This window comes from Pseudomonas sp. SJZ074 (assembly GCF_007828215.1).
Lineage (GTDB): Bacteria > Pseudomonadota > Gammaproteobacteria > Pseudomonadales > Pseudomonadaceae > Aquipseudomonas.
In genome coordinates this window covers 228,858-286,528 of record NZ_VIUE01000003.1, presented here as the reverse complement: position 1 = coordinate 286,528, position 57,671 = coordinate 228,858, and the positions used below count along the sequence as shown (strand labels likewise).

The 57,671-nt window shown below is 61.1% G+C and carries 39 protein-coding genes and 2 pseudogenes (2 of these 41 cut by a window edge); 18 read left to right on the top strand and 23 right to left on the bottom strand.

What is annotated here, in order from left to right; all coding sequences use genetic code 11:
* The 9 genes in view from hutH to FBX99_RS05740 are tightly spaced (at most 9 nt apart) and all read right to left on the bottom strand, a layout consistent with a single transcriptional unit that may run on beyond the window.
* Positions 1–353, bottom strand: the 5' portion of a protein-coding gene (gene hutH / locus FBX99_RS05780) for a histidine ammonia-lyase (RefSeq protein WP_144927960.1). It extends 1,192 nt beyond the left edge of the window; the window shows 353 of its 1,545 coding nt (coding positions 1–353); its start codon is at positions 351–353; its stop codon lies beyond the left edge, outside the window.
* Positions 334–1,278: a glycosyl transferase gene (locus tag FBX99_RS05775; protein WP_144927963.1), complete on the bottom strand. Its 945-nt coding sequence runs from the start codon at positions 1,276–1,278 to the stop codon at positions 334–336. Before FBX99_RS05775 ends, hutH begins: the two co-directional genes overlap by 20 nt.
* Entirely contained in the window at positions 1,275–2,009 is a 735-nt protein-coding gene (locus FBX99_RS05770; protein WP_145130899.1) for a glycosyltransferase family 2 protein, read from the bottom strand. The genes FBX99_RS05775 and FBX99_RS05770 overlap by 4 nt, the downstream gene beginning before the upstream one ends.
* Entirely contained in the window at positions 2,002–3,681 is a 1,680-nt protein-coding gene (locus tag FBX99_RS05765; protein ID WP_145130898.1) for an AMP-binding protein, read from the bottom strand. The genes FBX99_RS05770 and FBX99_RS05765 overlap by 8 nt, the downstream gene beginning before the upstream one ends.
* Positions 3,678–4,223 (bottom strand): hypothetical protein, encoded by a 546-nt coding sequence (locus FBX99_RS05760; RefSeq protein WP_144927972.1) that lies wholly within the window; start codon positions 4,221–4,223, stop codon positions 3,678–3,680. Before FBX99_RS05760 ends, FBX99_RS05765 begins: the two co-directional genes overlap by 4 nt.
* Positions 4,220–4,474, bottom strand: a complete 255-nt coding sequence (locus FBX99_RS05755) for an acyl carrier protein (RefSeq protein WP_030140951.1) — start codon at positions 4,472–4,474, stop codon at positions 4,220–4,222. The genes FBX99_RS05760 and FBX99_RS05755 overlap by 4 nt, the downstream gene beginning before the upstream one ends.
* A 9-nt stretch (positions 4,475–4,483) precedes the next feature.
* Positions 4,484–4,741, bottom strand: coding sequence for a phosphopantetheine-binding protein (locus FBX99_RS05750; RefSeq protein ID WP_024779865.1), 258 nt, complete (start codon positions 4,739–4,741; stop codon positions 4,484–4,486).
* Positions 4,722–5,534: a 1-acyl-sn-glycerol-3-phosphate acyltransferase gene (locus FBX99_RS05745; RefSeq protein ID WP_145130896.1), complete on the bottom strand. Its 813-nt coding sequence runs from the start codon at positions 5,532–5,534 to the stop codon at positions 4,722–4,724. Before FBX99_RS05745 ends, FBX99_RS05750 begins: the two co-directional genes overlap by 20 nt.
* Positions 5,510–6,238: a beta-ketoacyl synthase chain length factor gene (locus tag FBX99_RS05740; protein WP_145130894.1), complete on the bottom strand. Its 729-nt coding sequence runs from the start codon at positions 6,236–6,238 to the stop codon at positions 5,510–5,512. Before FBX99_RS05740 ends, FBX99_RS05745 begins: the two co-directional genes overlap by 25 nt.
* Positions 6,239–6,586: 348 nt before the next feature.
* Between FBX99_RS05740 and FBX99_RS05735 the strand changes: the two genes are divergently transcribed.
* Positions 6,587–7,357, top strand: coding sequence for a ParA family protein (locus FBX99_RS05735; RefSeq protein ID WP_145130892.1), 771 nt, complete (start codon positions 6,587–6,589; stop codon positions 7,355–7,357).
* Between the two features lie 119 nt (positions 7,358–7,476).
* Here the strand turns inward: FBX99_RS05735 and trxC are convergent, their stop codons facing one another.
* Positions 7,477–7,911, bottom strand: coding sequence for a thioredoxin TrxC (gene trxC / locus FBX99_RS05730; protein WP_144927984.1), 435 nt, complete (start codon positions 7,909–7,911; stop codon positions 7,477–7,479).
* Between the two features lie 147 nt (positions 7,912–8,058).
* On the opposite strand from trxC, the gene FBX99_RS05725 reads away from it, so the two are divergent.
* Positions 8,059–8,337 (top strand): hypothetical protein, encoded by a 279-nt coding sequence (locus FBX99_RS05725; RefSeq protein WP_145130890.1) that lies wholly within the window; start codon positions 8,059–8,061, stop codon positions 8,335–8,337.
* An 82-nt stretch (positions 8,338–8,419) separates the two neighbouring features.
* Here the strand turns inward: FBX99_RS05725 and selO are convergent, their stop codons facing one another.
* The 3 genes from selO to FBX99_RS05710 are packed head-to-tail and all read right to left on the bottom strand — an operon-like array spanning position 8,420 to position 15,062.
* Entirely contained in the window at positions 8,420–9,883 is a 1,464-nt protein-coding gene (gene selO / locus FBX99_RS05720; RefSeq protein WP_145130888.1) for a protein adenylyltransferase SelO, read from the bottom strand.
* A 37-nt stretch (positions 9,884–9,920) separates the two neighbouring features.
* Entirely contained in the window at positions 9,921–13,283 is a 3,363-nt protein-coding gene (gene mscK, locus FBX99_RS05715) for a mechanosensitive channel MscK (RefSeq protein WP_145130886.1), read from the bottom strand.
* 36 nt (positions 13,284–13,319) lie between these two features.
* A complete protein-coding gene (locus FBX99_RS05710) occupies positions 13,320–15,062 on the bottom strand; it encodes a potassium/proton antiporter (protein ID WP_144927999.1) in 1,743 nt (580 codons plus the stop codon).
* A gap of 301 nt (positions 15,063–15,363) precedes the next feature.
* Between FBX99_RS05710 and FBX99_RS05705 the strand changes: the two genes are divergently transcribed.
* The 6 genes from FBX99_RS05705 to FBX99_RS05680 all read left to right on the top strand — a co-directional run bounded on the left by FBX99_RS05705 (position 15,364) and on the right by FBX99_RS05680 (position 26,693).
* The gene (locus FBX99_RS05705; protein WP_145130884.1) at positions 15,364–17,070 is read left to right on the top strand and encodes a ShlB/FhaC/HecB family hemolysin secretion/activation protein; all 1,707 of its coding nucleotides are present in this window, start codon (positions 15,364–15,366) and stop codon (positions 17,068–17,070) included.
* 23 nt (positions 17,071–17,093) lie between these two features.
* Positions 17,094–24,458, top strand: coding sequence for a DUF637 domain-containing protein (locus FBX99_RS05700; RefSeq protein ID WP_145130882.1), 7,365 nt, complete (start codon positions 17,094–17,096; stop codon positions 24,456–24,458).
* Positions 24,448–25,083 (top strand): hypothetical protein, encoded by a 636-nt coding sequence (locus tag FBX99_RS05695; protein WP_178111842.1) that lies wholly within the window; start codon positions 24,448–24,450, stop codon positions 25,081–25,083. The genes FBX99_RS05700 and FBX99_RS05695 overlap by 11 nt, the downstream gene beginning before the upstream one ends.
* Before the next feature lie 136 nt (positions 25,084–25,219).
* Positions 25,220–25,663 carry a hypothetical protein gene (locus FBX99_RS05690; RefSeq protein ID WP_145130878.1) on the top strand — a complete coding sequence of 148 codons (444 nt, stop codon included), beginning with the start codon at positions 25,220–25,222 and terminating at the stop codon, positions 25,661–25,663.
* A gap of 414 nt (positions 25,664–26,077) precedes the next feature.
* Positions 26,078–26,419 carry a DUF6124 family protein gene (locus FBX99_RS05685; protein WP_041022630.1) on the top strand — a complete coding sequence of 114 codons (342 nt, stop codon included), beginning with the start codon at positions 26,078–26,080 and terminating at the stop codon, positions 26,417–26,419.
* Positions 26,420–26,486: 67 nt separating this feature from the next.
* Complete coding sequence (locus tag FBX99_RS05680; protein WP_306103466.1) at positions 26,487–26,693, top strand: hypothetical protein; 207 nt, start codon at positions 26,487–26,489, stop codon at positions 26,691–26,693.
* A 145-nt stretch (positions 26,694–26,838) separates the two neighbouring features.
* On the opposite strand, the pseudogene FBX99_RS29510 reads toward FBX99_RS05680, so the two are convergent.
* Both FBX99_RS29510 and FBX99_RS29505 read right to left on the bottom strand, forming a co-directional pair.
* Positions 26,839–27,438, bottom strand: a pseudogene (locus tag FBX99_RS29510) (methyl-accepting chemotaxis protein); the annotation flags it as partial.
* Between the two features lie 303 nt (positions 27,439–27,741).
* Positions 27,742–28,398 (bottom strand): annotated as a pseudogene (locus FBX99_RS29505) (MCP four helix bundle domain-containing protein); the annotation flags it as partial.
* 323 nt (positions 28,399–28,721) lie between these two features.
* On the opposite strand from FBX99_RS29505, the gene FBX99_RS05670 reads away from it, so the two are divergent.
* Both FBX99_RS05670 and FBX99_RS05665 read left to right on the top strand, forming a co-directional pair.
* Positions 28,722–28,952, top strand: coding sequence for a hypothetical protein (locus FBX99_RS05670; protein WP_144928019.1), 231 nt, complete (start codon positions 28,722–28,724; stop codon positions 28,950–28,952).
* A complete protein-coding gene (locus FBX99_RS05665; RefSeq protein WP_144928022.1) occupies positions 28,949–29,251 on the top strand; it encodes a cell division protein ZapA in 303 nt (100 codons plus the stop codon). Before FBX99_RS05670 ends, FBX99_RS05665 begins: the two co-directional genes overlap by 4 nt.
* A 165-nt stretch (positions 29,252–29,416) precedes the next feature.
* On the opposite strand, the gene FBX99_RS05655 is transcribed toward FBX99_RS05665, so the two are convergent.
* Complete coding sequence (locus FBX99_RS05655) at positions 29,417–31,219, bottom strand: acyl-CoA dehydrogenase (protein WP_145130876.1); 1,803 nt, start codon at positions 31,217–31,219, stop codon at positions 29,417–29,419.
* A gap of 173 nt (positions 31,220–31,392) precedes the next feature.
* Positions 31,393–35,346, bottom strand: a complete 3,954-nt coding sequence (gene putA / locus FBX99_RS05650) for a trifunctional transcriptional regulator/proline dehydrogenase/L-glutamate gamma-semialdehyde dehydrogenase (RefSeq protein ID WP_145130874.1) — start codon at positions 35,344–35,346, stop codon at positions 31,393–31,395.
* 457 nt (positions 35,347–35,803) lie between these two features.
* Between putA and putP the strand changes: the two genes are divergently transcribed.
* Positions 35,804–37,288, top strand: coding sequence for a sodium/proline symporter PutP (putP, locus tag FBX99_RS05645; protein ID WP_144928031.1), 1,485 nt, complete (start codon positions 35,804–35,806; stop codon positions 37,286–37,288).
* Positions 37,289–37,435: 147 nt separating this feature from the next.
* On the opposite strand, the gene FBX99_RS05640 is transcribed toward putP, so the two are convergent.
* Entirely contained in the window at positions 37,436–37,930 is a 495-nt protein-coding gene (locus FBX99_RS05640) for a DUF2165 family protein (RefSeq protein ID WP_144928034.1), read from the bottom strand.
* A gap of 262 nt (positions 37,931–38,192) precedes the next feature.
* On the opposite strand from FBX99_RS05640, the gene FBX99_RS05635 reads away from it, so the two are divergent.
* The 3 genes from FBX99_RS05635 (at position 38,193) to FBX99_RS05625 (ending at position 41,902) form a co-directional block, all read left to right on the top strand.
* Positions 38,193–40,250 (top strand): type VI secretion system tip protein VgrG, encoded by a 2,058-nt coding sequence (locus tag FBX99_RS05635; RefSeq protein ID WP_145130872.1) that lies wholly within the window; start codon positions 38,193–38,195, stop codon positions 40,248–40,250.
* Positions 40,247–40,978 (top strand): DUF4123 domain-containing protein, encoded by a 732-nt coding sequence (locus tag FBX99_RS05630; protein WP_178111841.1) that lies wholly within the window; start codon positions 40,247–40,249, stop codon positions 40,976–40,978. Before FBX99_RS05635 ends, FBX99_RS05630 begins: the two co-directional genes overlap by 4 nt.
* A gap of 84 nt (positions 40,979–41,062) precedes the next feature.
* On the top strand, positions 41,063–41,902 hold the full coding sequence (locus FBX99_RS05625) for a 23S rRNA (adenine(2030)-N(6))-methyltransferase RlmJ (protein ID WP_055127175.1): 840 nt from the start codon (positions 41,063–41,065) through the stop codon (positions 41,900–41,902).
* A gap of 150 nt (positions 41,903–42,052) precedes the next feature.
* Here FBX99_RS05625 and msrA read toward each other — a convergent pair whose 3' ends face one another.
* From msrA to aceE, 5 genes are all read right to left on the bottom strand, one after another.
* The gene (msrA, locus tag FBX99_RS05620; RefSeq protein WP_144928167.1) at positions 42,053–42,700 is read right to left on the bottom strand and encodes a peptide-methionine (S)-S-oxide reductase MsrA; all 648 of its coding nucleotides are present in this window, start codon (positions 42,698–42,700) and stop codon (positions 42,053–42,055) included.
* Positions 42,701–42,808: 108 nt separating this feature from the next.
* On the bottom strand, positions 42,809–45,502 hold the full coding sequence (locus FBX99_RS05615) for a bifunctional diguanylate cyclase/phosphodiesterase (protein ID WP_144928039.1): 2,694 nt from the start codon (positions 45,500–45,502) through the stop codon (positions 42,809–42,811).
* 193 nt (positions 45,503–45,695) lie between these two features.
* On the bottom strand, positions 45,696–47,075 hold the full coding sequence (locus FBX99_RS05610) for an alkaline phosphatase D family protein (RefSeq protein WP_145130870.1): 1,380 nt from the start codon (positions 47,073–47,075) through the stop codon (positions 45,696–45,698).
* 260 nt (positions 47,076–47,335) lie between these two features.
* Positions 47,336–48,970, bottom strand: a complete 1,635-nt coding sequence (gene aceF, locus FBX99_RS05605; RefSeq protein ID WP_145130869.1) for a dihydrolipoyllysine-residue acetyltransferase — start codon at positions 48,968–48,970, stop codon at positions 47,336–47,338.
* 11 nt (positions 48,971–48,981) lie between these two features.
* On the bottom strand, positions 48,982–51,627 hold the full coding sequence (gene aceE / locus FBX99_RS05600) for a pyruvate dehydrogenase (acetyl-transferring), homodimeric type (protein WP_144928048.1): 2,646 nt from the start codon (positions 51,625–51,627) through the stop codon (positions 48,982–48,984).
* A 383-nt stretch (positions 51,628–52,010) separates the two neighbouring features.
* Here aceE and glnE point away from each other — a divergent pair, with 383 nt between their 5' ends.
* From glnE to FBX99_RS05575, 4 genes are all read left to right on the top strand, one after another.
* The gene (glnE, locus tag FBX99_RS05595) at positions 52,011–54,950 is read left to right on the top strand and encodes a bifunctional [glutamate--ammonia ligase]-adenylyl-L-tyrosine phosphorylase/[glutamate--ammonia-ligase] adenylyltransferase (protein WP_144928050.1); all 2,940 of its coding nucleotides are present in this window, start codon (positions 52,011–52,013) and stop codon (positions 54,948–54,950) included.
* A 295-nt stretch (positions 54,951–55,245) separates the two neighbouring features.
* Entirely contained in the window at positions 55,246–56,280 is a 1,035-nt protein-coding gene (waaF, locus tag FBX99_RS05585; RefSeq protein ID WP_144928056.1) for a lipopolysaccharide heptosyltransferase II, read from the top strand.
* A gap of 1 nt (position 56,281) precedes the next feature.
* The gene (gene waaC, locus FBX99_RS05580; protein ID WP_145130977.1) at positions 56,282–57,340 is read left to right on the top strand and encodes a lipopolysaccharide heptosyltransferase I; all 1,059 of its coding nucleotides are present in this window, start codon (positions 56,282–56,284) and stop codon (positions 57,338–57,340) included.
* Positions 57,340–57,671, top strand: the start of a protein-coding gene (locus tag FBX99_RS05575) for a glycosyltransferase family 4 protein (RefSeq protein WP_145130867.1). Its footprint extends 790 nt past the window's final position; only the first 332 of its 1,122 coding nucleotides appear in the window; its start codon is at positions 57,340–57,342; its stop codon lies beyond the right edge, outside the window. Before waaC ends, FBX99_RS05575 begins: the two co-directional genes overlap by 1 nt.

The window sequence follows — 57,671 nt, the reverse complement described above, 5'->3', positions numbered from 1 at the left end:
CCGTGGCACAGCGACTGCAAGCGCGCGGCCAGCACCGAGCGGGTGGCCTGGGCGTCCAGCAGCTTGCCCAGGCCACAGCCGTGGAACGTATACAGGTGGCGCGGCAGGGCCTCGACGTGGTGCAACGGCACGGCCACCACGCAGGAGTCGCCGTAACCGGTGGTCACGCCGTAGATCACCCCTTCTTTGTCCAGCAGGGAGTCGAGAAATTGCGCACCCTTGGCGATGCGCTGGCGGAACGCCGGATCATCCTGCAATTGTGTCGGCGCCTGTCGGTTGGCCAGGGCCAGCACGTCTTCGATGCGCAGGGCGCGTTCGCCGAAGGTTACCGGCTCAAGAGTGGGCATCGTCATCGGTCTTCCAGAAAGGGTAAAAGTTGAACCACTGTTGGGGGGCCTGGAGGCAATACTGCGCCAGGCGCTCGGCGTAGCGACCGGCCCAGTGGGCGATCACTTGCTCGCGTTCGGTGCGTTTCCACACCACGGCATCGGCGAAGGGCTCGAGGGTGACGCGATAGCGCCCCTCGTGCTTGAGGCACATCAGCAGGTTGACCGGGCATTTCAGCAGGCCGGCCATCAGCCACGGTCCCTGGGGGAACGCGGCCGGGTGCCCCATGAAGTCCACGGTCACGCTGCGTCCGCCATGCAGCGGTACGCGGTCGCCGGCAATCGCCAGCCACTCGCCACGCTCCAGGCGCTCGCTCAGTTGCAGCATCACCGCCGGATCCAGTTCGCTGACCTGGATCAGCCGCAGGTGCGTGGCGCCGGCTTCACCCAGCAGGCGATTGAACTGTTCGGCATGCTTGGTGTGCACCAGCACGTTCATGGTGACTTTTTCGCCCAGCTCGGCCAGGGCCCGGCACATTTCCAGGTTGCCCAGGTGCGCGCCCACCAGCATCTGGCCGCGGGCACCACGCAGGTGATTGCGCAGCAGTGCCGTATCGACGATTTCGATCTGGTCGATGCTCAGCTTGCCGTTCCATACGTCGAGCTTGTCCAGCAGCGAGTCGGCGAACGCCATGAACTGTTCGAAAACTTTCCGGTGGGTGGGGCGCAGCTCGATACGGCCGCTCCAGTCGGCCAGGCGCTGTTGATACTGCCAGGCTGCCTGGCGAGCGCTGCGACCGAAAATGAAGAAGTACAGGACGATGCCGTACAGCAGCGGGCTCAGCAGACGACGGCCGAGCACTCTGGCGGCGAACGCGGTGAATTTCATCAACCAGAAACTGCCGCGCTCCTGGCGATCGGCCCAATGCTGCTTGTCTGCCTGAAGACTCATGCCCGCCACCGTCGCCAGAGAATCAGGGGAGAACGTACCAGCATGCCGAAGAACAGGCGGGTGTGCATGCTGGAAATCAGCACGTTGTCGTGGAACAGGCGGAAGTGCGAAACCCCGTCCTGGGGGTAGTGGACCCGGGTGCGTAGCCAGTACATCGGCTGGTTACGCCAGGCCAGTCGCACGAGGATGTCCGAATCGAAATCCATGCGCTTGCCAATGTTCGCCGAGTTGATCAGCGCCAGGGTCGCCGGCAGGGGGTAGACCCGGAAACCGCACATGGAATCGCGGATCTGCAGGGACAGGCTGTTGATCCAGACCATGACGTGGGTCAGGTAGCGAGCGTACAGGCGACCCTTCGGCACGCTGGCGTCGTATTGCGGGTAGCCGCAGATCACCGCGTCCGGGTGGGCGCGGGACTGGTCAATGAAGGTTTTCACGTCGCTGAGGTCGTGCTGTCCATCGGCATCCACTTGCAAGGCATGGCTGAAACCCAGGCGTGCTGCCTCTCGCAGGCCGGTCATGACAGCGCCACCCTTGCCCTGGTTGAGCGCCAGCCTGACCAGGTGAACCCGCCCATCCACAGCCAGCCGCTCCAGCACAGCGGCGCAGGCCGGGCTGCTGGCGTCGTCGACCAATACGCAGGGCAGGTCGTTGGCGAGCAATGCCTGGACCACCGCCGAGATGGCGGTTTCGTGGTTGTAGACGGGGATGACGGCGCAGGGGTTATGCATGGGCCGCCCCCAACACAATCCGCCCACTGGAGCACGCTGCCGTATCGTTGCGGTAAGCGAAGTACAACTTGCCGCGCTCGCGGTCGAAGCGCAGGTGCAACTGGACTTCATCGCCTGGGCGTACCAGTTGCTGGAACTTCAGCACTTCCATCCCGACGAAGCGCGGCGGCAGGTCCAGCAGTTGCCGGCCCAGGTTCAGGGCCCAGTCGACCTGCACCACGCCGGGCAGTACCGGGGCGGTGGGAAAGTGGCCACTGAAGTACGCCAGGTCCGGCGGCACGACCAATTGCAGGCTCCATTCGCCCTCGGTCTCGACCTGCTCCAGCACGTCGGGAGCTTTGGGGCGCGGGGCCACCAGCAGTGCTTCGACCTCGGCCTGGGGCAGCTTGCCTTGAGCGTTGAGCGGCAACTGGCGCAGCCAGCGCCAGCGTCGTGGCAGGGCCAGTGTTTCGCAATGCCCGCTCAGGTGGCGACGCAAGGCTTCGGTTACGGCGCGACGACCCTGGTTACGCAAGGCGCGGAGGCCGGTTTCATTCAGTACCAACAGCGCGCCGAGGGAGGCACGATTCTCCCGCACCACCCCCAGCCGCGCTTCGCTCACCCAGTCGTGGGCCACCAGCGCCTGTTCCAGCATCGGCAGGGAGATGCGCTTTTCTTCGAGCTTGACGATGCGGTCCAGGCGTCCGAGCAGCTCGAAGCGCCCATCGGCGTCAATCCGTGCGGCGTCGGCGGTATGTTCCACATGGGCGGGAGGCAGATAAGGCGAAACGACCAGCAAGGCACCGTCGCTGTCCTGGCTCAGTTCGACACCAGCAAAGGGCTGCCACCTTTCATTGCCCTGGCGCCAGGCGATACCGCCGGTTTCCGAACTGCCGAATATTTCCGTCGGCCATTGACCCAGGCGCTGCCGCAGGCTTTGAGCGGCCTCGGCCGGCAAGGCGCCGCCGGAGGAAAACACCCGGCGCACGCTGCTCAAGGCTGTCCAGTCGAGGTTGTCGCCCATGCGCTTGAGCAGTGCCGGGCTGGCGACCCAGGCGAAGACCGGGTGCTCGCGGCTGGCGCGTTGCAGGTCTTCGGGAAACGCCAATTGCCGGCGTACGAACGGCCGCCCGGCGCACAGCGGCCACAGGACCCGGAACAGCAGGCCGTAGATGTGCTGGGCGGCGACGCTGCCGATCATGCAGGCCGGGCCCAGCGCGGCGCCCCACAACTGCTCCAGGGCCTGTACTTCATTGCTCAACTGGCGCAGGTTTTTCTCGATGCGCTTGGGCTCGCCGCTGGAACCGGAGGTGCACAGGCTCAGCCAGCATTGGTCGAGGTCCAGCTCGACAGGCTCCAAGGGGGGCCGTCGCAAGTCGCCAGGATGGGTGTCGCCAGGTTGCTCGGTCAGCCATAGGTCGACCTCGGCCGACCAGCGCTGGCGGGTCTGGGCCTGCAGGTCGGCGGGGAGCAGGACGCGCACCCCGGCACGCCAGGCACCGAGCAGGGCGACCGCCAGGTCGGCGGCATCTTCCAGATGCACGGCCATACGCTGTACACCGCGAGCGCGCAGGCCTGCGGCCAGGCACAGCGCCTCGTCCCGCAGTTGTGAATGACTGAGTCCCGGATCGACTGCCACTGCGCGCTCCGGCTGAGCCTTGAGCAATATCTGCTCAAGTTTTATCCAATTCATGGGCGGCCTCTTACCCTTTGTCGTATGAGCCATTCAATGGCAAACAGCAGCCCCATCAATCCGTAGGAAATCAGGCCGGTGTACAACATCCACCAACTCAGCGGCGCCCAGAGGGTCAGGGCAGCGGCGAGCAAACCGTTACACAGGAAAAACACACTCCAGGCCACTGTGACCTGGCGGGTATACACCACCGCTTTTACCGGCAACTGCGGTTCACGCAGGCGGGCTATACGCTCGATCATCGGCGGGCCGTATTTCAGGCTCAGGGCGAACATCCCGAGCATGAAGGCACTGATCAGTACCGGATACCAACGCAGCAGGAGCGGGTTATCGAACAGCGCGAGCAACCCGCAGAACACGATCGCCGCGACCGCCATCCAGAGATTGCCGGGCCCGCGGTCAACCAACAATGCCCGGGCCAGCCACAGGCTACCCAGCAGCAGGCCGAACTGCCAGGGGGCGAAGTGCTCCATGCCGAAATACACCGCAAAGGGGTACAGCAGGCCCGCCAATAGCAGGCCAAGGCCAATCAGCCGGCTCATGCGGCCGGTTGGACCAGTCGATAGACCGCCTCGACCACGTCGTTGACGGTGCGTACTGATTTGAATTCTTCAGCCGCGATTTTCTTGCCGGTCTGGCGCTTGATGTGGTCGATCAGATCGACCGCGTCGATGCTGTCGATTTCCAGGTCCTGATACAGGTTCGATTCCAGCGTCACGCGCTCAGGGTCCAGTTCGAAAAGCTCCACCAGGGCATCGCGCAGGGTGTTGAAAATGTCGTCACGAGTTTGCATGGTCCGGTCTCAAGCGCGTTTTGCAGTGACGAAGGCCGCAAGGCTTGCCACATTGCTGAAATGGTTGCGGGTGTCCTTGGCGTCGGCATCTATCTTGATGCCGTACTGTTTCTGAATGGCCAGGCCAAGCTCCAGGGCGTCGACAGAATCCAGGCCCAGGCCTTCGCCGAACAGAGTCTGGTGGTCACCGATGTCGTCGACCTCGATATCCTCCAGGCCGAGGGCGTCGATGATCAGCTGTTTGATGTCACGGTGCAGATCGCTCATCTTCGGCGAGCTCCTTGATGAAATAGTGATGCAAAAAGTCGTTGAGCCTGCGCGAAGCAAGGGGCGGTGGGCCGAGCGTGGCGAACGATCCTGGATCTATATCGGCTCCCACATGGAAACTGAAGTGCACGCGTCGCTGGGGAATGCGGTACCAGGGTTCGGCCTTGGTCAGGGTGGTCGGGCTGACCTTGATGGTCACGGGCGTGAGGATTTTCGCACCCCGCAGGGCAATGGCCGCGGCGCCCCGATGAAAGGCCGGCGCCTGGCCTGGCTGGGTGCGCGTCCCCTCGGGGAACACGATCAGGGCCTGGCCATCTTTCAGGGCGTCGCTGGCGGCGTCGAGCATGTCCATGCTGCCGTCGTTGCTGATGTATTGGGTCGAGCGCAACGGGCCGCGGGTGAAGGGGTTGTCCCAGAGGCTTTGCTTGACCACGCAGTTGGCATCGCGCACCAATCCGATCAGAAAGACCACGTCGATCAGCGACGGATGATTGGCGATGATCATTTGTCCGGGCCGGCCAAGTCTTTCTGCGCCGTGGATCTGATAGGTGAGCACGCCGGTGCGGGCCATGAACCGGATGAAGAACCAGAACAGCCGCCCAACCGTGCGCCGGGCCCGTTGCCGATGGGCCTCGGGATCGCCGGGCCACCAGGCCAGCAGTGGAAACACCAGCAACCGCAGGCACAGCCCGCCCAGCCCGAACAGGGCGAAGCTTGCAGCGGTCGCGAGCAGGCGCCAGTAATAGGCGTCGCGATGCTTCTTGCCCGTCACCGGTTGCGTTGCCAGGTCCATACACGATTCTTCCAGGCATGTTGGCAGGTGGTTTCGTCGTTCAGTAGCGTACGTAGCAGATTCAGGGCATGGGGCCAGTCGCTGCCGGACGGTTGAACCTGTGGGGTGGACAAGGCCAGTTGCCAGTCTTCGCCCGGGGTAAGCAGCAGCCCCATTGCATAGGGAAACGGCACGTCGTCAACCCAAGGTGCATAGACCTGGGGCGGTTGTTCTTCGGTGATGACCAGCAGCACCGCCGGCGCACCTTCATTCAACAGCGCGGCGGCTTCCAGTACGCCATGCTCCAGACCGTCGCCCGTGGCGGCCAGGGCCGTCATCTCGCTGGTTTCGTTGCGCATGATCGACCACAGGCCGATCACTGCGTTGTGCACCGACAGGCTGAACTGGGTGGGCGACAACGGTTGGTCGGCTGCCAGGTCCTTGAGAATCTCAAATGTGCGCGGGGTTTCACCGTGGCGGGAAATAAAGACCAACGGCAGGTTCGGCCGGCCTTCGGCCAGGGGCCAGCCGACACTGAAGGCCATCCGCGCCAGGCGACTGAGGCGGCGGCGCTGCATGGCCGGCAGGAACGAGACATCAGGGGCGGCGTCGTTGGCGGGCAATATCACCGGCTGTTGGCTCCAGGCCTGCCAGTCGTCCACGCTTTCGAGCCCAGGGGCCCATGCGCGCCATTGGGCGATATTGAAATTGATCAAAAAATTCATCCCACCCCTGCGGGCTTTTTATTGTCACGGTTCAGTGGTTTGACCCGCGTCCAACCCAGCATGGCCTTGCGACCCAAATGGCGCGCATTATCCCGGTGCCGTTGGCTTGTAGCAAACAATGGTTACATTAAAACGGGAAAACCTGACGGTGGGTTCGTCCCGGCTCGGCCAGCTCATTATCGCGATTGTGATGAACCTGTCTGTCGGCTGCTTCCGTCATCCTTCGCGCGAATTGACGCTTCTTTACCGGAAAAAGCCACTAACGCTGTAGTCCATCCATGCTGAAGGTAGCGAAGCGGTGTCATCGCCTACTACACTCGGGAATCTTTGATACACGGAGGTTTTGACATGCGGCGCGTGGTATTCAATCAGAAAGGTGGGGTGGGCAAGTCCAGCATCGCCTGCAACCTGGCGGCGGTCAGCGCCAGCGAAGGGTATCGCACGTTGTTGGTGGACCTGGACGCACAGGCCAATTCCACTCAATACCTGACCGGTCTCACCGGCGACGACATCCCCATGGGCATTGCCGACTTCTTCAAGCAAACCCTGTCCTCCGGACCCTTCTCGAAGAAGAACAAGGTCGATATCTACGAAACGCCGTTCGATAACCTGCATGTCATCACCGCCACTGCCGAGCTGACGGATCTGCAGCCCAAGCTTGAGGCGAAGCACAAGATCAACAAGCTGCGCAAATTGCTCGAAGAGTTGGACGATGATTACGACCGGATTTACCTGGATACGCCCCCGGCGCTGAATTTTTACGCGGTTTCGGCGTTGATTGCTGCAGATCGCGTCTTGATTCCTTTCGATTGCGACAGCTTTTCCCGCCAGGCCTTGTATGGCCTGTTGGCGGAAATCGAAGAACTCAAGGAGGACCATAATGATGGCCTGGAGATCGAAGGCATCGTCGTCAATCAGTTCCAGGCCCGGGCCAGCCTTCCGCAACAAATGCTCGACGAACTGATCGCCGAGGGCTTGCCGGTACTGCCGGTGTACCTGAGCAGTTCGGTGCGCATGCGTGAATCCCACCAGGCAAGCTTGCCGCTGATTCACCTGGACGCACGGCACAAGCTGACCCAGCAGTTCGTGGAGTTGCACGGGTTGCTGGAAAACGCCTGATCAACAGCCGCTGCCGTCCCTGTGGGAGCGAGCCTGCTCGCGATAGCGGGCTGACAGGCGCCTCGATGTTGAATGTGCCTGCGCATCGCGAGCAGGCTCGCTCCCACAGTGAAGTGGTTTCAAATGCCCTGGCTGCGCAACCAGTTCATCAACTGCGGCAAGGGCAACGCCCCGCTTTGCCGTGCGACCTCCTTGCCATTCCTGAACAGGATCAGGCTGGGAATCGAGCGAATGCCCAATTGCGCCGACAACTGCTGATTGGCTTCGCTGTCGAGTTTGGCCAGGCGGCATTTGCCGGTCAGTTGCGTGGCGGCCTGTTCGAACACCGGCGCAAAGGATTTGCAGGGTCCGCACCAGTCCGCCCAGACATCCACCAGCAACGGCAGGTCGCCCTTGACTTGGCTGGCATAGTCGCCCTGCTTGAGTTCGAACGGTTTGTCCAGTAGCACCGGGGCCTTGCAGCGCCCGCACTTGGGCTGGTCGTCCAAACGGTCTGCAGGTAGGCGATTGAGCCCGTTGCATTGGGGGCAGGGAATCAGCATCAGCTCAGGCATGGTGGGCTCCAGAAGACAGTCATGACGCTGATCTGGTGTCTGCGAGGCGGTTTATCAAGGCTGCCATTCATCAGATGCGCCGCACTGACGCCCTTCGATGGCCTCAAAAAGACCACAACGCATCTGTTCGCAACCCAAGGAGGTCCCATGAGCCATCCTCGAGAACCTGTCACGCACGCACCGCAGGACAACCCCAACGACGACGGCTGGGTACTCGGCACCGCCGGTCGCGACGAGGACCCGAACGCCGCTCCCGCCTATGCCATTGATCGCCGTCACGAACGAGACGAACTGACCCCCGAAGACGCCCGCGGCCTGCCCGGCTATCCCGAGAAAAAAACGCCGGCCAAACCCACTGACAAGGATGCCACCGAGGCAGAGCCGGGAATCGAGACGCCTGAGCAGAGGAACGATAAGGTCGGGTGAGACAGCTTTTGTGGCGAGGGGATAAATCCCCTCGCCACAAAAGAGCGTTTGGCTGAAAGCCGATTCCAGCTATTGAGCTGGGTCACGACGAGCAACTGATCTCCAGATGCTTGCCCCACTCCGGCGGCCGTTGTGCATAGCTGTCCATGCCCGGTTGCTCCTCGAACGGGCGGCTCAGCACTTTGTGCAGGCGGCGGACTTCTTCGTAGTCGCCTGACTCGGCGGCATCGATGGCGTTCTGCGCCAGGTAGTTGCGCAGTACATACAACGGGTTCACCGCGTGCATGCGGATCCGGCGCTGTTCCTGATCGACGTTGCCTTCACGGCCGACGCGGGCGATATAAAGCGCGCCCCAGGCGTCGAAACCCATGAGGTCGACGAAGTCATCCCTCAGCCTGGCGACGGCTTGTTCAGGCGATTGATCACCCAACCGGCGGAAAAACAGGCTGTAGTCGACGCCGCTGTTCTGCATCAGCTGCAGCAGGCGCTCCACCAATTTCTGGTCATCGTCCTCCGCAGTGGTCAGGCCGAGGCGACGGCGCATCAGGTCCAGATAATGGGCCTGGTAAAGCGGCAGGTACAAGCCCAGGGTCTCGCGCAGGGCTTCAACGCTGATGAACGGCGTCAGGGCCTGGGCCAGGGCGCTGAGGTTCCACTGGCCGATGGGCACCTGGTTGCTGAAGGAGTAGCGACCCTGGTCATCGGAATGGTTACAGATGAAGTTGGCGTCGAAGTCATCGAGGAAGGCAAACGGCCCGAAGTCGAAGGTGACGCCCAGGATCGACATGTTGTCGGTATTCATCACGCCATGGCAGAAGCCATAGGCCTGCCATTTCGCAATGAGTTCGGCGTTGCGTTCGACGATTTCGCGGAACATCGCCAGGTACGGTTCCGGCTGTTCACGGCATTCGGCGAAGTGCAGGCTCAATACGTGCTCGGCGAGCGCGGCATGCAACTCGGGTTTCTTGGTGTAGTAGAAATACTCGAAATGACCGAAACGCACGTGGCTTGGTGCCAGGCGCAGCACCATGGCGGCGCGCTCCTGTTTTTCGCGCCACACCGGGGTGTCCGAGCCGATCACGCACAAGGCACGGGTAGTGGGGATGTGCAAGGCATGAAGTGCTTCGGAGGCCAGGAACTCACGGATCGAAGAGCGCAACACTGCCCGTCCGTCGCCCATCCGTGAGAACGGTGTCTGGCCCGCGCCCTTGAGGTGAAGGTCCCAGTGTTCGCCGGCTTCGTTGTACACCTCTCCCAGCAGCAAGCCTCGTCCGTCACCCAGTTGCGGGTTGTAGTGGCCGAACTGATGTCCGGAATACACCATCGCCCGAGGCTCGGTTTCGGCCCACAACTTATGTCCGCCGAACAGTTCGGCGAACAACGGCGCCTGGGCTTCGGCCGGGTCCAGATCCAGCAGTGCCATGGCGCCCGGGCTGGAGACGACCAGCCGTGGGTTGTCGATGGGTTCAGGCAACACATGGGCCGAAAAACCGTCGCCCAGGCGGGCGAAGCGGTTATCGAAGGACAAGGTTTCCAGCGTTTTCATGGCCGTCTCCGGCGCGATGCCTGCTGGCACCCCGCGATCAGTCGAGTGTGTCCTGGGGCGGCTCCGCTACCGGCTTGATGCTGGTTACCGACGCAGGCGCGGGCGTGATGGTTTTTTTCTCGGGCTCGGCGGGCACCAGCTTGTATTCCTGGCCGCTAAGGTTCTTCAGGTAGATTTCCATCTGCCGGAAGGAGATGTTGATGTGCTCCTTCTTGAACTCACGGTTGATGAAACGGTTGATCTCGTCCAGCACCGGATTGCGGTCGCCCAGATCGCGCACGTGCATACGCAACTCATGGTCCAGAGTGCTCTCGCCGAAGTTCAGGAAGTACACGATCGGTTCCGGCTCCTTCAGCACACGCGGGTTGTCACGGGCCGCCTTGAGCAACAGTTCCCGGACCCGATCCAGGTCCGAGCCGTAGTCCACGCCCAGTTTCAGGGTTACCCGGGTGACGGTGTCGGTCAACGACCAGTTGATCAGTTGCCCGGTGATGAAGGTCTTGTTCGGGACAATGATGTCCTTGCGGTCGAAGTCGGTGATGGTGGTCGCGCGGATGCGGATCTTGCTGACCGTGCCCGACAGATTGCCGATAGTGATGGTGTCGCCGATGCGCACCGGGCGCTCGAACAGGATCATGATCCCGGAGATGAAGTTGGCGAAGATCTCCTGCATGCCGAAGCCCAGGCCCACCGACAGCGCGGCCACCAGCCATTGCAGTTTGTCCCAGCTCACGCCCAGGGTGGACAGGGTAGTGACGAAGCCGACGCCGGCGATCACATAGGACAGCAGCGTGGTAGTGGCGTAGGCGCTGCCCTGGGCCAGGTTAAGTTTCGACAGGACGAACACTTCCAGCAGGCCCGGCAGGTTGCGCGCCAGAGCAAAGGTGATGCCGATGATGATCAGCGCACCGAGCAAGTCGCCGATGCTGATGGGCACCATGCTCATGTTGACGCCGGTGCCGCTGGTGTACTCGTAGAGGGTGATGTTGTCCAGGTACGAGAACACGCTGATCAGGTCCGACCAGACCCAGTAAAGCGCGGCGATGAAGCCGCCCAGCAGGGCCAGGCGGATCAGGCGCAGGGACTGCTCGTTGACCTTCTCGATGTCCAGGGTCGGCTCCTCGACCACGGCTTCGCCATCGCCGGCCTCCTTGGCCGCCTGGCGCTTGGCCAGGGCACGCTGGTAGGCCAGCCGTCGGGCCGCTACCGACAGACCACGTACGAAGGTGGCCTCGATCACCAGCCAGAACATCAACAGGTACAGGGTATTGATCAGCCGGTCGCTGAGCTTCAGCGCGGTGTAGTAGTAGCCGAAGCACACCGCGACGAACAGCGCGATGGGCAGTGCGGTGAAGATCACCCCGACGGCTTTGCGGAACAGGGAGGCGTTGCGGTGTGTCGGGCTGCTGAGCAACAGACGGCTGAGCAACCAGGCCATCAAGGCATAGCAGGTCAGGACCACGGGCATGCCCAATACGTCATCGGCCAGTGTCGAAGGCTGCAACTCGGCCACCGCCACCACAGCTACCAGCGCCAGCACCACCAGCCCGAGCCGACGGATCCAACCCTGGAGGAATTCGACCTGCGGTTTTTCCCAGCGGAAGTGCAACTCGGCCACGCCGCCGGGTGCCAGGATGCGATAGGCGGTATAGAACACCAGCCAGGCCTGGCCGATCTGCAACAGGGCTGCGCCGAGGTTGGCGTTCTGGCCGCGGGCATCGATTTGCAAGGCAAAGCCGCACAGGGCCAGCCCCAGGGCGACCGGCATCGCCAGCAGGATGTTGATCAGGATCGCCTGGGGTGTGTGCCACTGGCTGTCGCGCTTGAAGTGCCCCACGTCCTGGTGAACCTTGTTCAACCGGGCGTAGAGGTGCTTGCGCCGCCACAGCAGCGCGCCGATCAGCAAGGCCAGGGGCAGGAACAGCAGCGGTCGCTGTGTCAGGCCGTCGGCCAGTTCGCTGAGGCTCGAAGTCCAGGGCAGCGAGTCGACCTGCTTTTCCAGGCGAGCCGGCACGCCACGCATCCATTCGAAATCCAGCGGTTTGTTGCTGGGGATCCAGAACATCTGCTCTTCGAGTGTCGCCCGCAGGTTTTGCGCGGTGCTGAGCAGTTGTTTCTGGTTGAGCTGCAGGGTGATCGATTCGTTGAGCACCGCGCTCAATTCGCGGCTCAGGCGTTCCAGCAGGTCGACGCGGGTCAGGGCCAGGTCCAGCAGGGTCTTGCGCAGCTGCGGCGTGACTTGCTCCGACGGCTGGGACGCCAACAGGTTGTCCACGTAGGCGCTCGGATTGTTCAGCAGCTCCCGTTGCTGGCTGACTTCGAACTGGTACAGGCGGATGTCGGCGATCTGGTCGGCGAGGTTCTGGTCCAGCTTCAGGCGTGGCAGGGTCTGGCGCTGCTTGTAGAGGATCTTGGAGAGCAACAGGCTGCCTTTGAGCACGCTGATCTGCTCATCCAGGGCCGCGTCGGTCTGGGTGACGCTGTCCAGCAACTGCTTGGTCTGCAGGTTCTGCTGGGTCACCTCGTTGAGGCGGTCGGTACTCTTGAGCAGATAGTCGGAGAGCTTCAGGTTGGTCGCGCTTTCGGTTGCCAACAGGCTGCTGCCGCCGGCCTTCTGGGCTTCGATGGACTGCTGGGTCACCGTCTCCTGGGACTGGGCCAGGCGCTTCTGGTTGATCAGGTTCTGCAAGTCCTGGATTTCCTGCTCCATGCGAGCGATCTTTTCCATCAACAGGTCGTGCTGGCCGTTGCCCAGGTCCTGCAGCTGGCTGTTGCCGGCCAGTTCCTGGCGGCGCAACGGAATCAGCGCGTTGAGGGCTGCCAGTTCGGCGTTGAGCTGATCGCGTTGTTCGGCGCTCAGGGGCTTGCCGGCGTCCCTGCCTGCCTTGAGGATGCTATTGATCTGCTGGATGCGGGTCTGGCTGCTGGCGATTTCCGCCTGGGCGCGCTCGGGGCGGGTCTGGGCGGTGATGATCAGGCTGTTGGCATCGGCGAGGGCTTTTTGCAGGTCGCCCTGCTGAGTGGAGCGCTCCGTCAACATTTGCTCGAGCTGGGGAATCGGCAGGTTGGCATAGCGCTGTGCCACGGGGACCACTGCGGTGTTCTTGAGCCGCGCCAGTTCACGCTGGTTTTCGATGTTCTGCTTCGGTGCGCTGGCCAACTGTTGCTTGAGGGCGAGCAGCTTGCGTTCGTAGTCAGCCTTGCTGGCGAGCTGGGCCAGGGTGTCCTGCAATATGGCTTGCAAGGCTTTCTGGTCGGCTTCTGGCAGCTTGCGGTCGGCAATCTTGTCCAGGCTGGCCTGCACCGAGTCGCTCGTGGGCGGTTCGGCTGCGTGCAGCGTGGAGACGGAAAGACTCAGGCCCAGCAGGGCGATGGCGAAGAAAGAGCGCAGGGTAGGCATAGAGACCGGACGAGCAGATTAAAGAATGGGAGCAGTTTAGAGGAACAAGCCGGGACCCGGGCGACTTCCTTCGGGGAATCTGACGCCCACTTTGCCGATCTTGTTCCCGTCCATGGCCGCGACGGTCCACAAGGTGTTGTTCCACTCCACCTGGTCACCGACCACCGGCGCGCCACCGACTTTCTGGGCAATGAAACGGCCCAGGGACAAGTCCGGATCGATGCCGTCCAGCTTCAGCCCGTACAGGGCGGCAACCGCGGCCAGTTGGGCGTCTCCTTCGAGTACGAAGTCGCCGAAGAAGCGCAGATCCAGGCCCCTTTGTGGCGCCTGGCTGAAGAGTTTTCCCAGGGCCGGCAGGTCATGTTCATGACCGATTACACAGAGCAGATCGTCGGTTTCCAACACCGTACTACCCGACGGATGGAGCAGTTGCTGGCCACGAAACAGCGCTGCGATACGTGTGCCATCGGGCATTTTCAGGTCCCGCAGGGGCGAGCCGATGCACCATTTTTCCGCCCCGAGGCGATAGATGAACAGCTCCCACTCGCTGGTGACATGAACCTCCAGCGCCGCCCGTGAAATCGGCAAGGGCTCCGGCGGGACCGTGACATGCAGCAACTTGGCGACCCAGGGCAGGCTCGTGCCCTGGACCAGTAACGACACCAGCACGATAAAGAACGCCAGGTTGAAATAGAGCTGGGCGTGGGGCAGGCCGGCCATCAGTGGGAACACCGCCAGGATGATCGGCACCGCGCCACGCAGCCCGACCCAGGAGATGAAGGCTTTCTCGCGACCATGGAAGGCCTTGAAGGGCAGCAGGCCGACGATGACCGACAGCGGCCGTGCGAACAGGATCATCCACAACGCCAGGCCCAGGGCGGGCAAGGCGATCGGCAACAGGTCATGGGGCGTCACCAGCAGCCCCAGCACCAGGAACATGCCGATCTGCGCCAACCAGGCCATGCCGTCGAGCATGTGCAGGATGCCGTGGCGGCTGCGCACCGGGCGATTGCCGATGACCAGGCCGCAGAGGTACACCGCCAGGAAGCCGCTGCCGTGCAGGGCGTTGGTCAGGGCGAACACGGCCAGGCCGCCACTGATGACGAGAATCGGGTAGAGGCCGTTGGCCAGGTTGATCCGGTTGACCAGTTGCAACATCAGCCAGCCGCCGCCCAGGCCGAGCACCGCACCGATGCCGAACTCACGCACCAGATGCCCCACCAGGTTCCATTCCAGGTCGGTCTGGCCGCTGGCGAGCATGCCGATCAGGGTCACAGTCAGGAACACCGCCATGGGGTCGTTGCTGCCGGACTCGATCTCGAGGCTGGCGCTGACCCGCTCGTTCAGGCCTTTGCCGCCCAACAGCGAGAACACCGCCGCGGCATCGGTCGAGCCGACGATGGCGCCGATCAGCAGGCCCTGGATCAGGTTCAGGTTGAACAGCCACGCCGCCGCCAGGCCGGTCAACCCGGTGGTGATCAACACCCCGACCGTCGCCAGCGACAGCGCCGGCCACAAGGCCACCCGGAAACTCGAGACCCGCGTACGCAAGCCACCGTCCAACAGAATGACGGCCAGCGCGAGGTTACCGACCAGATAGGCCGTGGCGTAGTTGTCGAAAAGAATACCGGCCCCATCGACGCCGGCAACCATGCCCACGGCCAGGATGATCACCAGGATCGGGATGCCCAGTCGGGAAGAAAGAGAACTGACCAGGATGCTCGCACCCACCAGCAACGCGCCGATCAAGAACAGGCTGTTGATGGTCGTCGCAGTCAAAGGCAGTACTCCGGGAAAACTGAAAGACGGGCACAAACCGGCCATGCAGTCTGCGTGCCAGCGATTCTAACCTGTTGAAATGCGATGCTGTCAAAAAAGGTTTGGGCTGCGGCTTCTCTGACCGTTTTGCAGGAAGCTTCCGGCCCTGCACAGAAACCTTTCTTACCTTCGTACCGGAGGCGCCTGATTTTGAAAAGGCGATCCCAACAATATCCTCAGCGCTCAAATATTCAATTGACGAAAAAAAGATGGCTACCTAACATCGCGCCGCTTTTTGGATGTCATTTTCGAGGGATCGAACATGTTTACACCCGCCCATTGGGCGAGGTTGTGCCTGGCTTTGCTGTGCCTGTCTCCGCTTGCTTCGACCCATGCCGCTCCTACCCCCGGTGAAACCGACCTGATCCGCGAGCGCCAGAACCGTTTGCTCGAAGAGCAGCGCCGCCGTCTGGAAGAGCTCAAGGACCTGCCGGGCCAAGAGGCGAAACCGACCCAGCCAACCGCTCCGGCCGATACCCGTTGCTTCCCCATCAAGACCATCGAACTCAAGGGCGCCGACAGTCTTTCGGCCGGTGAGCGCGAGCGTTTGCTCCAGCCTTACATCGGCCAATGCCTGGGCGTGCCCCAGCTCAATGAATTGCTCAAGGTCATCACCGATCACTACATCGAAAAAGGCCTGGTCACCAGCCGTGCCTACTTGCCGCAGCAGGACCTGTCCAGCGGTCATCTGCAAGTGCTGGTGGTCGAGGGCCGGCTCGAAGGCTTGAAAGGCGCCGAGAACAGCCAACTGTCGGCGCGTGAGTTGGCGATGGCGTTTCCCGGTAAGACCGGTGAGCTGGTTAACCTGCGGGAAATCGAGCAGATGGTCGACCAGCTCAATCGCCTGCCTTCGAACCAGGCGCAAATGGAGCTGACCCCCGGCCAGAACGTCGGCGGCAGTGAAGTGCTGGTCAAAAATACCCCGCAGAAGCCCTGGCGCGCCGGGCTGTACCGGAGCAACGACGGCCAGCGCAGCACTGGCGAGCAGCAATGGGGCACCCGTTTCGAATGGGACAGCCCGCTGGGCCTGGCCGATCAGTTGATGTTGCGCGGCGGTCATGACGCGATGAGCGATCACCAGCACACCTCGCGCAACGCCATGCTCTATTACAACCTGCCGTTTGGCTGGTGGAACGTCAGCTACACCTACAGCCAGAGCGAGTACCGCTCGCAGATCGCGGCCAACGGTTTCAACTTCAAGCAAAGCGGCGACAGCCAGAACCATCAGTTGCGGATCGAGCGTGTCATCTATCGCGACGCCATGAGCAAGACTTCCCTCAACACCGGTCTGGCCTACCTGCGCAGCAACAACTTCATCGAAGACAGCAAACTGGCCCTGAGCAGCAATCGCCTGAGCGAAGCGCAGTTCGGTATCAACCACGGCCGTCGGGTCGGCAGTGCCTTCGTCAACCTCGACCTGGGCATGCAGCAAGGCATCGGCGCCTTCGATGCCCAGGCCAACCACGACCCGGCACCCGGCCAGGCTGACGCCCGCTATCGCAAATACACCGCCACGCTCAGCTATTTGCAACCGTTCAAACTGTGGGACGAGTCTTTCAGCTTCAGCAGCTTGATGACCGGCCAGCGCAGCGAAGACGTGCTGTTCAGCCCGCAGCGCATGAGCCTGGGCGGAGAGTCTTCGATTCGTGGCTACAAGGACCAGTCGTTGGCCGGCGACAACGGTGGCTACTGGCGCAACGACTTGCGCTGGAGCCGCCCGGTGACCCTGGAATGGCTGCGTCCGGTATTTGCCGAATACGGCACCAGCCTGGGCTATGACCAGGGCGTGATCAGCGGGACCCGCTACAACGGCGATCAGCACGGGCGCATGTCGAGCAACTCGCTGGAGCTGTTCGCCCGCGGCCAGCACCTCACCGCCAGCGTCACCTTCGCCCACTCCCTGGAACGCCCGGATGCCCTGACCGAGCGTGAAGCGCCGATCTATTTCCGCGTTGATCTATCCATTTAATTCTGTTGCAACGAGACCTGATCATGGACGACCGCCAATACGCCTTGCTGGCCCGCCAACCTTCTGCTGCCCTGCAAAACCGCGAACGGTTCTGCGGCATGCCCAAGCGCGGCCTGGCGTTCCTGCTGGCCAACGTCATGTTCTGGCAACCGATGTGGGCCCAGGCCGACGGTATCGTCGTCAGTGCGCCGGGCACCAGCCTAGGCCAGGCAGGCAACGGTGTGCCCATCGTCAATATCGCCAAGCCCAACGGCAGCGGTCTGTCCCACAACCAGTTCACGGATTACAACGTCGGCAGCAACGGCGTAATCCTCAACAACGCCACGTCCCGCACCCAGTCCACGCAACTGGGCGGGATCATCCTCGGCAACCCGAACCTCAACGGCGCGGCCGCCACCACCATCCTCAACGAAGTCAACGGCGGCAGCCCGAGCCAGTTGCGCGGCTATACCGAAGTGGCGGGGCAGTCGGCCCATGTCATCGTCGCCAACCCCTACGGCATCACCTGCAACGGCTGCGGCTTCATCAACACGCCCAAGGCGACCCTGACCACCGGCAAACCGGTGATCGAAAATGGTCGGTTGAGCCGCTACCAGGTGGACCAGGGCAGCGTGGCCATCGAAGGCGCGGGTCTCAACGCCAACAACATCGACAGCTTCGAGATCATCACCCGCAGCGCCAAGATCAACGCCGAGATCCAGGCGAAAAACCTAACCATCGTCGCCGGTCGCAACGACGTCGATGCCGCCACCCTCAAGGCCACTGCACGCGCCGATGACGGCAGTCCCAAGCCGCAACTGGCGATCGACTCCTCGGCCCTGGGCGGCATGTACGCCGGGTCAATCAAGCTGGTGGGGACCGAGGCTGGTGTCGGGGTGAAGCTGGACGGCAAGATGATCGCCAGCGGTGGCGACATTCAGCTCGATGCCAATGGACATTTGAGTCTGGCGCAAACCACGGCAGCGGGCGCCGTCGAGATCAACGCCAAGAGCCTGGACGCTCAGGACACCATCTATGCGGGCCGCCATGTCCAGGCGACGACCCAGGGCGACATCAACAATCGACGCGCCATTGCCGCACGTGACGGTGTCACGCTGACGACCGACGGTCAGCTCAACAACCTGGGCGTCATCGAAGCGGGGGTCAATGCGGACAACACCCGCAACCAGGTCGGCGATGTCGTTCTCACGGCGGGCAGCATCGACAACCACGGGCAAAGCGTGATCGCCAGTCGTGACTTGAAAGCCACAACCACGCAGACCCTCGACAACCGCGGCGGCACTTTCTCTGCGGCGAGAACCCTGACACTCAAGGGTAAGGATATCGACAACCGCGCGGGTACGCTGGTCAGCCAGGGTGACCTGAAAGCGACAGCGACCGGAACGCTGGATAACCGTGACAAAGGCATCATCGCCAGCGACGGCAAGCAGACCCTGGTCGCTGAGACGCTAAAGAACCGTGAAGGTGTGATCAGTGGCAAGAGCTCGTTGGCGATCGACGCGAAAACCCTCGATAACAGCCGCGGCAAGATTGCTTCCGACGCCACGCTGACTCTTGAAGGCAATGACGTTGAAAACAGCGGCGGTCAGGTCACCAGCCAGGGAGATTTCGTCGCCACGCTGAAAACCTTCAACCAGCAGAACGGCAAGTTGATCAGCCAGGGAAAACTGACCCTGACCGCTGACAGCATCGACAACACGGACGAGGGTTATATCGCCTCGGTCAAGGCCATGAGCCTGACGGCCAACCAGCAATTGCTCAATACCGGTAAAGCGATCATCAGCACCGAGCAGGGACTGACGATCATCGGCGGTGGCGTCGATAACAGCAACGGTAGCCTGCTCAGCCAAGGAGACTTGAAGGTTGATGTCTCCGGCGACTTCGTCAACCAGGACGGCAGCACCATCACCCAGGCCGGGAACGTGGAGGTCGAGGCTCTCAATCTCGATAACCGTGGCGGCGTGCTGGCCAGTGTCGAGGGCTGGCTGAAAGTCACGCTCGACAAGGTGCTGGACAACAGCGAATCGCTCAGCGCAGGCGGCGATGCCGGATTGATCCAGGCACAGTCTGTCGAGCTCGATGCGAAGCAGGCGGTGCTCAACAATGGCGGGCAAGTGGCGGCCTTGTCCGGGACCGCTGAGGTCTCCACCGTCACGCTCGAAAACCGCAACGGTGACCTGCTTGCCAAGCAGGCACTCACGGTACGCGCCCGTGACCTGGACAACAGCGATGGACGAGCGGCAGGAGACACCATTGATTTCGGCCTTACCGGCGCATTGATCAACCAGCGCGGCCTGGTGGAGGGTGCCAATGGCCTGCTGATCGGCGTTGCGTCGATCGACAACCAGGGCGGCAAGCTGCGTTCGGTAGGCACCCAGGGCTCCGCGACCCTGACGATTACCCAATTGTTGGACAACCAGCGCGGCACCATCGAGGCGGCCACCCAGGACCTGTCCTTGCAGATGGCGGCATTCCAGAACGCTGACGGCAATGTCCGGCATGTGGGCACCGGCACTTTGGACGTGGACATCGCCCGATTCAGCAACGTCGGTGGCAGCCTGACGACCTCGGGCACCCTGACCGTCGACGCGGCGCGTTGGGACAACAGTTCGGATATCCAGGCCGATGTGCTGGACCTGAAGGTCGGTCAACTCAATCAATCCGGCAGCGGTAAGTTGAGCGCCGTTCAAAGCATCCTGGCCACGGGCGGCACCTGGAACAACGCGGGCATCATCAGCAGCGACGGTGACCTGGATCTACGATTGAGTGGGGCCTATGTCGGTACCGGAAACAGTCAGGCCAGTGGCTTCGGTCGGTTTGACCTGAGCGCGGCCAGCGTCGATCTGTCCAGCGGTTCGCGCCTGGCCGGCGGTGGCGACACCCGCATCACCAGCCTGGGAGTGGTGACCAACGGCGGGCGAATCACCGGGGGCGGCAAATTCTCCCTGGCCGCGACCCGTCTGACCAACACCGGCACGCTCGGCGGCGCCGAAGCTGTCGAGTTGAGCGCCAACGAGGCGCGCAACGATCGTGGCTTGATCTTCAGCGGCGCGGACATGGCGCTGCGCTTCAACACCTTCACCAACGCTTTTGGCGACGTCTACAGCCTTGGAGTGCTGGACGTCGCGGCGCGAGATGGCGTCGCTCGCAGTGAGTTGCTCGAGAACATCTCCGGCACCCTCGAGTCGGCAAAGGACATGTCGCTGCGCAGCAACGTCCTGATCAATCGCAAGGACGTCTTCACCACCACCGATGAGCTGGTGTCGGGCTCCATCAGCGTCACGTGTTATGACTGTGGTGGCGATCACCACAACGTCGATTATGTCGCCACTGAAACCTACAAGAGCGTAGTGCTCCAGGATTCGGCCAGCGCCACGCTGATGAGTGGCGGCAAGCTGACCATTGACGGCTCCTCAGTCTCCAACAACTACAGCGTGATGGCCTCGGGTGCCGACCTGCTGATCAAGGCGGACAACTTTGCCAACGTCGGCGCTGCTGCCGGCACCAGCGTCAGGACGCGTACCTGGAACACCGGTAGGGTGACCGACGGAACCGACGAGCGTTTCCGGGCGAGATACATCTTCCCGTATAACGCCCAGGCCAACCCGAAGGAAGTCCCTGTCGATGCACTCAACAGCTTCCGTCAGGTGGGTGATATCACCACCGTGACACCGGGTGCGCCGATGGCGCCGGCGGTCGTTCAATCGGGGGGCAACATCGACATCCAGGCCACCCAGAAACTGGAAAATAGCAGCCTCGTGCAGTTCCAGGCGCCATCGGCGGGGGCGGCCAGAACAGCGGCGACGGATGTCGCCACCTCCACGCAGCCTGCGGTGGTGGTGCTCAATCCGCAATTACCGCCGGACCTCGCGCAGCAACAGGTGAACCCGACCAGCATGCCCGGGTTCTCCTTGCCGACGGGCGATAACGGCCTGTTCCGTGTCGTTGATAGCGGCGCTGCGGCGCAAAACGGCCATGACCAGAGCCGTGCGACCGTCCAGGGATCGGATGCGAGCCGGGTCATCGTCGGTCCCAAGTACTTGATCGAGACCAATCCAGCGCTCACCGACCTCAAGCGGTTCATGAGTTCGGATTACCTGCTGCGCAACCTGGGCTATGACCCCGATACCAGCTGGAAACGCCTGGGCGATGGCCTGTATGAACAACGCCTGATTCAACAAGCGGTGCTTGCCCGCACCGGCCAGCGCTTCATCGCCGGGCAGACCAGCGACGAAGGCATGTTCAAGTACCTGATGAACAATGCCATCGCCAGCAAGGATCAGTTGAACCTGGCCGTTGGCGTGACCCTCACCTCACAACAGGTTGCTGCACTGACCCACGACATCGTCTGGATGGAAGACCAGGTGGTCAAGGGTGAGCACGTCCTGGTGCCGGTGCTTTACCTGGCCCAGGCCAACAACCGGCTGACGGCGGACGGCGCGCTGATCCAGGGCAAGAACCTCACGCTGATCGCAGGCACCGACCTGAAGAACTTCGGCACGCTGCGGGCCAGCGAAAACCTCTCGGCAGCGGCCGGGAACAACCTGGTCAACACGCGCCTGGCCGAAGCCGGCGAGCGCCTCAAACTGGTTGCCGGCAAAGACCTGGTCAACATCCAGGGCGGCATTCTCAAGGGCAAGGACGTCGAACTGTCGACGTTGAGCGGGGATATTCGCAACGACCGCACCATCACCACCGTTGAGAACAGCGGCACGGGCTTCAGTTCGAAAACCTCGATCGTCGACAATGCTGCACGCATCGAGGCCGGCAACAACCTCACCGTGCGGGCTGCGGGCGATTTGCTGAACGTGGGCGGCGCGATGACGGCGGGCAACGACGTCGAACTGAGCGCCGGAAAAGACATCGTCATCTCCGCGGCTCGCGAAGAAAGTGGCTCGATGCGCAAGGACAAGCGCCACTTCTGGGAACAGCGCCAGACCGTGCAGCATGCCAGTGAAATCAAGGCCGGCGGCGACCTGAATGCCGACGCGGGCAATAACCTGACCGTCGTCGCCAGCCATCTGGAAGCCAAAGGCGATATCAACCTCACCGGTAACGACGTATCACTGATTGCCGCTGCGAACGAGACCTCCAGCGAATACCGTTACAAGCGCAGTGGCAAGAAGATCAACAAGGAAGAAGACCATGTCCAGCAGCAGGCGACCACGCTCAATGCGGGCGGGGATGTAGCGATTGCTGCGCGCAACAACCTGTCGGTGGTAGCGAGCAAGATTACGGCGGGTGACGAGGCTTACCTGGTTGCGGCTAAGCAGATAAGTCTGCTGGCTGAGCAGAATCGGGATTATTCGCTGTATGACATGAAGAAGAAGGGGAGCTGGGGCAGTAACGCCGCAAAGCGAGATGAGGTGACGCAGATCACTCATATCGGCAGCGAGATCAAGGCCGGGGGCAACCTGAAATTGATCAGCGGTGGGGATCAGACCTACCAGGTGGCGAAGCTGCAAAGTGGCAATGATCTGACCCTCGACAGTGGTGGGCGGATCATCTTCGAGGGGGTCAAGGACTACCACGACGAAAGCCACACCAAGAGCAAAGGTGACCTGGCCTGGTACAAGATGAAAGGCGAGGGACGCACCGACGAAACTTTGCGCCAGAGCGAGCTCGTCGCCCAAGGACAGTTGGTCATCAAGGCCGTTGACGGCCTGCGTATCGACGTCAAGCAAGTCGATAAACAGAGTGTCAGCCAGACCATCGACGCGATGGTGAAGGCTGAACCGGGCCTGGCCTGGATGAAACAGGCCGAGGCGCGTGGTGACATCGACTGGCGCCAGGTGAAGGAAATCCACGACAGCTTCAAGTACCAGAACTCGGGCCTGGGCGCGGGCGCCAAGATTGCCATTGCGATCCTGATGTCGTTCATCATGGGGCCCGCCGGCTTCGGACTTACGGGCGGCAACCTGGCTGTCGCGGCCAGCCTGAGCACCACGGCAGTCACCAGCACCATCGATAACAAAGGCAACCTGGGCCTTGCGCTGAAGGAAACCGCCAGTGCCGACAGCCTGAAGAACGCAGCCATTGCCGGGTTCACTGCTGGTGCACTCAGATACGCAGACGAGAACTGGTTTACCAGCGCCGACAGCGCAAGCACTACCACTCAAGGCGTCGAGCCGTCGACAGGCTCAGCAGGTTCGGCATCGAGCGCCAGTAACTCCTCCAAGGACATCTTCCGCTGGAGTAACGCGACTGACACGGCCATCCGCACGACTGGGCGAGCGGTAATCTCCAGCGGCATTTCCACCGCGATTGGCGGTGGCAGCTTTGGCAGCAACTTCAATGCTGCCCTGCTGGGAGAAGCCGGCAATGTGGCGATGGCGACCGGCTTCAACTGGGTGGGCGATACCATCAAGTTCCCGGATGGCGGCCCTGAGAAAATTGTTGCCCACGCGATCATGGGTGGTCTGTTGGCTGAACTGACGGGCAGTGACTTCAAGACCGGCGCGGTAGCCGCCGGTTTGAATGAAGCGCTGATTCCCGGCATGGCCAAAGTGGCGGATAAAAACGAACACCTGCAACTGATGCTGTCGCAACTGACGGGCCTACTGGCTGCGGCCTCGGTCAACGGCGATCTGAATACCGGTTCGAAGATTGCCGAGAAAGCGACCACGTTCAACTACCTGTTCCATGCGGAACTGGTGGAGAGAGAGCAGAAGCTCAACACCTGCACATCGCCAGCTGATTGCCAATCCATCCGGGATTTTTACAACAACCTCGACACAGCCCGGAACCGGGAGTTCGGGCAGTACTGCCAGCAGAATCCGGCGGGCTGTGGGCAGATTACGAAGCAGCTGGCGGATGAGATTCCGGCCAATGAAAAATTGCTGCATGACGGCAGAAGCTCGGGGTTCGATCGCTCGGCAGCACTTTGGGAAATCACGCGGAGTAACGAGCGGGCCATCAATACCGGCATTATCGAGCATACGCGCACCGAAAACGGCGATGGTGCTGCATTACTGGCCGAGCTTGCGTCGAATGGATTGAGTCCGGATCGGGGATTGTTCGCGTCGACGGCTGGGGGGAAGGGTGGTACAACCGGGGTTAAGGTTGGGGTTGTAGGGGAGAAAGAAAAGGGAACAGTACCTGAAAATATGAGTCCGCCAGGAGCGGGACGGAGCGGTGCTTTTAATGAAGCTAAGCGTGAATCAGGCATCCCCACAAGCCAGCAACCTAGTCGTGTCATACCCAATGTTGATAAGCGCGGTAATCCCCAGCCGGGAGCAATCTATGAGTTTGAGGTTCCAGCTTCAGGCGGTGGTACCAGAACGGTAAGGATCCGTGATGATGCAGGAGGTCATGATTTCGGTGTGGGAAATCCACAAAATCGCGGCTCCCACTTTAACGATGAAACCGGAAATCACTATGACTATTGATATTAAAATTTTGAGCGCGCCTAATATTTTTATACCGAACGAGGTATTCAATATTGACCGTCCGCAGGGGGGGATGGCCGAGACTATATCTGTGGCGAGTTTTATGGTGGCTGGGTCATCAAGTAATTCTTTGGTTCTGGTGTTAAATTACATTTTCTCATTAATTGAAAAAAAAATACTCGGTTACGATATCTGGTTTTTTGTTGGTAGTTCAGCATGGCAGCCAGATACACGAGTGATCCGATACCGCAAGTTGTGGGGAGCTTTAAGCTTCCGTGGAAATGAAGTTGTAGGTGGCAGTGAACTGCAAGAACGCATGGTTGAGGCGGATGGGCGGTTAAAATTTTTTGGCGCTGTGCGGCTATCGAGAGATTCGGTTGAGTCTTTGGTGAAAATACTTGAGGTTGAACGCTGCTCATACATCGCTGCGCTACCTAGCGGCTTTGATGTTCAAAGTATTTTGGATGTGGGGTGGTCCGGGAATGTATCGGATGATTTGGATTTGCATTACTTGATACGTGAAAAGAAAGGCCTGCTTTTTAAGAGGGTTGGCGAGTTTGATGACGGTGAGCGAGGTTTTTTATCCACAGGGTCGTCAGAAGTGATGTGCGGATTATTGAATTGATTGGAGGGTGATGGCGTGGATTTTTTTTGCTGATTCGTAAATAAATCTGGGAGTTATCTGGCCGGCCTCCTTGCCTCACAGATGACCGATGTGTCACGGAATTCGCAGTTTCGATTTAAACCATGGAGGGATATTGATGAAATACGCTGTCATCTTACGTTTTATAGCAATGACTCTGTTCTGCTTCTCGCTGACGGGATGCATTCATTACGAGCATAAAAGCGCAGAAGGAAAGCCCTGGGACGAGGTCGCGACAATTCGGCAGTTCGACAAGGCGCTGTCGATAGCCAAGATCGATGACGATACGTCGCTCTATTGGCTAGCTCGCCAAACCGAGTATCGACTCGGAGCGGGAAGGCACAAAATTTCCGTTCACCGTGCTATTGGAACCGAATACTCACGACCCGTTGAAATGACCGTTGACCTGGTGGGAGGTCACACCTATGGCCTTTATGGTACCTCTTCGATGAAGTGGTGGTATTACGAGGTACGAGACATTGATACAGGGCGTTCCGCCAAGGTAATCGAGCCGGCCGTCATGTCCACTCCATCTGAATCGACCGGGCAGGGGGCTCATTGATATTCCTACCTTGATGCGGCCGCCCTCGGCCGGGGCAGTGCAAGACGCGGAAAAGGATCGTATGAAAATGGGCGATGCATACAAAGCGAAACACTTTGTATAGAGACCTTTCCCATTGACTTGCAGGACATTTCCTAGAAAATCCCAACCTCTTGCGCCTGCTGATTTCGGTGTCTAGCCTGTGTTTGCCGCTGCCCATTCAGCGGTCGGGTTTAGTCGCTCGGTAATCGTTAGGCGCAAGGTTCTCCTTAAAGTCAGGCTACGGTGTTGCCGCTGATTTTATGGTGGCTGTGCGCAGGGCACTTTCGGGTGCGCCGGTTTCCTAACGTCCCGGTCGACTAACCTGCGTACAGCCGCCACCCCACCTCGTTTAGTCGCGAGCCGTGGCGGCTCCAACTGACGTTAGGAGTACCCATGGACAAACTCATCCCAGACCCACCCGTCCCACCGCTGCACCTGGACATCGCCGCCGATGCCAACGCCGAACGCGTCATCGATTCTTACCTGAACCCCAAACCCAATCCACCCGATAAGCAACCGGCCCCAGACCAACTGTTCACCATCGTCCAGGGCGTGGATGCAGAGAGCCTGTTGGCCAACCTCAGCGAAACCCTGGCCTCCGCCAACGTCATGGCCGGGGATCTGGCATTCGAGCTGGACGGTTCCCGGCGGCATTTTGCCTTGGGCCTGCAACAGTTGATTGAACTGGGCCAGCTCCTGGCGAACCGGGCGCTGGACGTGGTCGATCCCAGGTAGAACGAAGGTGTTCGGGTTTGATCGATGGGTGTCGATCAAACCCGTTTTTTGCGACAGCATACGCCGCATGTTCCCTTCGGATTCCTGGACCGTGCCGACTGCCAACCGCAACGCCCTGATGGCCCGACTCGCTGCCGCACCGGATGACATCGCCACGCGGGTTTCGCTTTACCGCGACCTGCTCGACACCAGCGAAGCTTCGCTGGACGGCGTGCGGGTCGCCGCTGGCCTGTATGATCCGGCCGCCATGGCCGTGGTTGCCGAGTTGGACTGAAACTGGAAACTTAGAACCGGCTGGCAACTGAACCTGCTGAAGCAGTTGCACAGCCGGTCCAATGATCTAGTCGTCTAAGGCCGATGAGGGAGCGCTCCGTGACCCGAGAGGGTGGGCACGGAGCGAGGCATTTAATGCCCGAGGATCAGAGGCTGAACCGCCCCACCATGCTGTTCAAGTCCACCGCCAGGCGCGACAGTTCGGCACTGGCGGCGCTGGTCTGGTTGGCGCCGGTGGCCGATTGCACCGACAGGTCGCGGATGTTCACCAGGTTGCGGTCCACTTCGCGGGCCACTTGGGCCTGTTCTTCGGCGGCGCTGGCGATCACCAGGTTGCGTTCGTTGATCTCGACGATGGCGGTGTTGATGGTGTCCAAGGACAGACCGGCGCCGCGGGCGATGTTCAAGGTCGACTCGGCGCGTTCGGTGCTGTTGCGCATCGAGTTCACGGCCTGCTCCGTGCCGCTCTGGATGCTGCCGATCATCCGTTCGATCTCGCTGGTCGACTGCTGGGTGCGATGGGCCAGGGCGCGTACTTCGTCCGCCACCACGGCAAAGCCGCGACCGGCTTCGCCGGCACGGGCGGCTTCGATGGCGGCGTTCAGGGCCAGCAGGTTGGTCTGGTCCGCCAGGCCGCGGATCACATCCAGCACCTTACCGATGTCGCGTGATTCATCCGCCAGGTTGCCAATCAGCGTGGCAGTGCCTTGCACGTCGGCGCTCATGCGTTCGATGGCGCTGACGGTTTCCTGCACCAGGTCCCGACCGTCGCCAGCGGAGGAAGTAGCGTTCTTCGAGGCTTCGGAGGTGCTGACCGCATTGCGCGCCACTTCTTCCACGGCGCTGGTCATTTCATTGACCGCGGTGGCGGCCTGTTCGATTTCGTTGTTCTGCAGGGTCAGGCCACGGGCGCTTTCGTCGGTGACGCTGTTGAGCTCTTCGGCGGCGGAAGCCAGTTGGGTCGCCGAGCCGGAGATCCGCTGCAGGGTGTCGCGCAGTTTTTCCTGCATGGTCGCCATTGCCCGCAACAGGCGACCGGCTTCGTCATTGCCATCCACGGTGATCGGCCGGGTCAGGTTGCCCTTGGCTATTTCTTCGGCGGCGTTCAGGGCGCTGCCAATCGGGCGGGTGATGCTGTTGGTCAGCAGCCAGGCGAACAGCAAGGTCAGGCCGGTGGCGATGACCAGCAGAACGACGACCCAATTGAAAGCGGTCGAGTACTGTTGCGTAGCGCCTTGGTTGAGCGCTTCGGCTTGCTGATTGTTGATCTCCATCAAGCGGTTGATGACGACATTGATGGCGTCGGAATTGCTCAGCAGCTCAGTGTTGAGCAGTGTGCGCAATTCATCGATCTGATTGTTGCGTGACAGCGTCTTCATCCGCTCTTCGAGCTGACGATACTGACCCAGCAGTTGCACGTACTGGTCATAAGCAGCCCGTTCTTCAGGGGCGCTGATGAGTTTTTCATAGGCGGTCTGGGCCGTGCGGATCTGCTGGTTGCGTTGTTCGAACAGCTCAAAGGTTTTCTTTTGGATATCCGGCTCGCGGTTGACCAGCAAGCGATAGGACAATACGCGCAGGCGCAGGGTGAGCTGGGTGAACTCGTCCAGGGCCTGGATGCTGGGCACGCTGTTCTCGACGATGTTTTCGCCGGAGCTGCGGATTTTGCTCATCTGGGTCAGGGCGAACACCCCAAGCGCCAGCATCAGGGCACCGATCAGGGCAAACCCCAGGAACGCCCGCGGCGCGATATTCATATTACGTAGGGACATGGAGGGTACCGGGAAGAAGCGCGTCCGTGCGGGCTGTGGCTGGTGTCACTGAATTATCGGTCATGGGGTGGAAGTCTTGAGGCTGCTGCGTGCTTTTGTCGCACAGTCACATCGTCGGTGCGACGAAGGGCAGGAACCAGATTCCCCATTCGTAGTCTCTACAACTCGCCAGCGAAGCACCGTCGTCCTGCAAACCATGGCATCGGCAGTGACTTTTCTTTATCGTACGCGCCCCCTGAAAAAGCCTGGAAATCAATATGTTGGAAGCATCCCTCAGCCAGCTGGAGCAACTGGTCAATGACCTGGTGCAACAGAATCGTCATCTCACCGGCCTGAACGAAACCCTGAGCGCGGAACTTGCCAGGGCCAAGGATGAAAACGAAAGCCTGCAACTGAGCCTGATGGAGCAGGAAGAACTCCACGGCACTACCGCCGCCCGTATCCAGGCATTGATCGAGCGGGCCAGCACCGGTCCTGTCAGCGCATGAGGCACGGCGCCGATGGGGTGACGGTGATCTCGATCCTGGGAGAAGACTATTCGATCAAGGCTCCGGCCGGGCAGGAACAGGCCCTGCTGGACGCCGCTGCGATGCTCAAGGCTGCCCTGGCCGACACCAAGAGAAAATACCCGACGCTGATCGGTGATCGTCTGTTGGTATTGGCGGCAATGAACCTGTGCTCACAGCAGATAGAACTGCAGAAGCAGCATCAGGCGGAGCTCGACCGTTATCAGGAGCAGGTCAGCGCCACCGTCGATGTCATTTCCAAGACGATTCAGCAGGCCTGAATGGATGATGACCTGTGGGAGCGGGCTTGCTCGCGAAGGCGGTGGATCAGCTTGCTTCAGTGCTGAATGTAGTGCCGTCTTCGCGAGCAAGCCCGCTCCCACAGTGGATTTGGGTGACCGCTCAATCAGTGTTCAAGCGATTTGCGCCACGCTACAAAACCCGGATCAGAACCACTCATCCCGCATTTCAAGACACGTACCGTCCCGTGCTTCGAGCAGTGCCAGCTCATGATGACAACCCGGTATTTCCCACGTCAGGAAATACCTCGCCGCTTGCAGCTTGCCTTTGTAGAAGTCGCTGTCCGCGAGATTGCCCCTGGCCAGGCCCTCCTCGGCGCGAATGGCCTGTTCCAACCAGCGCCAGCCGATCACCATATGCCCAAACACCTTGAGGTACAGGGCCGAGTTGGCGAGGCTGCTGTTGACCTTGCCTTGGGCCAGGTCGGTCAGTAGACCCAGAGTGACTGATTGCAGGCGCGCTACCAGGGCCTCCAATGGCTGACGCAGGTCCGTCAATGATGCATGCGCCTGGGCGCGTTCGGTGGTATCGGCCACCAGGCGGATCAATTGCTTGAGCCCGGCGCCGCCGTTCTGCGCCAGTTTGCGTCCCAGCAGGTCCAGGGACTGGATGCCGTGGGTGCCTTCGTGGATCGGATTCAGGCGGTTGTCGCGGTAATACTGCTCGACCGGGTACTCGCGGGTGTAGCCATGCCCGCCGAGTATCTGGATCGCCAGTTCGTTGGCCTTCAGGCAGAACTCCGAGGGCCAGGATTTGACGATCGGGGTCAGCAGGTCCAGCAACTCGTGGGCGCGTCTGCGCTCGGTCTCGCTTTGAAGGGTGGTGGTATCGTCGAACAGCCGCGCGGCATACAGGCCCAGGTCAAACGAGCCTTCGACGTAGGCCTTCTGGGTCAGCAGCATGCGGCGTACATCGGCATGCTGGATGATCGCCACGGGAGCGGTGGTCGGGTCCTTGCTGTCGGGTACCCGGCCCTGTGGGCGTTCGCGGGCGTAGTCGAGGGAATACAGATAGCCGGCGTATCCCAGCATTACCGCGCCCATCCCGACACCGATCCGCGCCTCGTTCATCATCTGGAACATGTAGCTCAACCCGTGGTGCGGTTTCCCCACGAGGTAACCGACACATTCACCGTTGTCGCCGAAGTTCAGCGCCGTGGACGTGGTCCCGCGCCAGCCCATCTTGTGGAACAACCCGGCCAGGAGCACGTCGTTGCGCTGGCCGAGGCTGCCGTCGTCGTTGACCAGGAACTTGGGCACGATAAACAGCGAGATGCCCTTCACGCCTGGCGGAGCGTCCGGCAGTTTTGCCAGGACCATGTGCACGATGTTTTCCGACAGCGGATGATCGCCTCCGGAAATGAAGATCTTGTTGCCCTTGAGTCGATAGGTGCCGTCGGACGCCGGCTCTGCACGTGTACGGATATCCGCTAGCGAAGAGCCCGCATGGGGTTCGGTCAGGGCCATGGTGCCGAAGAAGCGACCCTCGATCATCGGCTGCAGGAAGCGGCGTTTCTGCTCCTCGTCGCCAAAGCTTTCGATCAGGTTCGCCGCGCCCATGGTCAGGAACGGATAGGAAGTCGACGCGGCATTGGCGGATTGAAAATGGGCGAAGCAGGCTTGGGACAACAACGTCGGCAGTTGCATGCCGCCGGCCTCGAAGCTGCGCGCTGCGTTGAGAAAACCAGCCTCCAGGAAGGCATCCACGGCCGGCTTCACTTCTGGAATCAGGATCGCCTCGCCGTTCTCATAACGGGGCTCGTTTTCATCGTTCTTGCGGTTGTGCGGCGCGAAGTATTTCTCGGCGATGCTAAGGGCTGTACCGATGGCCGCATCGAAAGTTTCGCGATTGTGCTCGGCGAACCGCTCGCGCTGGGTCAGGCCCTCGGCATCGAGGACTTCATACAGCTCGAAAGCCAGATTGCGGGAACTGAGCAACGTCTCGGACATGGCGGCCTACCTTTCTTTGGAATGGGGCCGAGTCTAGAACCGGGAATAGAGGCTGAACAGGATGATTGATGGGGGTGATAGAGCAGCACAAGCTTCAAGCGGCAAGCTTCAAGTAAGAGCAGGATTGTCTTGGCTCTTACTTGCCGCTTGCCGCTTGAAACCCGCAGCTGCGTTTAACCGATGGTCATCAGACTGGCGTTACCGCCCGCCGCAGCGGTGTTGACGCTCAACGCTCGCTCGATCACCAGGCGTTCCAGTGCAATGCCGGTTTCGCCCTGGGACAGGCCATGGACCCCGACGATGGCGCCGGCACGTTTGGCCACTTGCTGGCAAACGCTGCGCAGTTGATCCGAGTCGCCGTGATGCAGGACCGCGTCGTACACCACATCGTCCTTGGTCCAGTCGGAAACGCGCTGGATGCGCGCCTGAATGTCCTTCGGCAAACGTGCGAACAGGGCCTTGCTCGTGTCGGTTTCCGGCCACACGGCCGAGCCACCCACGGCCAGTACGGCAGCCAGTTGCGTCAGCAGATCGCCTTCCACGTCGGCCAGACAGAGTATGTGCTCGCGGGGCAGGATGGCGTAGCTGTTGCGTTCCCCGGTCGGGCCGGTCAGCTGGCGGGTGATACCGCTTTGCGACTGGGCTGCGAACTGCACGCACAAGGTGCTCAGTTCAGCGAGTTTCTGACTGTCGGCCCAGGCTTGCAGGGCGGTCAGCGGCTTACTCATGGCTTCACGCAAGCGCATGTCCGGAGCGCTGACAGCGTCGCTACGGACGAAGGATTGCTGGATCGCATCGGTAGGACGTGTCGACAGCAAACGGTACAGGTAAAGCGGACCACCGGCTTTCGGACCGGTGCCCGACAGGCCTTCGCCACCGAACGGCTGTACACCGACCACGGCACCGACAATGTTGCGGTTTACATAGACGTTACCGGCATGGACGTTGTCGATCACCTTGGCGATGGTTTCGTCGATGCGGGTATGCACGCCCAGGGTCAGGCCGTAGCCGGAGGCATTGATCTGATTGATCAACTGATCCAGTTCCTTGCGCTTGTAGCGCACCACGTGCAGCACCGGACCAAAGATCTCGCGTTGCAGTTCATCGAAGCTTTCCAGCTCGATAAGGGTGGGCATCACGAAGGTGCCGCGTTTGCACTCGTCGCTGTCGGCGATTGCCATCTGGTACACGGTGCGACCTTTGTCGCGCATGGCCTGGATGTGCTTCTCGATGCCAGCCTTGGCTTCGGCATCGATCACCGGACCGATGTCGACGGACAGGCGCTCAGGATTGCCGAGGCGCGATTCGGCCATGGCACCCTTGAGCATTTCGATGACGCGGTCTGCGGAGTCTTCCTGCAAGCACAGGACCCGCAAGGCCGAGCAACGCTGACCGGCGCTGTCGAAGGCCGACGACACCACGTCGATCACGACTTGTTCGGTCAGGGCCGATGAGTCGACGATCATGGCGTTCTGACCGCCGGTTTCGGCGATCAGCGGGATCGGGCGACCCTGGTTGTCCAGGCGACCGGCGATGTTGCGTTGCAGCAAACGGGCGACTTCGGTGGACCCGGTGAACATCACACCCTTGACCCGCTCGTCGCCCACCAGTCGGGCACCGACGGTTTCGCCACGGCCCGGTAGCAGCTGCAGCACGCCTTCCGGGATGCCGGCTTCGAGCATCAGGCGCACGGCTTGGGCGGCAACCAGCGGCGTTTGTTCAGCCGGTTTGGCCAGTACCGGGTTACCGGCAGCCAACGCGGCGGCAACCTGGCCGCTGAAGATCGCCAGGGGGAAGTTCCACGGGCTGATGCAGACCACAGGGCCCAGCGGGCGGTGGGCATCGTTGCTGAAGTCGTTGCGTGCCTGTACCGCGTAGTAGCGCAGGAAATCCACCGCTTCGCGGACCTCGGCGATGGCGTTGGCGAAGGTCTTGCCGGCTTCCCGGGCCAGCAGGCCCATCAGTGGTTGGATCTCGCCTTCCATCAGGTCCGCGGCACGCTCGAGGATTGCGGCGCGTTCCGCCGGTGGCGTGGCTTGCCAGATCGGTGCGGCGTTGAGGGCGCACTGGATGGCGTTGTCGACGTCCTCGACCGTGGCTTCCTGCACCTGGCCGACCACATCGCGGTGGTCGGAGGGGTTCAAAACCTGCGTCGGGGTTTCTTCACTGGCGGCGCAACCGAGAATCGGTGCGGCTTTCCAGTCGTTGTGGGCTGTCGCCAGCAGGGCGCAGGACAGCGAGGCCAGGCGATGTTCGTTGGCCATGTCGATGCCGCTGGAGTTGGCGCGTTCGCTGCCGTACAGGTCACGCGGTAGCGGAATGCGTGGGTGCGGCAGGCCGAAACCGCCTTCCAGGGTCGCCATCTGCTCGATGCTGGCAACCGGGTCGGCTACCAGTTCCTGAATGGAAATCGACTGGTCGGCGATGCGGTTGACGAACGAGGTGTTGGCGCCGTTTTCCAACAAGCGACGGACCAGGTAGGCCAGCAGCGTCTCGTGGGTACCGACCGGGGCGTACACGCGGCACGGACGGTTCAGCTTGCCTTCGGAAACCTTGCCTACAACCTGTTCGTACAGAGGTTCACCCATGCCGTGCAGGCACTGGAATTCGTACTGCCCTGGGTAATAGTTCTGACCGGCGATGTGATAGATGGCCGACAGCGTATGGGCGTTGTGTGTGGCGAACTGCGGGTAGATGACTTCCGGTACCGACAACAGCTTGCGCGCGCAAGCGATGTAGGAAACGTCGGTGTACACCTTGCGGGTATACACCGGATAACCTTCCAGACCCTCGACCTGGGCACGCTTGATCTCGCTGTCCCAATAGGCACCTTTTACCAGGCGAATCATCAGGCGATGACGGCTGCGGCGGGCCAGGTCGATGACGTAGTCGATCACATACGGGCAGCGCTTCTGGTAGGCCTGGATCACGAAGCCAATGCCGTTCCAACCGGTCAGCTTCGGCTCGAAGCACAGGCGCTCCAGCAGATCCAGGGACAGTTCGAGACGGTCGGCTTCTTCGGCGTCGATGTTCAGGCCGATGTCGTATTGCTTGGCCAGCAGGGTCAGCGACAGCAGGCGTGGGTACAACTCGTCCATGACGCGTTCGTACTGGGCGCGGCTGTAACGCGGGTGCAGGGCCGAGAGCTTGATGGAGATGCCAGGGCCTTCATAGATCCCACGGCCATGGGAAGCCTTGCCGATGGAATGAATGGCTTGTTCGTACGAGGCCAGGTATTTCTGGGCGTCATGCTCGGTGAGTGCGGCTTCACCCAGCATGTCATAGGAATAGCGGAAACCCTTGGATTCGAATTTGCTGGCGTTGGCCAGGGCTTCGGCGATGGTTTCGCCGGTGACGAACTGCTCGCCCATCAGGCGCATGGCCATGTCGACGCCCTTGCGGATCATCGGCTCGCCGCTTTTGCCAATAATACGGCTCAGGGACGAAGTCAGGCCGGCTTCGTTGTGGGTGGCGACCAGTTTGCCGGTCAGCAGCAGGCCCCAGGTCGCGGCATTGACGAACAGTGACGGGCTGTTGCCCAGATGCGGCTGCCAGTTGCCGGTGCTGATCTTGTCGCGGATCAGCGCATCACGTGTGCCTTTGTCCGGGATGCGCAACAGTGCTTCGGCCAGACACATCAGTGCCACGCCTTCCTGGGAGGACAGGGAGAACTCCTGCAACAGGCCCTGGACTATACCGGCACGACCACCGGCACTCTTCTGATTGCGCAGTTTCTCTGCAATCGACGCCGCCAGCTTGTTGGTGGCTTCGGCCATTTCGGCCGGCAGGCGAGCCTGTTCGATCAGCATTGGCACCACTTCCGGCTCGGGGCGACGGTAAGCGGCGGTGATGGAGGCGCGCAGGACCGATTGCGGCAAGATGCTCTCGGCAAATTCCAGGAAACATTGGTGGGCGTGGTCGACCTGGACATCGCCAGCGTCGTCGCCCTCTGCGCGGATCGAGCCGTTCAGCTCGGTCAGGGTTGCACCACCCTCGAGTTTTTCCAGGTAATTGAAAATTGCCTGCTTGATCAGCCAGTGAGGTGTGCGATCAATCGAGGTCGCGGCCGCCTTCAGGCGTTCGCGGGTCGGGTCATCGAGTTTGACCCCAAGGGTGGTGGTAGCCATATTTTTATCCTCATGTTTACCACGTACGGCGTGGCATCAGCTGGCGCAAGATTAGCTGCGAGCTGATTGAGGTGCAACCGGGTGCAACCCTTTTTTTGACGAAATATCAGACAGCTCGTCAGGAATAAAACCTCGGCATGTCTACCTTGCACTGCCTTAGTGCTTTGGCTTCTAGCCGGACCTGATTAACTGCACTAAAAGGGAGCAAAAAACCACTTTTTTTGAGAAAACCGATCAGGTGCAACTGATTTGAGCGAAACTGGTTGCACCTTATTTCGTTTGTTGAATAGCATTCGCGGCCAAGGTGCAACCGGTTCAAGCCGAGGGGCATCGGCTGATGGCTTTCCTGGGGAAACATCAGTCATACATTCGCGGGCCTGCAAATCGTCGCTACACGTCTTCGTCGTCGACGCTTTCTCTGCCACCGCTACATAAAAACAAAGCCAGGGCGTAACTCATGAGTGTTAGTAATCCAACCCTGATCACCTTCGTGATCTACATCGCAGCCATGGTCCTGATCGGCCTGATGGCTTATCGCTCCACCAACAACCTTTCCGATTACATCCTGGGCGGCCGCAGCCTGGGCAGCGTTGTGACCGCATTGTCCGCCGGTGCCTCGGACATGAGTGGCTGGTTGTTGATGGGTTTGCCCGGTGCCATCTATATGTCCGGCCTGTCGGAAAGCTGGATCGCCATCGGCCTGGTCATCGGCGCCTACCTGAACTGGCTGTTCGTCGCCGGTCGCCTGCGGGTACAGACCGAGCATAACGGCGACGCGCTGACGCTGCCGGATTACTTCGCCAGTCGTTTCGAAGACAAGAGCGGCCTGCTGCGCATCATCTCTGCAGTGGTGATCCTGGTATTCTTCACCATCTATTGCGCCTCCGGCATCGTGGCCGGTGCCCGCCTGTTCGAAAGCACCTTCGGCATGTCCTACGAGACCGCATTGTGGGCCGGTGCCGCAGCGACCATCGCCTACACCTTCGTGGGTGGTTTCCTGGCTGTGAGCTGGACCGATACGGTACAAGCCACCCTGATGATCTTCGCGCTGATCCTGACACCGATCATCGTATTGCTGGCCACCGGCGGCGTGGACACCACGTTCCTGGCCATCGAGGCAAAAGACCCGACGTCGTTCGACATGCTGAAGAACACCACCTTCATCGGCATCATCTCGCTGATGGGCTGGGGCCTGGGCTACTTCGGCCAGCCGCACATCCTGGCGCGCTTCATGGCCGCTGATTCGGTCAAGTCCATCGCCAAGGCCCGTCGTATCTCCATGACCTGGATGATCCTGTGCCTGGGCGGCACCGTGGCCGTCGGCTTCTTCGGCATCGCGTACTTCTCTGCACATCCGGATGTGGCCGGCCCTGTGAGCGAGAACCCTGAGCGCGTGTTCATCGAGTTGGCGAAGATCCTCTTCAACCCATGGATTGCCGGTGTACTGCTGTCGGCCATCCTGGCCGCCGTGATGAGTACCCTGAGCTGCCAGTTGTTGGTGTGCTCCAGCGCCCTGACCGAAGACTTCTACAAAACCTTCCTGCGCAAGAATGCTTCCCAGCTGGAACTGGTCTGGGTCGGCCGTGCCATGGTGCTGCTGGTGGCGTTGGTCGCCATTGCCCTGGCTGCCAACCCGAGCAACCGTGTACTGGGTCTGGTGAGCTACGCCTGGGCCGGTTTCGGTGCCGCATTCGGTCCTGTGGTCCTGATCTCCGTCATCTGGAAAAACATGACCCGTAACGGCGCACTGGCGGGCATCCTGGTGGGTGCGATTACCGTAATCGTCTGGAAGCACTTCGAGCTGCTGGGTCTATACGAAATCATCCCGGGCTTCATCTTCGCTAGCCTGGCCATCTATGTTGTCAGCAAGATCGGCACGCCTACCGCCGGTATGCTGCAGCGCTTCGAAGCAGCCGAAAAAGATTTCCGCCTGAATCAGTAAGTCTGTTCGGCGAGCACTGATGGCTCGCTGAAGGCTGTATCGAGAAACGGCCCGTCGCCAATGGAGACGGGCCGTTTTTTTTATGCGTGATCTCCTGGGGACATCGCCAATCCTTGTGGGAGCGAGCCTGCTCGCGATAGCGACGGGTCAGTGCGGATCTGCATCGGGTTGATTGAGAAAGATCAAAACGCCCAGTAGCGCCATGTAGAACCTGAACGCGGCATCCTGGCCATTCCAGATTTCCGATTGCCACATCAGAAACCATTCGCCACCGATGACCATGAAACCAAAGAACCAGACGAAGAATCCCACCGTCAGGCCGGCGATGCCCCAGCGTTTGGCTTGCGCGAAAACCCTGGCATCGGCTCGGCGTGCCAACCACAACTCCAGGGCACCATAACCCAGCAGCCCGGCCGTGATCGCTTCGCCGAGGATGATCAGCCAGTAGGCGCCGTGCCACAGCCATGGCTGGGTGATGGCGCGGTAACGGGCGGCGTTGTCCGGGAAAGTGGTATCCATGCTCAGCACGTGCTGGACGAAATTGAAATTGGAGCGGTAGTCCGTGACATTGTTGAACACGGTCAGAAAGGCGAACGCGGCGAGTGCCAGGATCATTGCGATTTTTGCGTAACGTGCCGTCATGGGGGCGTCCTTTGCTTTTTGCGACAACGGAACGTTATCACGCCCACGTGAAGTACCGACGGCCGTCTTGGTGTAAGAAACCACTGATTCATTCGTGCGACGGCTGGTCGTGACGCAGAAAGTGTCTATCGGAAAATACAGCGCGCTTTTGCAGCTTCTATCCCCCTGCTTGTAAGGCAAATCTGTTTTTCATGACATCCCATCAACTCTCCGTGGGACTCATGCAGAATCCCCCGCCTTTCATTCTGCTGAGTTACATCGGATGTTCTCGCCTGCCAACCAACCGCGTTTCACCCTGACGCTCGACAGCGCGCCGAATGAGCTCAAGGTGCTTGAGTTCAGGGGCCAGGAAACCATCAGTGAACCCTTTCGCTTTGATCTGGAACTGGTGAGTGAACGAGCGGACCTGGCGTTGGAATCGCTGCTGCATCGCCAGGCCTACCTGGCTTTCGATCAGCAGGGGCGTGGCGTCCACGGTCAGGTCTACAGCGTAGCCCAGGGCGATTCGGGCAAGCGCCTGACCCGTTACCAGATCAGCCTGGTGCCGCGCCTGGCGTACTTGCGTCACCGTATCAACCGGCGGATTTTCCAGCACTTGAGTGTGCCGTCGATCATTGCGCGGGTCTTGAAGGACCATGGCGTCCAGGGCGATGCGTTTCAGTTCAACCTCGGCGGACAATATCCCGAACGGGAATACTGTGTGCAATACGGTGAAAGCGATCTGGCATTCATCGAGCGTATCTGTGCCGAGGTCGGTATTCATTACCACTTCCGCCACAGTCCTGACGGCCACCTGCTGGTCTTTGGTGACGATCAGACGGTGTTTCCCCGTTTGCCCGAGTCGACGCGGTATCTGCCAGGCAGTGGCATGGCCGCCGGGGAACCGGCGATCAAGCGGCTGGCTGTTCGACTCCAGACCCGGACCAGCGTTGTGACACTGTGCGACTACGATTTCCGTAACCCCAGCCTGCCCTTGCAAACCAGCCTCGACAGCCAGCAGCAGCCGGTGCTGGAGGACTATCGCTACCCCGGCCTGTTTTCCGACCGCGAGCATGGTCGGCACCTGACCCGGCGCGCCCTGGAGCGTCATGGAGCAGATTTCCGTCTGGCCGAAGGGCGCAGCGACCAATGCGCCCTGGTCAGTGGGCACTTCATGCAAATCGATGGGCACCCGCGGGAGCAGTGGAACGACCTGTGGCTCCTGACACGGATCACCCATCGCGGCCGCCAACCGCAAGTGCTGGAGGATACGGTCACGGATGGCGAGGATGAGTTCCAAGGCTATAGCAATACCTTTGTGGCGACGCCGTGGGACGTTTTCTTTCGTCCGCCGATGCTTCATGAGAAACCTGCCGCCCACGGTTATCAGCCTGCGGTGGTGAGCGGACCTGTCGACAGCGAAATTCATTGCGACGAGTTCGGACGGGTCAAGGTACAGATGATCTGGGACCGCGACGGCGAGGGTGACGAGCATTCCAGTTGTTGGCTGCGGGTAGCCACCGGCTGGGCCCATGATCGATATGGCAGTGTGATGATTCCCCGGGTCGGCATGGAAGTCCTGGTGGGCTTCATGGATGGCGATGTGGACAAACCACTGGTGGTAGGTTGCTTGCCCAACGGTGCGAACCCGTTGCCGCTGGATCTGCCCGCGGATAAGACCCGCAGCATATTGCGCAGCCAGAGCAGCCCCGGCGGGGGCGGTTATAACGAGCTGCGCATCGAGGATCGCAAGGGGGCTGAGGAGATTTATCTGCGGGCCCAGCGAAACTGGACCCAGCATGTGCTCCATGACCAGCGCGTGCAGGTTGATCACGAGCGCAGCGTTGTCGTCTCCGGCACGGCACGGCATGAGCTCAAGGCCGAAGAGTTGCGTATCACCCATGGGCGGCGCCAGGTCGAAGTACGGCAGGACGATCACTTGATGGTGACTGGCGAACGGCACATTCGCGTGACCAGCCAGGCGCTCAGTGCCAGCCAGCATTTCCATGTCAGCGCTGGTCAGCAGATCGTGTTGGATGGCGGCGCCAGTGCGACCGTCCAGGCAGGTGGACACTGGATCAGCATCGGCGCGGGCGGGATATTCAGTAGCGTGCCCATCGAGGTCGGCGGCGGGCCGATGGCGGTGATCCGCGCGACGCCGGGCTCGCCGGGTCATCCCGAGAAACTTGTCGCTGCCGTGGCCGCTCCACTGTCGTTGGCGCAGATCCTCAGCCTGCAAGGCTCGGCGCCGTTCTGTGAAGAATGTGAGCGGTGCAAGGACGGCAGCTGTGCACCGTTGCCCAGGTTTTCCAAACCCACTGATATCCAAGGGCGCCCATGAGTACGAGACAGTCGCCTCAGGCCTGGCTTGGGGAGCACCCGTTGCAAGCATCCGAGCGGCTTTTCGCCATCTTCAGCAATGTCAGCAGCGCAAAGCCACTGGCGGCCTGGAGGCGCTCGATGGCGTTGGTGCCCAGTCCGATCTGGGCGGGCACGCCTTACGCTGACTGGGAGCCCGTCATGCCCTATGTAGGCGCAGTCTCTGTCGACAGTGAGTTTCTTCAATGGGTCGCGACGACCGATTCGCTCGATTGGGGTTGGCTGGCGGTCTCTGCGGTCGGCCAGGAGGTGCTCGTCGAGCATCTGCGTGGGCTCACCCAGGTGCTGTTGCCGGGCGGCCAATCGGCTTTTTTCCGTTTCTGGGATGGGCGTTTCATGCAGCCCATGCTGCAGTCCGATGACGTCGATGCCGGACAGTTGCTGCCGGTCATCAGTCGTTGTCTTATCAACGGTCGGGCCCTGGAGATCGTGGGAAATGCCCAGCGACCGCCACCCACTTTCCCCTGGTGGGAGGTGCCGGCCGCGTTGGTGAAAGCGTTGGCGGGCGGCACGACGGACTGCCTGCTGGATAACCTGCTCAGGTGGTTGGACGAGGAGCATCCGCAGCTGTCCGAGCGCGCCGATGAGCGCATCCTGCGGCGCAAGGTTGCACATTTTCTTGAGGTACATGGAACGGTTCATGGGGTAAAAGGGCAGTTGCATGGGTATCTGATGCAAGAGCTCGGCTGAGCGGAGGTCTTCGCCCGCTCGGCTGCGAAACCCTGACGTTCGACGTGCTTCGAGGTAAACTCGTCGCCCTTCGCAGGAGCCGCCATGAACTATCGCCACGCCTTCCACGCCGGCAATCACGCCGATGTGTTCAAACACCTGACCTTGACCCGCCTTATCGCGCTGATGGCGCGCAAGGAACAGCCCTTCGCTTACCTCGATACCCATGCGGGCATCGGGTTGTATGACTTGCAGGGCGACCAGGCCAATCGTACCGGTGAATACCTGGAAGGCATCGCACGCTTATGGGGGCAAGACGATCTGCCGCCGCTGACCGCCGACTACATGAAAGTGTTGCACGAGATGAACCCGGACGGACAGTTGCGCTATTACCCGGGCTCACCGGAGCTGGCGCGGCGTCTGACGCGCCCACAGGATCGGGTCTTGCTCAATGAAAAGCACCCTGAGGACGGTGTGCTGCTCAAGGACAACATGAAGGGTGATCGCCGTGTGGCGGTGCATCTGGGCGAAGGTTGGCATGTGCCCCGCGCTTTGCTCCCGGTGGCGGAAAAGCGCGGCTTGATGTTGATCGATCCGCCCTTCGAAAAACTCGACGAAATGCAACGTTGCGCCGCCTCTCTCAAGGAGGCCATTGGCCGGATGCGTCAGACAGTGGCCGCGATCTGGTACCCGGTGAAGGATCAGCGAATGCTGCGTCGCTTTTACCAGGACCTGGCCGGCACGGGCGCGCCAAAACTGTTGCGAGTGGAATTACTGGTGCATCCACTCGCCACTCCCGACAGCCTGAACGGCTCCGGCCTGGCGATTGCCAACCCGCCGTGGGGGCTGGAGGAGGAATTGCGTGAATTGCTGCCGTGGCTGTCGAAAAAACTCGGGCAGACCCAGGGTGGTTGGCAGATGGATTGGTTGATTGCCGAGCGTTGATCGGCGATCGGATGCATTGAAAGTGTCTGGATGGGCGCATTGGCGAGCAAGCCCGCCCCCACAATAGGTTGGTGTTGATCACGAGAATACGATCAGACATAAAACCCATGTGGGAGCGGGCTTGCTCGCGAAGCTTTTAGAATCTGTAAATCAGATCGGGCAAGTCACGCCCGTGCCGCCGATTCCGCAATACCCTTCAGGGTTTTTCGCCAGGTATTGCTGGTGATATGCCTCGGCGAAGTAGAACGTTGGGGCTTCTTCGATTTCGGTGGTGATGGTGCCTTTGCCGGCCTTGGTCAACTCCGCCTGGAAGATGTCCTTGCTGTGCTTGGCGGCAGCCAGTTGATCAGGGTTGGTGGCATAGATCACCGAGCGATATTGAGTGCCGATGTCGTTGCCCTGGCGCATTCCCTGGGTCGGGTTGTGCAATTCCCAGAACATCTTCAGCAGTGCTTCATAACTGACCTTTGCCGGTTCGTAGACCACCAGCACCACTTCACTGTGGCCGGTCAGGCCCGAGCAGACCTCTTCATAGGTCGGATTCGGCGTGAAGCCGCCCGCGTAGCCCACGGCGGTACTGACCACGCCTTCGCGCTGCCAGAATCTGCGCTCGGCGCCCCAGAAGCAGCCCAGGCCGAAGATCGCAAAATCCACGTCCATGGCGAACGGGCCCAGCAGCGGCGCGTCGAGGACGAAGTGCTTTTCCGGCACGGTCATTGGGGTTTCACGGCCAGGCAAAGCTTGTTCTTGAGTAGGGAGCACGTTTTTGTTCACCAGAATTTCCGAGCGCAAGACCATCATCAGTCCTCTTGGGGAGGCAGCTGCAAGTCGCAAGCTGCAAGCTACAGGTGGTGAGAGTGTGCCATCGTTTGCTTGAAGCTTGAAGCTTGAAGCTTGAAGCTTGAGCTACACGAGCGGACCGCGCGGGTAGCGCTTGAGCTTCTCGATGAGCTCCGAGCCGGGAATGGGCCGGTCGAACAGGTAGCCCTGGCCGACATCGCAGCGATGGCGGCGCAGGAACGCCAGTTGCTGGGCGGTCTCGACCCCCTCGGCCACTACCTTGAGTTTCAGGTTGTGGGCCATGGCGATCACCGCGGAGGTGATTTCCATGTCGTCCTGGTTGTCCGGGATCTCATGGATGAAGCTGCGATCGATCTTGATGATGTCGATCGGGAATTTCTTCAGGTAGCTCAGGGATGAATAGCCGGTGCCGAAGTCGTCCATGGCCAGGGTCAGACCCAGGCGCTTGAGCTGGTCGAGCTGCAAGTGGGTGTCTTCGGTGGCTTCCAGCAGCAGGCCTTCGGTCAGCTCCAGTTCCAGCAGCCGTGAGGGCAGTTGTTCTTCCTTGAGGATGCTGGCGATCGAGGCCACCAGGTCCGGGTCGGAGAACTGCTTGGGCGACAGATTGATCGCCACTTGCAGGTTGCCCAGGCCGGCGGCGGTCAACTGCTTGCTCATGCGGCAGGCCTGGCGGGCGATCCACTTGCCGATGGGGATGATCAGGCCGGTTTCCTCGGCCACGCTGATGAACTGGTCCGGCCGGATCATGCCTTTCTCCGGATGGTTCCAGCGCAGCAGCGCTTCCATGCCCAGCAGGCGACCGCTGCGCAGGCACAGCTTGGGCTGGTAGAACACGTCGAGCTCGTTCTGGGTCAGAGCGCGGCGCAGGTTGTTTTCCACGAACAGCTTGTAGCTGGCCTCAGCGTTCAGTGCTTCGGTGAAGACCTGGACCTGATGCTTGCCGTTGGCCTTGGCCTTGTGCAGGGCGAGCCCGGCGTTGCGCATCAGGGTCTGGGGATCGCGGCCATGCAGCGGGGCACAGGCCAGGCCCACCGAGCCGGTCACGCTGATCAGTTGGTTATCGACGAACATCGGTTTGTCGAGCGTCATCAGCAACTGGCTGGCGACCTGTTGCCCGGCTTCCAGGTCGGTGTCATCCAACAGCACGGCGAATTCGTTACTGGCGAAACGCGCCAGACTGCCGCTGGGGCTCAGGCTGTTGCGCAGGCGCCGGGCCAGGCTGATCAGCAGTTTGTCGCCGGTCTGGTGGCCGAGGCTGTCGTTGATGCGTTTGAAGTTGTCGATGTCCACCAGCAGCAGGCTGATGGGCGAGTCGCTGTCCCGGGCGAAGCGTTCATCGAGGTTGCGAATGAACGCCGGGCGGTTGCCCAGGTTGGTCAGGTTGTCGGTGTAGGCCAGGCGTTCGATACGCTGCTGGGCCAGCTTGGTCTGGGTGACGTCTTCGTAGATACCGATGTAGTGGGTCAGCTCGCGGTTGTCGCCATAGACCTTGGAGATCGACAGTTGGCCCCAGTAGGGTTCCAGGTTCTTACGCCGACTCTTGAACTCGCCTTGCCAGCTATTGCTCTGGGCCAGGGCCGAGGGCGCGTCGAACAGCAGCTCACTGAGGTTTTCCAGGGCCGGTAATTCGGAGAGGCGCTGGCCGTGGACTTCCTCGGTAGTGTATTGGGTGATGGCGGTGAAGCTCGGGTTGACGTATTCCACCACACCGTCGCAGTTGACCAGCAGGAACGCATTGGCGCTCTGCTCCACGGCACGCTGGAACAAGTGCAGGGCGCTGGTGGCGATGCGTCGATTGTGGTTGTTGATGACCTGGGCGAACTGGTCCGCCAGTTCGCCGGCAAAGGCGATCTCGTCCGACTGCCAGGCACGGGTAGCGCCTACCTGCTCCAGGCATAACACGCCCACTACCTGGCCGTCGATCCGCACGCTGGCATCGAGCATGGCGTTGACGTTGCGGGCGCGCAGGCTTTCAGCCATTTCCCGGGTACGTGGGTCGCGTATCGCGTTATGGGCGTCGATGGCGCGGCAGGTCTGCAGCGCTTCCATGTAGTCGGGATACTCATTGGCGTCGATCACGTCCGGCCGGAAGTATTCCTGGGAAGCGCGGTTATAGGCGGAGATCGGCACCAGCTTGCCGTCCTCCAGATTCCAGATGCTGGCGCAATCGATCTGGTAGATATCGCAGGCGCTACGGGTGATCAGTTCGGCAGCTTCCAGCAAGGAATTATTGGCGCTGTAGCGCTGGCGGGTCAGCAGCAGGATGAGGTCTTGCTGGGCGCGCACGCGGTCCAGATGCTGAAGCTGCTCCTGCTGGGCGCGCTGGTTCAGCTCCAGAGCGATTTGCAGGCGCGAGTTCTGGGTTTCCAGATCCAGGGCCGGCATCGATGGCTCGTTTTGCAGCAGGTTGTCCACCGCCAGCAGGTAGCCGCGCAGCAAGTGGCGGTTGTGCTGTTTGTACGCTTCACCCATTTCCAGCAGGTTCATGGGGCCCTTGGCGGTGTGAAGCGTATAGCGGATCAGGTAATGCGGGGCCTGGGCCAGTTGCTCTTGGATGGCGTCATGCAACTGGTAGCGCGCCTCAGGCTCCATCAGGCTGGCATAGGGTGAACTGACCAACGAGCAAAGCTCCACCGCCGGCAGACCGAAGTAGCGTTCGCAATTGGGGTCGAGGAACAGCAGAGCCCAGCTCGCTTCATTCAGCCGCTCGAAACGCAGCATACCGAGCCGCGAGGGCACCGGTAATTGCGTCACTACCTCGGCCGCCATACGGCTGGCGGCATCGGGTTGGCTTTTCATGGGGAAACTCGCTTCGAGAATGCTGATCGCGCCGGGCTGACGCCCCTCGTTATCAAGGATTGCCGCAAGGTTGCATCATTGCGACACTGGCTGACAAGAGAGATGAAGGCTAAGTGCTATAAACGTTATCGACCGACAAGCGGATTTCTCCAGTCGCCAGCCGATTAGAGGGCTTGGCGGAGGCTACCGTTCGTCAGCGCAACGGGATATCAACCACCTGCAGAGGATACCCGTCGCGGTCGTGAAAGGTCACGTGAAGGCTCTGGCTCGCGACATGCAGGTGTGCGAAGTTGTCCTGGCTGATCACTGTGCTGGTCAGCTCATAGTAATAGTCACCGTTTTCGGTCCGGGCCATGGGTGGCTTGAAAATAAAATCCGACGCGCTGGCATAAGGCAGCAGTGCGCTGTTGCAAAACGGCGAGGCAACGATGGCATGCACCTGGAAGTCGGAGTCCTGGCTGTGACAGAGTCGGCTGGTCATGGAGCCATGAACGTCACCGGATACGAAGATCACGTTCTTTACCCCATGGCGACGAATGCACTCCAGCAGTCGCAGGCGCTGTTGCGGGAAGGCCTGCCAGGCGTCGCCATCATCGAATGCGCGGTCGGGGTAGAACATGACGCTGGTGACGATGAATTTGACCCGGGCGGTGCTGTTCACCAGCCATTCGAGCAGCGACCGCTCCTGCTCGATATCCAGGATGCGCCGGTCGGCCACCGACACGTTGCGTCGTGTCCGGCTGTCAGTGACGAACCATTCGATGTCGCCGTGAGCGAGCTGATACCAGTAATGCGGCAGCGACCTGTTCAATACGCCGTCGCTTGAGAGTTCGCGGGCCGGACTATGACTGGCTTGATAGAGTTCGTAAGCGCTCATGGCGTTGGCGTAGAGGATGTCGTCATCGACTTGTCTGTTGGCCGGCCAGTTGTCTTCGATCTCATGGTCGTCGAGGATCATGTAGGTCGGTACGGAGGACATCAACCTGCTGATGTGGGGCTGGGAAAAGACCGTGCGGTACTTGAACAGGATGTCTTTGTAGGTTCGGTCCGGGGCCACAATGTTCAAGTCGTCGAGATAAACCTGGTCCCCCGCCATCAATAGACCGCTGATTGGCGGATTGGCCTGGTCGACGATGCGCTGGATGCCGGCGAACGTGCGGTCGCCGAGTTCGGGGGCTGTAGGGACGCCGGCGGTGATTCGCAGATATCGGCAAGAACCCACGATATAAGCGTGTGAAGTGCCGGTTTCCGCCGACGGGGTGCGCAACCGATGGATGTCCGCGGGCCATTGCTGCAACGGTTCCGGGGTGGTTGTGTGAGGCGCGGTGAACCAGCCGGCCTGGTATTCATAGACGGTGCCGGCTTGCAGGTTTCTTAAAATGATCACATCGGTCATGTCGCGATGGGCATGCAACTGGATGAGATGCTCATTCGTCCATCGCGTATCTCCCTGGCGCCTGTAGCGAAGTCCGGCGAATACCGCAAGCCTGGGGTCTTTGTCTCCGCGCAGGAAAATACGTGCGTGATCAGTCGTGGTGTGGCCGACAATCGGGCCGACGGTAGGTTTGAACATGTTCGAGTCCATTCGAAAATTCAGCGAAGCCTGGAGCTGTTGCCCCAGAGCCATGCTAAGGCCCGAGGCGCGATGAAGATTCAGAGGGGAGGGGACGGAGATTGTGGGAAACGACTTCGCTGGGCGTAGGACTTCAATCCTGTGGCGAGGGGTTGTCGGATGGCAGGCAAAAAAAAGCCCCGCCATTGGCGGGGTTGAGGTACGAGCGTGGCTCGGAAAACAGCGGTTCGGTCGGCCCTCCGTAAGGAGGGCCATCCGGTTTACAGCAGGATGGTGCGAATGTCGCCCAGCAAGTCACTCAGACGCTTGGTGAAGCGTGCTGCGGCGGCACCGTTGATCACGCGGTGATCGTAGGACAGCGACAGCGGCAGCATCAGCTTGGGCTGGAAGGCTTTACCGTCCCAGACCGGCTGGATGGTGGCCTTGGAAACACCCAGGATCGCCACTTCCGGCGCGTTGACGATCGGCGTGAAGCCGGTGCCACCAATGTGGCCAAGGCTGGAGATGGTGAAGCAGGCACCCTGCATGTCGTCGGCGGTGAGCTTCTTGTTCCGGGCTTTTTCGGCCAGGGCAGCGGCTTCGCCAGCCAGTTGCAGCAGGCTCTTCTGGTCGACATTGCGGATGACCGGTACCAGCAGGCCTTCCGGGGTGTCGACGGCAAAGCCGATGTGCACGTATTTCTTGCGGATCACCGCCTTGCCGCTTGGCGCCAGGGAGCTGTTGAAGTCCGGCAACTCCTTGAGCAGGTGCGCACAGGCCTTGAGCAGCAACGGCAGCACGGTCAGCTTCACGCCGGCCTTCTCGGCTACGGCTTTCTGCGCGACGCGGAAGGCTTCCAGCTCGGTGATGTCGGCCTGGTCGAACTGCGTTACGTGCGGAATGTTCAGCCAGCTGCGGTGCAGGCTCGACGCGCCGATCTGCATCAGGCGAGTCATGGCCACTTCTTCGGTTTCGCCGAAACGGCTGAAGTCCACCGCCGGGATCGGCGGGATGCCCGCGCCGCCGGTAGCGCCTTCGGCCGGTGCGTTCTTGGCCTTCTGCATCATGGCCTTGACGTAGGCCTGCACATCTTCCTTCAGCACGCGACCGTGTGGGCCACTCGGGCTGACGGCGGACAGCTCGACGCCGAACTCGCGGGCCAGCTGACGTACCGCAGGGCCGGCGTGGACCTTGGCACCGCTTGGTGCCGGTGCGGCGGCAGGGGCTGGAGCGGTCTCGGCCTTGGCGGCAGGCGCGGCAGCCGGAGCCGGCGCGGCTTCAGCCTTGGCTGGTGCAGCAGCAGGAGCTGGCGCGGCAGGCGCGGCGGCGCCAGCCACTTTCAGCTTCAGGATCAGGTCACCGGTGCCGACCTCGTCTTCCAGCTTGATCTCGACGCTTTCCACCACGCCGGCGGCCGGCGACGGGATTTCCATGCTGGCCTTGTCGGATTCCAGGGTGATCAGCGACTGGTCGGCTTCGACGGTGTCGCCGGCCTTGACCAGCACTTCGATGATCTTGGCCTTGCCTGACGAACCGATGTCCGGGACATGGATGTCCTGGACGGTGGCGGCGGCAGGCGCAGCGGCCGGAGCCGGAGCGGCTTCGGCAGCCGGGGCGGCAGCAGGCTTTTCAGCCGGCGCCGGGGCAGCCGCAGGAGTCGCTGCTTCAGGCGCCGCAGCGGCGCCTTCGACTTCCAGCTCCAGCAATTCGTCGCCTTCTTTCAGGCGATCGCCCAGCTTCACTTTCAGGCTCTTGATGACGCCGGCCTTCGGCGCAGGCACTTCCATGCTGGCCTTGTCCGACTCAAGCGTCAGGATGCTCTGGTCGGCTTCGATACGGTCGCCGACCTTCACAAACAGTTCAATTACTTCACCTTCACCGCTGCCGATGTCAGGTACGCGAATGAGTTCGCTCACGGAAATTCTCCTCAGCAGTCCAGTGGGTTGCGTTTTTCCGGATCGATGCCGAACTTGGCGATGGCCTCTGCCACCACTTTTGGTTCGATATCGCCACGGTCAGCCAGGGCTTCCAGGGCTGCCAACACAACGAACTTACGGTCGACTTCGAAGAAGTGACGCAGCTTCTTGCGGCTGTCGCTACGGCCGAAACCGTCAGTGCCCAGCACCTTGAATTCCTTGGATGGAACCCACTGGCGGATCTGCTCGGCAAACAGCTTCATGTAGTCGGTGGAGGCGATGACCGGACCTTTACGGCCGTTCAGGCACTCTTCGACATAGCTCAGTTTCGGCTTCTGGCCAGGGTGCAGACGGTTGCTGCGCTCTACGGCCAGGCCGTCGCGACGCAGTTCGTTGAAGCTGGTCACGCTCCAGACATCGGCGCCGATGTTGAACTCTTCACGCAGGATCTTCGCCGCTTCACGCACTTCGCGCAGGATGGTGCCGGAGCCCATCAGCTGGACGTGGTGAGCGGCTTCGCGGGTGTCTTCCTCGAGCAGGTACATACCCTTGACAATGCCCGCCTCTACACCGGCCGGCATGGCTGGCTGCTGGTAGGACTCGTTCATCACGGTGATGTAGTAGAAGACGTCCTGTTGCTCTTCGGTCATCTTCTTCATGCCGTCCTGGATGATCACCGCCAGCTCGTAGCCGTAGGTCGGATCGTAGGTGCGGCAGTTCGGGATGGTCCCGGCCAGCATGTGGCTGTGACCGTCTTCGTGCTGCAGGCCTTCGCCGTTCAGCGTGGTCCGGCCGGCGGTGCCGCCGATCAGGAAGCCACGGGTACGGCTGTCGCCAGCGGCCCAGGCCAGGTCGCCGATACGCTGGAAGCCGAACATCGAGTAGAAGATGTAGAACGGCAGCATCGGCTGGTTGTGGCTGGAGTACGAAGTACCGGCGGCAATGAAGGAGCTCATGGCGCCCGCTTCGTTGATGCCTTCTTCGAGGATCTGGCCTTTCTTGTCTTCGCGGTAGAACATCACCTGGTCTTTATCGACTGGCTCGTAGAGCTGGCCCACGGACGAGTAGATGCCCAGTTGGCGGAACATGCCTTCCATACCGAAGGTACGGGCTTCGTCCGGGATGATCGGGACGATGCGCTGGCCGATTTCCTTGTCCTTGACCAATTGCGCGAGGATCCGCACGAAAGCCATGGTGGTGGAGATTTCACGGTCGCCCGAGCCGTCCAGGATCGCCTTGAGGGTTTCCAGTGGCGGGGTCGGAACGCTGAAGCTCTTGGCGCGACGCTGCGGTACGAAACCGCCCAGTGCGGCACGGCGCTCGGCCAGGTAACGGGCCTCGGCACTGCCTTCCTCGGGCTTGAAGAACGGCAGGTTTTCCAGCTCGCTGTCTTTCACCGGAATGTCGAAGCGATCGCGGAACAGCTTCAGGCTGTCGACATCGACTTTCTTGGTGTTGTGCGCGGTGTTCTTCGCTTCGCCGGCACCGGTGCCATAACCCTTGATGGTCTTGGCCAGGATGACGGTCGGTTGTTCCTTGTGGTTGACCGCCTGGTGGTACGCCGCGTAGACCTTGTACGGGTCGTGGCCGCCACGGTTGAGTTTCCAGATCTCGTCGTCGGACAGATCGGCAACCATGGCCTTGAGTTCAGGCGTGTTGAAGAAGTGCTCGCGGACGAACGCGCCGTCCTTGGCCTTGTAGTTCTGGTATTCGCCGTCGATGACTTCGTCCATGCGACGTTGCAGGATACCGTCGACGTCCTTGGCCAGCAGTGGGTCCCAGAAACGGCCCCAGATGACTTTGTTGACGTTCCACTGGGCGCCACGGAACACGCCTTCGAGTTCCTGGATGATCTTGCCGTTGCCGCGAACCGGGCCGTCGAGGCGCTGCAGGTTGCAGTTGATGACGAAAATCAGGTTGTCCAGCTTCTCGCGGCCGGCCAGGGAGATCGCCCCCAGGGATTCCGGCTCGTCGCACTCGCCGTCGCCCATGAAACACCAGACTTTCTGCTTGCCCGGCTGGATGAAGCCGCGGGCTTCCAGGTACTTCATGAAGCGCGCCTGGTAGATCGCCTGGATCGGGCCCAGGCCCATCGAAACAGTCGGGAACTGCCAGAAGTCAGGCATCAGCCAAGGGTGCGGGTACGAAGACAGGCCGTTGCCGTCCACTTCCTGGCGGAAATTGTTCATCTGATCTTCGGAGATACGACCTTCCATGAACGCACGGGCGTAGACGCCTGGCGATGCGTGACCCTGGAAGTAGATCAGGTCGCCGCCGTGTTCGTCGGTCGGGGCCTGGAAGAAGTAGTTGAAGCCGATGTCATACAGCGTCGCGCTGGAAGCGAAACTGGAGATGTGACCGCCCAGGTCAGAATCTTTCAGGTTGGTGCGCATGACCATGGCCAACGCGTTCCAGCGTACCAGCGAGCGAATGCGGCGTTCCATGAACAGGTCGCCAGGCATGCGTGCTTCGTGGGTAACAGGGATCGTGTTGCGGTACGGCGTGGTGATGGCGTAGGGCAGTTGCGAACCGCTGCGGGTTGCGAGTTCGCCCATACGGGTCATCAGATAATGAGCACGGTCTTCGCCTTCTTTGTCGAGAACCGATTCCAGGGCGTCCAGCCATTCCTGGGTTTCGACGGGATCGAGGTCTTGCATGGCTTGCTCCAGGGCGGAAAGGCTACCAGAATCGGTTGCCTGAGTTTGCGACTGGCCTTGTGGGCAGACGGTATAAAATTCTTGGATTGCCGAAGGTTGTTTCGGCGGCGTGTAGTTTTACTACAAATCGTCGGCTGTTTCAGCCTTTCGGATGTATAGACGAGTAGTAAAACTACACATGAAAGGCTTTTAGCCTCTCGTTCCGTTGTGAGAATAATCGTTACTGTTGGTCTTTTGCTAACTCGAACAGGTAAAAACTTGATGTCGGCTGCCAATAAAATCAGATTTTCAGCTATTTATCATCTTTGTTCGACAGTCAATCAGGTAGTGGCTTTTGAAAAAACACTACATCCAGCCTTTCCCGCGCCGATCAAGGATAGACCATGAGCCTGCCCCTGCTTGCCGAAATACCGGCCATTCTCCAGTCATTGGTCAGCCGTGCCGAGCAGTCGTTCCGTGCGGCGGTTGCCTTGCTGGACGACGACCTCGGCCTTTGCGCCTGGACGCCTGAGCGCTGGAAGGAGTTCCATCGCGTCGCGGCCGCCAGTGATTTTGTCATCGAGCAGAGCCTGCGCGACCCTTCGATGCTACTGGAACTGGTGCGCAGTGGCGAACTGGACCGCAGCCTGACCGCCGGCGAAATGTGCGCGCAGATCGGCGCTGCGGTGCAGGCCGCCGAGAGCGAGGATGAATTGGGGCGAGTTCTGCGCCGCCAGCGGACCCGCCAGCAGGTGCGGATCATCTGGCGCGACCTGAACCGCAAGGCCGATCTCGTCCAGACCTGTCGCGATCTTTCGGACATGGCCGATACCTGCATCGACCAGGCCTACCAATGGCTGTACCTGCGTCTTAGCCAACAATTCGGCACGCCCACCGGCCGGCGCAGCGGCGCCGCGCAGCACATGGTCATCCTGGGCATGGGCAAGCTGGGCGCGGTGGAGTTGAACCTGTCTTCGGACATCGACCTGATTTTCGCCTACCCCGAGGGCGGTGAAACCGTTGGTGTGAAGCGACCTCTGGATAATCAGGAGTTCTTCATCCGCGTTGGCCAGCGCCTGATCAAGGCCCTGGATCCCATGACCGTCGACGGTTTCGTGTTCCGCGTCGACATGCGCCTGCGTCCCTATGGCTCGGCCGGTGCGCTGGTGCTGAGCTTCAATGCCCTGGAGCAGTATTATCAGGACCAGGGGCGCGACTGGGAACGCTACGCGATGATCAAGGCGCGGGTGGTGGCGGGCGACCAGGTGGCGGGTGCACAGTTGCTCGATATGTTGCGTCCGTTCGTTTATCGCCGTTACCTGGATTTTTCCGCGATCGAAGCGCTGCGCACCATGAAACAGCTGATCCAGCAGGAAGTGCGGCGCAAAGGCATGGCCGACAATATCAAGCTGGGGGCGGGCGGTATCCGTGAAGTGGAGTTCATCGCCCAGGCATTCCAGTTGATCCATGGCGGGCGTGACCTGAGCCTGCAACAGCGGCCACTGCTGAAAGTGCTGGGCACCCTGGAAGGCCAGGGTTATCTGCCCGCCAAGGTGATCGACGAGCTGCGCCAGGGCTATGAATTCCTGCGTTATACCGAACATGCAATCCAGGCCATTGCCGATCGCCAGACCCAGATGCTGCCGGACAGTCCCCAGGACCAGGCGCGCATTGCATTCATGCTGGGTTTTGCCGACTGGGCGGCGTTCCACGAGCAATTGATGTATTGGCGTGGACGGGTGGCCTGGCATTTTGGCCAGGTCATCGCCGATCCGGATGAGGAAGAGGGCGGCGAAAGCGAAGTGGTGGTGGGCGGCGAATGGCTGCCGTTGTGGGAAGACAGCCAGGATGAAGAGGCCGCGTGCCGCCAGTTGCAGGAGGGTGGTTTCGTCGATGCGCCCAAGGCGCTGAAGGCGCTGGCCGTGCTGCGTACCAGCCCGCAACTGCGCGCCATGCAGCGTCTGGGGCGTGAGCGCCTGGATGCATTCATTCCGCGCCTGCTGGCCCAGGCGGTGGAGCATGCCGACCCAGACCTGGTGCTAGAGCGGGTATTGCCCCTGGTGGAGGCGGTGGCCCGTCGCTCGGCCTATCTGGTGCTGCTGACGGAAAACCCCGGCGCCCTGCGGCGCTTGCTGACGCTGTGCGCGGCAAGCCCGTGGATCGCTGAGCAGATCACCCGTTTCCCCTTGCTGCTGGACGAGTTGCTCAATGAAGGCCGTTTATTCAAGCCGCCCTTGGCGCCAGAGCTGGCGGCGGAGTTGCGCGAACGCCTGACGCGCATTCCGGAGGATGACCTGGAGCAGCAGATGGAAGCCCTGCGGCATTTCAAACTGGCGCACCGGCTGCGGGTGGCCGCGTCGGAAATCGCCGGCAGCCTGCCGCTGATGAAGGTCAGCGATTACCTGACCTGGCTGGCCGAGGCGATCCTCGAACAAGTCCTGGCCCTGGCCTGGCGCCAGACGGCGGCCAAGCATGGCGTACCGTTGCGCACGAACGGCAGCCTGTGCGATCCGGGCTTCATTATTGTCGGTTATGGAAAAGTCGGCGGCCTGGAATTGGGGCATGGTTCCGACCTGGACCTGGTGTTCATCCATGACGGCGACCCCCAAGCGGAAACCGACGGGCCAAAACCCATCGACGGCGCGCAGTTCTTTACCCGGCTCGGCCAACGGATCATCCATTTGCTGACGGCCCAGACCAACTCCGGGCAGCTATATGAAGTGGACATGCGCCTGCGGCCGTCGGGGGCGTCGGGATTGCTGGTCAGTTCGCTTGGGGCATTTGCCCGCTACCAGGAGAATGAAGCCTGGACCTGGGAGCACCAGGCGCTCGTGCGGGCCCGAGTGTTGGTGGGTAGCCAGGATGTGGGCCAGGCCTTCGAGAAAGTCCGGGCCCAGGTGTTGGGACGCAAACGCGACCTGCCAACGTTGCGCCAGGAGGTCAGTGAGATGCGGGCCAAGATGCGCGACAACCTTGGCAGCAAGGCCACGGCCGCCGGGACCGCACCAAACGCTTTCGAGGCCACGGCGCCCTTCGACCTCAAACAGGACGCAGGAGGTATCGTCGATATTGAATTTATGGTGCAATACGCGGCCCTGGCGTGGTCCGAGGAACACCCCTCGCTGGCGCGCTACACCGATAACATCCGCATCCTGGAGGGGTTGCAAGAGGTTGGCCTGATGCCGCCCGAAGATGCCACCCTGCTGCGCGAGGCTTATAAAGCCTACCGCTCCGCCGCCCATCGCCAGGCCCTGCAAAAAGAGGCCGGGGTGATCACCGGCGATCAATTCGTGGATGAGCGCCGACAGGTGCTGCGGATCTGGCGTGAGCTGGGATTGAGTTGAGTATTGATGTGGGAGCAAGCCTGCTCGCGAAAGCGGAGTGTCAGGCGGCAGTGATGTCGAGAGTGCCGGCCTCATCGCGAGCAGGCTCGCTCCCACAGTTGGATTTGCGGTGCAGCACCGGGTTTGGAACGAATGAAGCGCCCTTGTGGGAGCGAGCCTGCTCGCGATAGCGCAATGTCAGGCAGCGCATATGTTGGATGTGATGGCCCTTTCGCGAGCAAGCCCGCTCCCACAGTGGGTTGCAGTGTTTTAGGCGGGGAGGCGTAGGCCTCCCCGTATCGTTTTTGGAAAGCACATGAATATTCTGATCGTTGGGCCCAGTTGGGTCGGTGACATGGTGATGGCGCAGACATTGTTCCAGTGTCTGAAACAGCTTCACCCGCAATGCGAGATCGACGTCCTGGCGCCCGAGTGGAGCCGGCCGATCCTGGAACGCATGCCGCAAGTACGCAAAGCCTTGAGCTTTCCGCTCGGTCACGGTGCGCTGGAGCTGGCGACCCGTCGACGCATCGGCAAGTCCTTGGCCGGTCAATATGACCAGGCGATCCTGTTGCCCAACTCGTTGAAGTCCGCATTGGTGCCGTTCTTCGCCGGCATCCCCAAGCGTACCGGCTGGCGCGGCGAGTTCCGCTATGGCCTGCTCAACGATGTGCGCACGCTGGACAAAGACCGCTATCCGCTGATGATCGAGCGTTTCATGGCCCTGGCCTATGCGCCGGGTGCCGAGTTGCCCAAGCCCTACCCACGCCCCGATCTGCAGATTGACCCGGTGACCCGCGAAGCGGCGCTGGCCAAGTTCGGCCTGAGCCTGGACCGCCCGGTGTTGGCACTGTGCCCCGGTGCCGAGTTCGGTGAGTCCAAGCGTTGGCCGGCGGATCATTACGCCCAGGTGGCCGAAGCGAAGATCCGCGAAGGCTGGCAAGTCTGGTTGTTCGGTTCGAAAAACGATCACTCGGTGGGCGAAGATATCCGCTCGCGGCTGATTCCGGGCCTGCGGGAAGAGTCGGTAAACCTCAGTGGTGACACCTCCCTGGCGGAGGCTATCGACCTGTTGTCCTGCGCCGATTCGGTGGTGTCCAACGATTCCGGGCTGATGCACGTGGCCGCGGCCCTGAACCGTCCGTTGGTGGCCGTCTACGGCTCCACCTCGCCGGGCTTTACGCCGCCGCTGGCCGACAAGGTCGAAGTCGTGCGCCTGGGCATCGAGTGTAGCCCGTGCTTCGACCGTACCTGCCGCTTCGGTCATTACAATTGCCTGCGTCAGCTCATGCCGCCGTTGGTGAACGATGCCCTGGCACGTTTGCAAGGCACCCCCGTGGAGGTCCGGTAAGTTGCGGGTATTGCTGATCAAGACCTCTTCGCTGGGCGATGTGGTTCACACGCTGCCGGCGTTGACCGACGCGGCGCGGGCGATTCCCGGTATCCGCTTCGATTGGGTGGTGGAAGAAGGTTTCGCCGAGATCCCGACCTGGCACCCGGCCGTGGGCAAGGTCATCCCGGTGGCGATCCGTCGCTGGCGCAAGCACCTCTGGCAAACCATCAAGAGCGGCGAGTGGCGACGCTTCAAACAGAACATGCGTGCCGAACGGTATGACCTGGTGATCGATGCCCAGGGCTTGCTGAAAAGCGCCTGGCTGACCCGCTACGTCAAGGCGCCGGTGGCTGGCCTGGATAAGAATTCGGCTCGCGAACCCCTGGCGGCGCGCTTCTATTCCCGTCGCCTGGCGGTGGCGCGTGGTCAGCATGCGGTAGAGCGCGTGCGACAATTGTTCGCCGTGGCGCTGGGCTACGACTTGCCTCAGAGCCTGGGCAACTATGGCTTGAATGTCGATCGTCTGGTGGAGTTGCCGCGTGCCTATCCTTATGTGGTATTCCTGCATGGCACGACCTGGGAATCCAAGCACTGGCCGGAGCTGTATTGGCGCCAGCTCACCGAGCGCATGGGCCAGTTCGGCGTGGTAGTGAAGTTGCCGTGGGGGAACCCACAGGAAAAAGCCCGGGCCGAACGTATCGCCAAAGGGCTGCGCAACGCCCTGGTGCTGCCCAAACTGAACCTGGGCGGGATGGGCAAGGTGCTGGCCGGCGCCCAGGCCTGTGTGGCGGTGGACACTGGCCTTGGTCATCTGGCCGCCGCCCTGGACGTGCCGACCATTTCGCTGCTCGGCCCCACCAACCCGGTATTGACCGGCGCCTATGGCAAGGGCCAGATCCATCTCGCCAGCGATTTCCCCTGCGCGCCCTGCATGCAGAAACAATGCACTTATCCGCCGACCGCCGAAGATGCCCGTCGGTTTGACCTGAAACGCGAGCAGCCTTTGTGCTTTACGCGACTGAACCCCGAGCGTGTTGCCAGCCACCTGAGCACGTTATTGGCTGAGGAGCCGCGCTGATGCAATTGGCTTTTGTCCTTTATAAGTACTTTCCCTTCGGCGGCCTGCAGCGTGACTTCATGCGCATCGCCCTGGAATGCCAGCGGCGTGGTCATCAGATCCGTGTCTATACGCTGATCTGGGAAGGTGACGTCCCGCCGGGCTTCGAAGTGCTGGTGGCGCCGGTCAAGGCGCTGTTCAATCATCGTCGCAACGAGAAACTCAGTGCGTGGATGGAAGCCGACCTGGCCAAGCGCCCGGTGGACCGTCTGATCGGCTTCAACAAGATGCCTGGCCTGGACGTGTATTACGCCGCCGACGGTTGTTTCGAGGACAAGGCGCAGACCCTGCG

What these genes read in the sequence shown, in the direction of transcription:
- FBX99_RS05635 (WP_145130872.1), top strand. Translation starts at nt 38,193, where the DNA reads ATGTTCTCGCCTGCCAACCAACCGCGTTTCACCCTGACGCTCGACAGC.
- FBX99_RS05750 (WP_024779865.1), bottom strand. Translation starts at nt 4,741, where the DNA reads ATGAGCGATCTGCACCGTGACATCAAACAGCTGATCATCGACGCCCTC.
- FBX99_RS05725 (WP_145130890.1), top strand. Translation starts at nt 8,059, where the DNA reads ATGAGCCATCCTCGAGAACCTGTCACGCACGCACCGCAGGACAACCCC.
- msrA (WP_144928167.1), bottom strand. Translation starts at nt 42,700, where the DNA reads ATGGTCTTGCGCTCGGAAATTCTGGTGAACAAAAACGTGCTCCCTACT.
- FBX99_RS05685 (WP_041022630.1), top strand. Translation starts at nt 26,078, where the DNA reads ATGGACAAACTCATCCCAGACCCACCCGTCCCACCGCTGCACCTGGAC.
- FBX99_RS05630 (WP_178111841.1), top strand. Translation starts at nt 40,247, where the DNA reads ATGAGTACGAGACAGTCGCCTCAGGCCTGGCTTGGGGAGCACCCGTTG.
- FBX99_RS05700 (WP_145130882.1), top strand. Translation starts at nt 17,094, where the DNA reads ATGGACGACCGCCAATACGCCTTGCTGGCCCGCCAACCTTCTGCTGCC.
- FBX99_RS05670 (WP_144928019.1), top strand. Translation starts at nt 28,722, where the DNA reads ATGTTGGAAGCATCCCTCAGCCAGCTGGAGCAACTGGTCAATGACCTG.
- FBX99_RS05760 (WP_144927972.1), bottom strand. Translation starts at nt 4,223, where the DNA reads ATGAGCCGGCTGATTGGCCTTGGCCTGCTATTGGCGGGCCTGCTGTAC.
- FBX99_RS05705 (WP_145130884.1), top strand. Translation starts at nt 15,364, where the DNA reads ATGTTTACACCCGCCCATTGGGCGAGGTTGTGCCTGGCTTTGCTGTGC.
- waaF (WP_144928056.1), top strand. Translation starts at nt 55,246, where the DNA reads ATGAATATTCTGATCGTTGGGCCCAGTTGGGTCGGTGACATGGTGATG.
- FBX99_RS05665 (WP_144928022.1), top strand. Translation starts at nt 28,949, where the DNA reads ATGAGGCACGGCGCCGATGGGGTGACGGTGATCTCGATCCTGGGAGAA.
- FBX99_RS05755 (WP_030140951.1), bottom strand. Translation starts at nt 4,474, where the DNA reads ATGCAAACTCGTGACGACATTTTCAACACCCTGCGCGATGCCCTGGTG.
- mscK (WP_145130886.1), bottom strand. Translation starts at nt 13,283, where the DNA reads ATGCCTACCCTGCGCTCTTTCTTCGCCATCGCCCTGCTGGGCCTGAGT.
- selO (WP_145130888.1), bottom strand. Translation starts at nt 9,883, where the DNA reads ATGAAAACGCTGGAAACCTTGTCCTTCGATAACCGCTTCGCCCGCCTG.
- FBX99_RS05775 (WP_144927963.1), bottom strand. Translation starts at nt 1,278, where the DNA reads ATGAGTCTTCAGGCAGACAAGCAGCATTGGGCCGATCGCCAGGAGCGC.
- FBX99_RS05735 (WP_145130892.1), top strand. Translation starts at nt 6,587, where the DNA reads ATGCGGCGCGTGGTATTCAATCAGAAAGGTGGGGTGGGCAAGTCCAGC.
- FBX99_RS05640 (WP_144928034.1), bottom strand. Translation starts at nt 37,930, where the DNA reads ATGACGGCACGTTACGCAAAAATCGCAATGATCCTGGCACTCGCCGCG.
- FBX99_RS05745 (WP_145130896.1), bottom strand. Translation starts at nt 5,534, where the DNA reads ATGGACCTGGCAACGCAACCGGTGACGGGCAAGAAGCATCGCGACGCC.
- trxC (WP_144927984.1), bottom strand. Translation starts at nt 7,911, where the DNA reads ATGCCTGAGCTGATGCTGATTCCCTGCCCCCAATGCAACGGGCTCAAT.
- FBX99_RS05610 (WP_145130870.1), bottom strand. Translation starts at nt 47,075, where the DNA reads ATGTTCAAACCTACCGTCGGCCCGATTGTCGGCCACACCACGACTGAT.
- putA (WP_145130874.1), bottom strand. Translation starts at nt 35,346, where the DNA reads ATGGCTACCACCACCCTTGGGGTCAAACTCGATGACCCGACCCGCGAA.
- FBX99_RS05740 (WP_145130894.1), bottom strand. Translation starts at nt 6,238, where the DNA reads ATGAATTTTTTGATCAATTTCAATATCGCCCAATGGCGCGCATGGGCC.
- FBX99_RS05680 (WP_306103466.1), top strand. Translation starts at nt 26,487, where the DNA reads ATGTTCCCTTCGGATTCCTGGACCGTGCCGACTGCCAACCGCAACGCC.
- glnE (WP_144928050.1), top strand. Translation starts at nt 52,011, where the DNA reads ATGAGCCTGCCCCTGCTTGCCGAAATACCGGCCATTCTCCAGTCATTG.
- FBX99_RS05695 (WP_178111842.1), top strand. Translation starts at nt 24,448, where the DNA reads ATGACTATTGATATTAAAATTTTGAGCGCGCCTAATATTTTTATACCG.
- putP (WP_144928031.1), top strand. Translation starts at nt 35,804, where the DNA reads ATGAGTGTTAGTAATCCAACCCTGATCACCTTCGTGATCTACATCGCA.
- FBX99_RS05770 (WP_145130899.1), bottom strand. Translation starts at nt 2,009, where the DNA reads ATGCATAACCCCTGCGCCGTCATCCCCGTCTACAACCACGAAACCGCC.
- FBX99_RS05655 (WP_145130876.1), bottom strand. Translation starts at nt 31,219, where the DNA reads ATGTCCGAGACGTTGCTCAGTTCCCGCAATCTGGCTTTCGAGCTGTAT.
- FBX99_RS05615 (WP_144928039.1), bottom strand. Translation starts at nt 45,502, where the DNA reads ATGAAAAGCCAACCCGATGCCGCCAGCCGTATGGCGGCCGAGGTAGTG.
- aceE (WP_144928048.1), bottom strand. Translation starts at nt 51,627, where the DNA reads ATGCAAGACCTCGATCCCGTCGAAACCCAGGAATGGCTGGACGCCCTG.
- FBX99_RS05765 (WP_145130898.1), bottom strand. Translation starts at nt 3,681, where the DNA reads ATGAATTGGATAAAACTTGAGCAGATATTGCTCAAGGCTCAGCCGGAG.
- FBX99_RS05690 (WP_145130878.1), top strand. Translation starts at nt 25,220, where the DNA reads ATGAAATACGCTGTCATCTTACGTTTTATAGCAATGACTCTGTTCTGC.
- FBX99_RS05625 (WP_055127175.1), top strand. Translation starts at nt 41,063, where the DNA reads ATGAACTATCGCCACGCCTTCCACGCCGGCAATCACGCCGATGTGTTC.